This window comes from Neobacillus sp. NPDC058068 (genome assembly GCF_042885335.1).
Classification (GTDB): domain Bacteria; phylum Bacillota; class Bacilli; order Bacillales; family Cytobacillaceae; genus Neobacillus.
In genome coordinates, this window is the sequence record NZ_JBHVSI010000031.1 from 1 (window position 1) to 49,434 (window position 49,434).

Sequence of the window (49,434 nt, forward strand, 5' to 3'; positions counted from 1 at the left end):
ACCGCTACTAATTTATCCTCTGTTTTAAATTTAGCCATAGAAAAACTGCACCCCTTATTGTTAGATTGTGTGTCCAACAAATGGGGTGCAGTTCACCTTTCGGGAGTTTTCTTAATTAGCTTTCAAAACCTTTATTTTTTCTAAATATGGTGAGTTTGGTTGGCGGCAGCTCTGCACATATCATCCCCGCAAAAATAAGGATACAGCCAAAAAGGGCACTTATAGATAAACGATCCTGAGCCCAAAAATAACCTGTAATCGCGGCAAAAACCGGCTCCATCGCAAAAATTAACGCTACCCTTGTAGCAGAAGTATATTTTTGGAAACCTGTTTGGATAAAAAATGCGATTGCCGTAGCAAAGATACTAGTGATAAATAATGCAACGATAACATCTTGTGAAAGTAAAATGTCCATTTTATATGCTGTCTGCCAATCCTCAAAAAGAAAAGAGGACAGGGTTGATAACAGGGCTACGGTTGAAATTTGGATAGCTGTTAATAAGAGCGTCGGGTACTTACTGCTAAATTTCCCGGTAAGTATTATGTGCAGTGCAAAACTAATCGCGCAAATAAACACAAAGCCATCGCCGATATTCAAGGATGTTACATCTGTCATGGTCAGAAAAAAAAGACCTGCTGTTGCGATTAATACGCCAAATAACGCATTTTTACTAGGGTACTGTTTTAGTAAAAACAGTGAAAATAAAGGGACTAAGACTACACTTAAGCCGGTGATAAATCCAGCCTTTGAACTAGTCGTATACAAAAGGCCAATCGTTTGGGTCACATAGCCAAGAAAAAGCCAAAATCCTATAAACACACCTGAGGCCATTATTTTGAGATTCAATTGTTTTAGCTGTTTCTTTTCAAAAATGAGCAGGCAAAGAATTAGTAAAACAGCCGCAATGAAAAAGCGGATTCCATTAAAAGCAAATGGTGGGAGAAAATCAATTGCATTTTGGACTAACACAAAGGTTGTTCCCCAGATTAATGTAACAAGAAGTAAACTTATATCAGCGAATAAAGGTCTTTTCATGATGACTTATTAGGCTCCTCGCTTGAATTTTTTTGAATGGCAAGTCTGGCTAATTCATCAGCAGTCTTGTTTTCCACACTTGGAATCCATTTCATGAAAAACAGTTCAATCTTGGCTGCTAAATGTAAGGCTTCCTCTAGTAACGGGGCATATAATTTGTTTTTGACAAATTCCTTTTCAACAGATTTACTGACCAATTCCGAATCGGTCCGAAAAGAAACGATTGAATGGACATAGCCCTTTTCAAGGCAAATCTTCAGTCCGTTAATAAAAGCATGAAATTCCGCCTCGTGGTTTGACATAATTCCAAGCGGAATCGAATATTTTTCTACAGTGCCGTTTGCCTTAATAAAGATTCCCGCTCCACTGCGTCCAGGATTACCTGCACTTGCTCCGTCGATGTAAACCTCAATCAATGTTAGCTTCCTCCATTTTTGTACTATTGAAAGTTTACCATATATAAATAAAGGTATGCAGGAAAATATTTTTTCTAAACCTTAAGTGGGCATGATATAAAGGAATATATGTTAGCATAAACAGAAATCATTCATGAAAGGCTGAAACCAATGAGATATAGGCTTGAGTGGAATCATAAATTAAAAAATAATCAAAAGGTTCAATTTTCGTCTGAATGGGTATCGGGTGAAACAGCTATTCAAATAGGCGAAGAACTGGAGGGTTCGGGAAAAGCATCAGATTTATATTTTTATGATGAAAAAGGGACCTCTTGGATTTTAAAGGAAATAAAAAAGCTGTTAACCGAAATTGAGGAAGACCCTCATGAAATTACTGTTTACTTTGACGGAGGGTTTCTAAAGGAAACAAATCAGGCAGGGCTTGGCGTTGTCCTGTTTTATAAACAAGGAAAGAAGAAATACCGGATCCGCGCGAATGAACGCTTGGATGAAATGGATACGAACAATGAAGCTGAATATGCTGCTTTTTATTATGCACTAAATATTTTAGAAGATTTGGGTGTCCATCACTTATCATGTGAATTTAAAGGGGACTCACAAGTAGTCTTAAAGCAGCTTGAAGGGGATTGGCCGTGTTATGAGGAAACGCTTAACCGCTGGCTTGACCGCATTGAGGAAAAAATGAAAACACTCGGACTTGTGGCTAAATACACTGTTATTTCAAGAAAGGAAAATAAAGAAGCAGATAAACTTGCCACCCAAGCATTAGAGGGGAAAGAAATCTTTGCGAAAACATTAATTTTATAAAATATGGGGTGTTCTTAAATAGTGAAGAATTCAGTCAGAAAAGAGCTGCTCGGTCAAGTTGAAAGCTTGATGAATCAATACTGTGATGGATGCTTTCTCCATCAACAGTTAAAAAAAGAAGGCGGGCGGAGATTAGCACACCGGTTTTGCATTTCTCAATGCACTGTTGGGGAAAAGCTTCAAGAATACGGGGAAAAGCTAACATAAAAAAGGCTGACAATTTTTGTCAGCCTCTGATTGGTTATGATCATTTAGGATTATAGTTTTACTACGTTAGCTGCTTGTGGTCCACGGTTTCCTTCAACGATTTCGAAAGAAACTTCTTGACCTTCTTCTAATGATTTGAAGCCGTCGCCTTGAATAGCGCTGAAATGTACGAATACATCGTCGCCGCCTTCTACTTCGATAAAACCAAAACCTTTTTCATTGTTAAACCATTTTACTTTACCGTTTTGCATTTACTTCTTCCTCCTAAGCCTTTCAAGACACCAATGTTAGTGTCAAAGATAAATATTATCCTGTAACAAATCTAATATAGAATTCGGTTACATGATGCTTTAAATATACAATAATGGAAATGGTCAGTCAAGGAGTGTAAACTCATTTTTTGGTTAAATTATCAATTTTCTTTTAATTTGGCTGTGTTAAAAGTGAATGTTGATTTCCGTTCCAGGCGCTTCGCTTTCCGCGGGGCGGGCGGTGAGCCTCCTCGGCGCTAAAGCGCCTGCGGGGTCTCACCTGTCCCGCTGCCCCCGCAGGAGTCTCGCGCCTTCCACTCTAATCAACATTGTGTTCAAAATCAACAATGTTCTTTAACACAGCCTTTAATTTAGGAGTAACACAATTTTAGAATCCTAATAAAGAAAGAGATGTTTTATTACTTTACGGATATTGGACAAAATGGGAGAATGGATTCGGGGAAGTATATAAAAGAGGAGCAATTGTTATGAAATTAATTATTGCCGAAAAGCCGGATCAAGGTTCAACGCTAGCGTCAATTTTTAAACATAAAAAACAAAATGGTTTCATTGAAATTTTTCCAAATGATGTTTTTCTTAAGGGGGCCTATGTCACCTGGGCAATTGGTCATATCTGTCAATTAGTTTCACCGGAAAAGTACCAGCCTGGCTGGAAGAAATGGTCATTAGATAATTTGCCCATCATACCGGAACACTTCGAGTATGAAGTAACAAAGGATAAAGCCAAACAATTTGCGGTCATCAAAAAATTGGTTACCAACCCCGCAGTGACGGAAATTATTCATGCGGGTGATGCCGGCCGTGAAGGTGAACTAATTATCCGCAATATCCTCAGGTTAACAAAATGCCGTAAGCCGATGAGAAGACTGTGGATCTCCTCGTTAACAGCCAATGCCATCCGGGAAGGATTTAAAAAGCTGTTAGACGAGCAGGAGACCAGGAGTTTGTATTTTGAAGCCTACACAAGGGCATGCGCGGACTGGGTGGTTGGCATGAATGCGTCACGTCTTTATAGTTTATTGCTTCAAAAACAAGGATTTTCCGATGTTTTTTCGGTTGGCAGGGTGCAGACACCTACATTAGCGCTAATTGTAAAAAGAGAACTAGAAATAGAGAATTTTAAGGCAGAGCCGTTTTGGGAGGTACTTGCACATTTTTTAATCAATGGTAAAAAATATAGCGGGAAATGGCAGAATGACGGGGAAACCCGCGTAAAAACAAAAGAACTAGCAGAAAAAATAGCTGCTTTTTGCCGGGAAAAGCCTGCTGAGGTAAGCGAAGTTCTTTCAGAGCGAAAGGAATTTTTCCCGCCGTTTTTATATAATCTATCAGCCTTACAAGCAGAAGCAAATAAACGCTATAAATTCTCGCCGAAAAAAACGCTGGATGTCCTGCAGAAGCTATATCAAAAAGGAAACGTCTCCTACCCGCGTTCGGACTCACGCTACGTAACGAAGGAAGAAGCTGCTACTTTCCCGGAGATTCTAAACAAATTAAGTCAGATTAAAGATTATCAAAACTTCTTTCCGTTGCCATTTGCCTCTATTGCGGATAACAAACGATATGTAAATGAAAAAAAAGTTACCGACCACTATGCAATTATCCCAACTGAACAAATTCCAAATGTTGATAGGCTTAGCCCTGACGAGCGAATCATTTATGATTTGGTGGTAACTAGTTTAATTGCTGCTCATTACAATAAGGCGATTGCCGAATATACAACCGTTACTACATTGGTCGATGGACGAGCTGCTTTTATCTCGAAAGGTAAGGTGCAAATCGAAGAAGGCTGGAGAAAAGTGCTGAATCCAAAGGACCGTGATGATGAACCGGCGCTCCCTTTGCTGACAAAAGGGGAACAAGGCCTGACGGAAAAAGTGGATGTCAAAGAAAGTCAGACACAGCCGCCAAAGCGCTATACAGAGGGTCAATTGATTACGTTAATGAAAACAGCAGGCAAGCATATTGATGATAAAGAGCTCGAGAAAATATTGACAAGGACTGAAGGACTCGGTACAGAGGCAACAAGGGCAGGTATTATCACGATGCTAAAAGACCGCTTATACATTGATGTCAAAAAGAATTTAGTGTATGCGACCGCAAAGGCAAAAATTTTGATTGGGGCAATTGGTCAAGAAATCCTGGCGTCACCAGAAATGACCGCAAAGTGGGAACAGAAATTGAAGGAAATATCAGAAGGGTCTGCCGCACCAAAGCAATTCATGGAGCAAACCCAAAAGATGGTCATCCATTTAATTTCGTCAAGTATTGGTCAAGCTGCTAATTGGTCTTTTTCGGACGATGTCCGCGAAAATTTTGCTCCAAGCAGGCAAAAAACAAAAAGGCAGTCATATACAAAGCTGGGACCATGTAAAAAATGCGACGGGTCAGTCGTCGACAAAGGGAGCTTCTATGGTTGTTCCAATTATCAAAAGAATCAATGTAATTTCACGATTTCAAAAAAAATTCTCGGGAAAAATATTACCCAGAAAAATATTAAATTGCTTCTAACAGAAGGAAAAACAGATGTGATTGAAGGATTTACAAACAAGGACAAAACCTTTAATGCAAGGCTTTTTCTTGATGAACAGGAGCTTAGAGTCAGATTTTTATTTGCGGAGGAGCAGCGAAATAATTCCAGATAAGGTGTCTCCCGAGTGATAAACAGCCTTGTCACTCCATTTTTTCTATAGTAAACTTTGTATGGACAAGAGGCGGAGCGCCGCAAAAATGGTTTTTAGTGATGATGGACAATGGAGGGTACGGGATGCCAACACCTAGTATGGAAGATTATATCGAACAAATATATATTTTGATTGAAGAAAAAGGATACGCACGAGTGTCGGATATTGCCGAAGCCTTGTCAGTTCATCCCTCCTCAGTAACGAAAATGGTTCAAAAACTGGATAAAGATGAATATTTAGTATACGAGAAATATCGGGGACTTGTGTTAACATCAAAAGGTAAAAAGATTGGCAAGCGCCTAGTCTTTAGACATGATTTGTTAGAGCAGTTTTTAAAAATTATCGGTGTAAAAGACGAGAATATTTATCATGATGTAGAAGGTATTGAGCATCATTTAAGCTGGGATTCTATTGATCGTATTGGTGATCTCGTTCAATTTTTTGAAGAAGACGAGAGCCGGATTGAGGCGTTGAAAGAAATTCAAAAACAAAATGAGCAAGAACAAGTATAAAAAAGAAGCACCTAGCGAAAAATGGCTAGGTGCTTTTAAAATAAATTCGGGTAATGGTCAAAGGATTGGTCGGTTTCTGGCAATAACGAAAGATTCCCGTCTGAATCCTCAAATGACTGGACACCTTGGATGCAGCCATTCTCTGCCTCTGCTAATGCCTTTCGATAAGAAATAATCCGGCCTTCAGACGTGACAAAGCTGATGATGTCCCCAAAATGGTTCCGATGAACACCTGTGATTGTTTCCAATTGAAATCCCCCTTTCTCTTTTATTATTCCTTTATTGTATGAAGAATAAACAAAAAGGGAAGGAAAACAAAAAAACAAGCATCGGGAGGTTCCTCCGATGCTTATTTTTGCCCCCAAGAATAGGGTGTTTCCTGATATACATAATAATTGAGCCAATTGGAAAAGAACAGGTGGCCGTGGGACCGCCAGCGATTTATGGGCGGCTGAGTAGGGTCGTTATTTGGAAAGTAATTTTCCGGCATATGAATCTCCAAGCCTTTGTTCAAATCTCTTTCATATTCCTGTGCGAGTGAATCCGATTCATATTCCAAATGTCCAGTTATCATTACATGCTTTCGATTTCGAGAAGCAATCAACAACGCTCCAGCATCTTCTGAGGCGGCCAATAATTTTAATTTCGGGTTATTCAAAATCGCTTTAATTGATACATCCGTATAGCGGGAATGGGGCGCGTAGAAATGGTCGTCAAAGCCGCGCAGTAAAATATCATTTTGTTCGAAAATTCGGTGCGCATAAATGCCGGAACATTTTCGCTGCAGCTCAAATTTACCAATTCCGTAATGATAGTAAAGCGAAGCCTGTGCGCCCCAGCAAATATGTAAGGTTGAGGTTACATTTTTGTTGGTCCAGTCCATTATTTCTTTTAATTCGCTCCAATATTTCACTTGATCGAATTCAAGAAGCTCAACTGGGGCACCGGTAATAATCATCCCATCAAATTGCTGATTTTTGACGGTTGAGAACGTGGTATAAAACTGCTCCAGATGCTGTTTACTAGTATGCGTAGATTCATAGGAATCGGTTTTCAAAAACTTGACATTTACCTGCAAGGGTGAATTTCCTAATAATCTTAAAAGCTGTGTCTCTGCCTTTTCCTTTTCCGGCATTAAATTCAAAATAAGGATATTTAAAGGTCTTATGTCCTGGCTAACCGCTCGTTCATCGTCCATGATAAAAATATTTTCCTGCTCAAGGACCTCCCGAGCAGGTAAAAGTTTTGGAATGTTAATTGGCAAGTGATCATCCCCCTCTTCTAATGTGTAATTCAAAATGTTACATCCATTATTACAACGCCATGCAGATAAAAGTCAATGAATAGCACAAAAATTTGATATTTACATTATAAACATTATTATAAATTCAGAAAAGATAATAATTTGTTCATATTTAATCATCGGATTGGAAACCCTTTTTTGATACAATGAAGTGGTAGTTTAAATTCAAAATGTTGAATGTGGGGGATTAATGTGGCTATGAAAACATCTGTTAAGTCAGACATTGAAATTGCACAAGCATCAACGATGAAACCAATTGTAGAAATTGCTAAAAAAATTGGTTTAGCAGAGGATGACCTCGAGCTTTTTGGAAAATATAAGGCGAAACTTTCTAATGAAGCCCTAGCTAAAATTAAAACGAAAGAAAGTGGAAAAATTATTCTTGTCACCTCGATAAATCCTACACCTGCTGGTGAGGGAAAATCGACGGTAACAGTGGGGCTAGCGGATGCATTCACTCGGATTGGGAAAAAGGCAATGATTGCCATGCGTGAACCATCATTAGGCCCGACCATGGGAATTAAAGGCGGAGCGACAGGAGGCGGCTATTCACAAGTCCTGCCGATGGAAGATATAAACCTGCATTTTACGGGGGATCTTCATGCAATTACGACTGCCAATAATGCGCTCGCAGCCTTAATGGATAATCATCTCCAGCAAGGAAATGAACTGAATATCGATCAACGGCGCATCGTCTGGAAACGGGCAGTTGATTTAAATGATCGTGCCTTAAGAAAAGTGATTATCGGACTTGGCGGCCCGCTTCAAGGTGTTCCAAGAGAAGATGGCTTTGATATCACCGTGGCATCGGAAATTATGGCGGTCTTATGTTTAGCGGCAGATTTAAAGGATTTGAAATTACGATTATCGCGAATGGTTGTTGCCTATAATGATAAAAAGGAACCAGTTACCGTCGGTGATCTTGGTGTCGAAGGCGCATTAACATTATTGTTAAAAGACGCAGTTAAACCAAACCTCGTCCAAACAATAGAGCATACGCCGGCACTTATTCACGGCGGCCCGTTTGCGAATATTGCTCATGGCTGCAACAGTGTAATTGCGACAACCGCAGCAGCAAAGCTTGCTGACTATGTCATCACTGAAGGCGGCTTTGGGGCCGATTTGGGTGCCGAGAAGTTTTTACATATTAAAGCTAGAAGTGCCGGGATTAGACCGGAAGCAGTTGTCGTCGTTGCGACCATTCGAGCTTTAAAAATGCATGGCGGCGTTCCAAAAACTGAATTGGCAAAAGAAAACATTGCCTCATTGACACTTGGATTCGCCAACCTGCAAAAACATATTGAAACTATCAAAAGCTTTGGACTACCTGTAGTTGTTGCGATTAACAAGTTTATAACCGATACAGAGTTAGAGGTTCAAACATTATTAGAATGGTGTCGAAGGGAAAATATTGCCGTCGCTTTAACCGAAGTTTGGGAAAAAGGCGGAGCAGGCGGCATTAAACTTGCTGAAGAGCTTTTAGCTGTCATTGAAAATGAAGAAAACAAGTTCCATCCGTTATACGACTTATCTGATTCTATTGAACAAAAGGTTAGAACGATTGTTCAAAAGGTATACGGCGGAAAGGATGTTGAGTTTTCCTCGAAGGCGAAAAAACAATTACTTGATTTTGAAAAGTTCGGCTGGTCTAATTTAGCTGTTTGTATGGCCAAATCACAATATTCCTTGTCCGATGACCCAACAAAGCTTGGCAGACCAACAGATTTCACCGTAACGGTCAGAGAGTTTAAACCATCGATTGGGGCAGGTTTTATTGTGGCGTTAACAGGCGAGGTCATGACAATGCCTGGCTTGCCTAAAAAACCGGCAGCTTTAAATATGGATGTCGATGAAAACGGGAATGCAGTTGGGCTTTTCTAAAGGAGAAAAAATATATGTTTGACCCAACAGCCTTTGATAATATGAAGGTGGTTATTGAAGGTGCGCTTTATGATAAGGATAGCAACGGTGACATTGTCATTATCGATCGAAACGATCTCATCAATATGGCGAAAATGTCCCGTCGGTTTAACGTATCCTTTCAAGTACCCAACAGTTCTATCACAGCTGTCATTGAGATGGAAGCGAAGCTTGTGAATTTAGCAGCCGAGCTAATCCCAAGCTCCCTTTCTGGACAGCTTGCAGGATGTCATGTGAAATTGCAATTTTCCCTTGATCATCAAAACGGAAAAATGGATTATCATGCAATGGAAGCTATCTTATTGAATGTATGGGGAGTAACTAGAAAAATAACGATGGCTGTGCACTATAATCCCTTGGAAATTGAAAATAAGGTTTCAAATGTCATAACAGTAGAATTTGGTCGATTGATTGGTGAAGACCAGTTGGATGATTTGGTGGAGATGACCGAGGTCATGACTACAACCATACAGGAATTGGAGCACTTTTATAATCAGATATAACCTTGTGCAGAGCCGGATTGTAAATCGGCCCTGTTTTTTTGTGTATAATATTTACAATTCTAAAAATTATGGTTACTATTAATAGTAGGTACCAATATTTAAAATAAGGGGAGATTGCCGGTGGTTAAAACCGCTTGGGTTACCGATAGTACTGCATTCTTAGATGAGGAATTAAGAAATCATCCTGATATATATACGATACCATTAACAATTTTACTTGATGGAGAGGAATTTTCTGATGGGATTGATCTAACGCCCTCCCAGTTGTTTGAACGATTAAAGCATCTAAAAAATCCGCCAAAAACCTCGCAGCCATCTGTAGGAGCCTTTCAAACATTATATAATCAACTTTCAAAAGAATATGACCAAGTGGCTGCTATCCTATTATCGGAAAAACTAAGCGGAACGGTTTCCTCAAGCGAGCAAGCTGCGAAGCTTGTCAAGATTCCAGTCACTACGTTTGATTCAAAAATTCTAACATATCCAATGTCTGCCTTACTAAAAAAAGGAATGGAATTACAAAGAACTGGTCATAGTTTAGGATCGATAATGTCAGTACTTGAAACGATCAGAGACACAAATGAGACTTATGTTCTTGTTGGCAGCTTGGAGCAGCTTCATCGCGGCGGGAGAATGTCAGGACTGCAATTCTTTCTAGGCAGCATGCTGAACGTAAAACCAATTATTTCGATTGTCGACGGAGCCCTGTCTGTGAAAGAAAAGGTGAGAAGCGAGAAAAAGGCAAAAGAAAAAATCCTGGATTACTTCAGGATATCCTACGAGAAATATAAGCTAAAGGAAGTATATATCCTGTACGGTTTACATGAATCACCAGCCGCTTTATTGAAAGCAGAACTCGAAGAACAATTCCCAGAGTTGAAAGTCATTTGCTGTCCATTAGGGGCGGTCATTGGCGTGCACGCAGGAGAAAATACCCTTGGGATCAGCTGGCATAATGGCTTGAAATAACAAACAAAAAGTAACCTCAAGTATTCGGGGTTATTTTTTATTTGTTATTCATGCTAAAATAGCAGGGATGAAGGCAGGTGTTCGATAATGACAAATCAACTCATAGAAATAACAGAAGTGTATGTCCGGAACGAACTTGGTGAAGACGCCACGGGTCATGATTGGTACCATGTTGACCGAGTTCGGCGCAATGCCTTATCTATCGGCAAGAAAGAAAAGGCAGGAGACCCGTTTATTATAGAAATGGCATCCCTCCTCCATGACATACCAGATGAAAAATTAAATGAAAGTGCTGAAAAAGGCAGGGCAAAGCTCGATTCTTTTTTTCAAACAATCGAATTAGCAGAAGGGGTCAAAAACCACATCATTCAAATTATCGAATCGATCTCATATAAAGGCGGACGAAAAATGGCTCTTGAATCTGTTGAGGCAAAAATCGTTCAGGATGCTGACCGTTTGGATGCGATTGGAGCAATAGGAATTGCGCGGGCATTTGCTTATGGGGGGAAAAAAGGACAGCTCATTTACGACCCGCATATCAAGGTCAGAGAAGAAATGAGCATGGAAGAATATCGAAATGGTAAATCAACAAGCATCCATCATTTCTATGAAAAACTGCTAAAATTAAAAGAATTACTGAATACAGAAGCAGCCAAAAAAATGGCGGAGAGCCGCCAGCAAATGATGCTGGACTTTTTAGAACAATTTTACCAAGAATGGGATGGACAAGAATCATGAAAATGCTCACAGTCGAAAATGTTTCGAAAACGTACGGGGAGAAACAGCTCTTTAACGATATTTCCTTTACAATCAGCGAAAAAGAGCGTGTTGGCTTAATCGGAATCAATGGCACCGGAAAATCCTCGCTATTAAAAATCATTGCTGGCTTGGACACTCCTGATGACGGCAAGATTACCGCTGCCAAAGACTATTCAATCGCCTTTTTGGACCAACAGCCAGAGCTTGATGCTGGAAAAACGGTTCTTGAACAGGTCTTTCATGGCGAAGCACCGATTTTAAAGCTGATGCGTGAATATGAACAAACGTTATTACAGCTAAATAGCAATCCAACTGCAGTGAAGGTTCAGGAAGAACTTTTTCAATTACAAAAACAAATGGATGCCCTTAATGGCTGGGATGTGAGCACAAATGCTCAATCGATTTTAACGAAATTGGGGATTGAAGATTTTAGTCAAAAAATCGGCGAGCTATCCGGCGGGCAAAAAAAGCGGGTTGCCCTTGCGCAAGTATTAATTGCCGAGCCTGATTTACTCATCTTAGACGAGCCGACAAACCATCTTGACTTTGATTCCGTTAAGTGGCTCGAAGATTATTTAAGCAGATATAACGGGTCGATTTTATTGGTTACCCATGACCGCTACTTTTTGGACCGGGTTGCCAATCGCATGTTTGAATTAGATGGGGGACATTTATACAGCTACAAGGGGAATTATGCGGCATTCATTGAAGCGAAAGCGATTCGTGAGGAAAATGAGGCTGCCACCTTTGAAAAAAGAAAAAATTTGTTCAGACGAGAACTTGAATGGATGAGACGCGGCGCCAAAGCAAGAACAACAAAGCAAAAGGCGCGGATTCAGCGATTCGATGAATTAGACGACAAGCTTTCAAGCGGGAAGCCTGCTAATGAGAAACTAGATATTTCATTAAATGGGAGCAGGCTCGGCAAGCAGGTTTTTGAATTGAAGGATGCTTCGAAACAGTACGGTGAGAAAACCATCTTACATCACTTTGATTTACTCGTTAAACCGGGGGATCGGATTGGAATTATCGGCCGCAATGGAACAGGGAAATCAACCTTATTAAATATTCTTGCGAAGAAGATTTCACTTGATGCTGGTGAATACATCATGGGACAAACGGTGAAGATTGCTTATTATACGCAAGAAAGCGAAGACATGGATGAAAACATGAGAATGATTGAATACATTAAAGAAACGGCAGAGATTGTTGAAACCTCCGATGGGAAAACGATTTCGGCTGCTCAAATGCTTGAACGTTTTCTCTTTCCATCGTTTACACATGGCACGCCGATTCGCAAGCTTTCTGGCGGTGAAAAACGCCGGCTCTATCTATTGAAGCTGTTAATGACGGCACCAAACGTCCTCCTGCTGGACGAGCCAACCAATGATTTGGATACACAAACCTTGACCGTTCTTGAGGATTACCTTGAAGAATTTCCCGGAGTCGTGATAACGGTTTCCCATGATCGCTATTTCCTTGATAAGGTAGCGGAACAGCTCCTTGTTTTACTTGGAGAAGGTGTCATTAATTCTTTCTACGGAAACTACACGGAATTTCTTGATAAAGAAATGGCTGCAAAACGGCAAAAACCAGTTACCGTTTCAAGTCAGCCAGCGAAAGCACCAGAAAAAGAAAAGAAGAAAAAAATGACGTTTAAGGAGAAAAAGGAGTGGAGCGAAATCGACGAGCAGATTGCAAAAACAGAAGCGCGGCTTGAAAAAATCGCTAATGAAATGGGAAATACGGGCAGTGATTTCACGAAAGCACAAGATTTGATGAAACAAGAAGCGGAATTGAATGAAACGCTCGAACATTTAATTGAACGATGGTCATATCTAGCTGAACTGGCTGAAAATGAGTAGAGGAGTAACAGTTCAACACCGAGCATCCCCAATGAATTTACGCTTGCCATTGTGTTAAACTTGAGGCAGAAATCAAAAGAATTAGGTGATGGTATTGAAGATTAAGGCAATAGAACCGACTCCAAGTCCGAATACGATGAAAATTATTTTAGATCAAGAATTGCCTGTGGGGAAAAGCCATAATTATAAAAAAGAAACAGCGGTTGATGCACCAGTCATCATTCAAGCGATTTTACAAGTTGAGGGAATTAAAGGTGTCTACCATGTTGCCGATTTTCTCGCAGTTGAACGAAACGCGAAATATGATTGGAAGGAACTGTTAGCGAAAGTCCGGCAAGCTTTTGGTGAAAAAGCATCCGATGCTGCCAGTGCCGAAAAAGTGAATGAACATTATGGTGAAATTAAGGTCGAAATCCAACTATTTAAGGATATTCCGCTTCAAGTAAAGCTCACAGACAGCAGGGCAGAACGGCGGTTTGGTATGCCGGAAACGTTTTTAAAGGCAAGGGAGCTGGCACAGCTGCCAGAAGATAATTATATCCTTTTGCGGAAATGGCAGAATCAAGGTGTCCGATATGGGGATTTTGAGCAAATTGGGCAGGAGGTTGTCGAGGAATTAATTGCGGCCTATCCAAAAGAACGTCTTGAAGCACTTGTCACAAAAGCTCAGACAAGCTGGTCCGCTTCTGACCAAAAACCAAAACGGACGCGCAGAAAAGTATCGCTTGCCGATTTACAAACGACAGAGTGGCAGATTCGTTATCAGTTCCTTGAGCAAATGGACGATCCTGAACTAATGGATTTGCCTGTCCTCGAGAAAGCTTTATCGGATGAAAAGCCTTCGATTCGCAGATTAGCAACCGTCTATCTTGGCATGATAAAAGAGAAAGAAGTCCTGCCCTATTTATATAAAGCATTAAAGGATAAAACCGTAACAGTCCGCAGAACCGCAGGTGATTGTTTATCCGATTTAGGCTTCCCGGAAGCCGCTGATGAAATGGCCAAATCCCTAAAGGATTCTAGCAAATTGGTCCGCTGGCGGGCAGCGATGTTCCTCTACGAAGTCGGGGATGAAAAGGTGCTGGCAGCTTTAAAAGCTGCCGAAAATGACCCTGAGTTTGAAGTAAGTATGCAGATAAAAATGGCGATTGAACGTATTGAAGGCGGCGAGGAAGCCAAAGGTTCAGTATGGAAGCAGATGACAGAAGCAAGAAAAACAGACAATTAAGTGGTCAAATAACAAATGATTTAGTATCCTAAAATGGAAGAAATGGAGTGATGAAATATGTCTAATGCTTATGAAGAATATATGAAACAAATGGTTTTACCGATGCGTGAAGAGTTAACAAGAGCTGGTTTTGCGGAGCTGACAACGCCTGAGGCTGTTGAGGAGTTCATCGAAAAGACAAGCGGATCAACACTTGTAGTCGTTAACTCCGTGTGCGGCTGTGCCGCTGGATTAGCCCGCCCGGCAGCAACTCAGGCCGTTTTAAACAGTGCGAAAAAACCGGAACATCTTGTGACGGTTTTCGCTGGCCAGGATAAAGAAGCAACTGCTAAAATGCGCGAGTATTTTGAAGGTATTGAGCCTTCATCGCCATCCATGGCCTTGATAAAGGATAAAAAAGTCGTTCATTTTATCCCGCGCCATGATATTGAGGGAATGCCAATGGAAACAGTGATGCAAAATCTAATCGGTGCTTTCGAAACAAACTGCTAAAAAGGATGTCATTTGACATCTTTTTTTTTATTCTTAAATATTCTTTCTAGTATAAGAAAATGGAAATTATAAAAATATTCCAAACTGTTTTTTTCCATTTTTGCAAAAAAAGAAGTATAATATTTTTTAAGTAACCCAAATTGACAAATAAAGTTTAATAGAATAAAGGGGAATGAAAAATGAACAAATGGCTCCGTAAATCATTATTTGTAATGGTTTCCGCTTTAACCTTTGGTCTTGTTACACCAACACAGCTAATGAATAACGTAAATGCAGAGAAACTGAGCGACCGAGATGCCTTTGAAGCATCAGCAGCGGAACGCAGTCTATCGTCGGCTACTGCATTTTTAGAAGAATCAGAGTTTGATAGAGATAAGTTTATCGAAAATTTAATCAAACAGGCAGAAAATCAGTCCTATCAGAAGTTTGGCACTAGAATAAAGCCAGTAATTGAAAATGAATTTCGTGAAGTTATTTTGCCAAATATAGAAAAGGCTGTTGACGAAACGGCAGCGCAATTCCCTGAAGAAGATTTAAAAAATCTTACGATAACCGAGCAGCCTGGTTCCGGACATTCTGAAAAAATTTTTAATATAAAAAATGGAGAAACAGGAAAAGATATTTTACGATTCCATGTTAGACGAGATAATCCACCTAAATCGGGATACTGGTTTAATTTTCATTATCATACCTATCATGATGATTTCCAAAGCCATCATGAGCTTGGGGCGATTTATTGGGCAAAAAATACACCGCCAAAATGGATGAGTTAGAGGTTGGATTTGCGAAGCAATATGAAAAAATTTATTATAGAATGAAACCTTTTTATCAGAGACTCGTAAATAGACTATTACCTAATTTGGAGGAATGAAGAAATGGCAATAAGTTTATCAAAAGGTCAAAAAGTAGATTTAACAAAAACAAATCCAGGGTTGGCGAATGTGGTTGTCGGCCTTGGCTGGGATACGAATAAATATGATGGCGGACATGATTTTGATCTTGATTCTTCTGTATTTCTCTTAGGGGAAAACGGAAAGGTTACAAATGAAACAGATTTTGTTTTCTACAATAATCCACAAGGGGCTAACGGAGCCGTTGTACATACTGGGGATAATCGAACAGGTGCCGGCGATGGTGATGATGAAGCAGTAAAGGTTAATCTTTCAGCCGTTCCTGCTAATGTCCAGCGAATTGCTTTTACGATTACGATTCATGATGCTGAAAGCAGAAATCAAAACTTTGGACAGGTTTCAAATGCCTATGCTCGAATTTACAATGAAGCTAATGGTGAAGAACTAATCCGATATGATTTAGGCGAGGATTTCTCAATTGAAACGGCGGTTATTGCCGGTGAATTATACCGCCACAATGGCGAGTGGAAATTCAGTGCCATCGGCAGCGGTTATCAAGGAGGATTAGCAGCGCTCGCAACGGATTTTGGCCTATCAGTAGGTTAATAATCAGAATCGAAGAGATCCACACATTTATGGGTCTTTTTACAAAAATTTTGCTTTTCTAATCTAGGAGGAATTTCTTTAATGTCAGTTTTAAATCATATTTTGGATACATATGCATTATTCTTTGATTGGGATCATTGGGCACAGGTATTAACCGATCCCGTCAGCTGGGGACTAATTGGTACCCTGATTATTTTAGAAGGACTGCTTTCTGCTGATAATGCACTGGTATTAGCAGTAATGGTCAAGCACTTGCCGCCTGAAAAGCGGAAAAAAGCCCTTTTCTATGGTTTGCTGGGTGCTTATTTCTTTCGATTTCTCGCAATTGGGATCGGAGTTTACCTCATTAAGTTTTGGCTCATTAAAGCACTTGGAGCAGCGTACTTGGCATGGTTATCAATAAAATATTTCATCGATAAGCGTAAAGCGGGCGCGGATGACGAGGAAGAAGATGCCAAAGGTATGAACCAAGGAGGTTTACTGATTCGTTTATTTGGTACCTTCTGGGGAACGATTGCTGCTGTTGAACTAATGGATATTGCCTTTTCAGTTGACAGCGTTCTTGCCGCTTTTGGTGTCAGCGACCAGATATGGGTTTTATTTGTTGGCGGAGTCCTCGGCGTATTAATGATGCGTGGTGTTGCAGGTGTATTCCTTACATTAATTGATAAAGTTCCTGAGCTTGAAACAACGGCTTATATCTTAATTCTTATCATTGCTGCAAAGATGCTACTCAGCCTCCCTGCAATCGATTTTCATTTAGAATCGCTGCATTTCTTCCTCATCTTACTGGTAACATTTGCGGCAACTTTTATCGTTCACTTCATGAATAAGAAAAAAGAAGGAAGCAAAGAAAATCATTTATAGAATTTTGTTTTAAAAGGGGAGCTGACGAAAGTCCGTTTCCTTTCTTTTTTACCCTTTACAGAGGAGAAGAACGAAAAGATGAATTTTTTTACATATTTCTATGAAGAAGAATTAGCTAAATTTTTCTATCAAAAGCCGCAAAATTTTAATAAATTTTCGAACCGGGAGCTTTTGTCCTACGGATTGTGTGCAACACTTTATATGCCGGCGACCCGGCCGAATATTCATCAGGAAATTCTTTCGAAGAAGCATGAAGGCTTAACATCCTTGGTCATTGACCTGGAGGATGCCGTTGGCGACAACGAAGTTCTTGGTGCCGAAGTACTGCTGATTGCTGAACTGTTAAAATTATCAGGAGAATTGAATAGGGGATTTTTAAGTTTTGAAGATTTGCCATTAATGTTTGTCCGTATCCGTAGCCTTGAGCAATTTAAACGGATAATCGAACAATTAGGAGAGGCGACAAAGCTCCTTACTGGGGTGGTGCTTCCTAAGTTTACAGCAGGTAATGGGGAAGAGATGCTGCACGAGGTTTTGCGGATTCATTCGGAGCAGCATCCTTTTTATGCGATGCCAATCCTAGAGACAGCTAAAGTTATTCAAAAGGAAACGAGAATGGAAGAATTAATGAATATTAAGCATCTTCTTGATCGATACAAGGACAATATCTTAAATGTGCGGATTGGGGCAACAGACTTTTGTGGCTTATATGGGATTCGCAGGAGTGCGGATACGACAGTTTATGATATTGCGGTTTTAAGAGATTGCATTTCCGACATTGTTAATGTCTTTCAACGGTTTGATAGTCCATATGTGGTTTCCGGCCCTGTTTGGGAGTACTTTTCAGCGAAAAAAAGGATGTTAAAGCCCCAGCTTCGGCAAACCCCGTTTCGTGAACGGTACGGGGTTGAGGGATTGAAGTGGAGAACACAATTGATAGGCGAAAACATGGATGGGTTGATTCAGGAAATTCTGATGGATATTGCTAATGGTTTAACCGGAAAAACAATTATCCATCCCTCCCATATAAAAATCGTGCAGGCCCTCAATGTCGTTTCCTATGAGGAATATATCGACGCCAGTAATATCATAAATGCCGCAAATGGAAATATTGGCGTAATGAAAAGTGATTTTGCGAATAAAATGAACGAAATCAAGCCGCATTATTATTGGGCCAAGAGAATAATCTTAAAATCACAGCTTTACGGGGTGTTACATGAAGAATTCACAAACATTGACCTTATCAAACAAGAAGTTTACGTATAATATCCTTGATTCGATTGAAACGGAGCTTGAGATAGCTGAAAATCCTTATCATCTGCCTATTGAAGAGTTGTTTACAATGGCGGCTCGCATTAATAAGAAGCGCTCGTTTTTGTTTGTCAGTAAAGTACTCGGTAAACATTTGCCGATTAATCCAAATAAAGGGCTGTTAACAGGGGCTTTATTGGCCGCTAGATTTTTAGAATCAGTAAAGGGCATGGAATGTGTAAAAAAGGAGAGCCTGCTTGCTTCATTTACAAACGGTGAAGCCTGCGATAGCTGTTCCTTTATTCCGAAAGATGTCGATCCTGTAATAATTGGTTTTGCCGAAACGGCAACCGCCCTTGGTCATGCCTTCTATGATTGCTTTCAAGCTGCTGCCTATTTTCATACAACTAGAGAAGAGCTCATAGATGGAAAACCCGTGATTACCTTTGAAGAAGAACATTCTCACGCGACCTCGCATCGCTGTTATATTCCATTGGAAATACTTGATAACGAACGAGAAATCATTCTTGTTGACGATGAAATGACAACAGGAAAAACAGCGATAAATATTATCCAGTCCATTCATGCCAAATTTCCAAGGAATGTTTATACAGTAGTAAGCATTTTGGATTGGCGTTCTGAAGAAAATCAAGCTGAATTCTCCCGCCTCGAGCATGCTCTTGGAATAAAAATTCATGTCGTAAGTCTATTATCTGGTCAGGTGCACGTGAAGCAGCTGAAAGAAATTGAGAATCCGACGAAAAGAGATGAATGGAACGTGAGTGAGGAGCTGTCAGTTGAATTGCTGCAGCTGGCTGATTTTTTTACAGCGACCACGGGCGCATCTATTAATCCGTTAAACAACGCAGCGTATATCAAAGAGACTGGACGGTTTGGTCTTAGAAGTCATGAAAATATCGCCCTTGATGATAAGGTTTCTGCAGCTGCTTCTATTTTAAAACAGAACAGAACGGGTGGAAAAACGCTGTGTCTTGGAACAGGGGAATTTATGTACCTTCCAATGAGATTTGCCGCTCAGATGGGCAGCGGCGTTTACTATCAATCAACAACCAGAAGCCCAATTTATGTTGAAAACAAAGAAGGATATGGGGCGCGGTATGGGGGGGGCTTTCCAAATCCAGAGGATCCGGCGGTCACACACTTTGTTTATAATATCCCCCCAGGTCATTACGATGAATTATTTGTCTTTTTCGAAAGAGAAGTAAAATATGAGAATATGCAGCCATTGCTAAAGGAACTAGGAAAATTTGAAATTAGGTCGATAAAGCTCGTCTTTTTTTCAAAAGTCAGAGGTGAATAACTTGCAAAATACAATCAACAAACCTGCGAAAATTGGAACGTACCATGAGAGTGACGTGCTTTTTCTATTAAAGGATTTAAGTGATATTCAGCTGGAAGATTCCGCTGTTAATCGGGAATTGCAAATCCAATCTGGCGGACATTATAGTGAATCCTTGCCGATTGAGTATCAGCCGCCAAAAGAGTATGTCGATTTATTTTGGAAAACATTGATGGAGTACAAACAAAAAGTGGCAGTATGTGTTGGGATTGTGGCCGAACAAATCTATCAATTAAAAGGGAAAAATGCTATTCTTGTTTCCCTTGCCCGTGCCGGGACACCTGTAGGGATTTTGATCAAGCGGTACATAAAAATGCGCTACAATGTGTCATTGCCGCATTATAGTATTTCCATCATCCGTGACAGGGGAATTGACGAAAACGCGCTTCACTATATCATGGACAAGCATCCAGACGGAATTATTCAATTTGTCGATGGCTGGACAGGAAAAGGAGCTATTTCGATTGAGCTAACAAAAGCATGCGAGGATTTTGAACAAAAATATCGGATTAAGCTTGATGATACGCTCGCTGTCATTGCTGATCCAGGCTACTGTACGACCCTTTACGGAACTAGGGAAGACTTTTTAATCCCAAGTGCTTGTTTAAACTCGACTGTCTCAGGGCTGGTGAGCCGGACTGTTTTAAATGCTAAATACATCGGCAAGGATGATTTTCACGGGGCTAAATTTTACCGCGATTTGTTTCCAGACGATGTTTCCAATGAATTCATTGATATGATTTCTTGTGAGTTTACCTTTATTGCTGAGGAGGCTGCGGAAATAGCTTCGCAAATGAGGGAAGAGAAAATCGAAACAGGTTTTTTAGGAATGGAAGATGTAAAGAGAATCCAAGCTGAATTCGCGATTGAAAGCACACATTATATCAAGCCTGGGGTCGGTGAGACGACCAGGGTTCTTCTCCGCCGGGTTCCGTGGAAGATATTAATGCGTGACCCTTCAAGCCCTTTTGTCAAACACATCCTTATGCTGGCAGAAGAAAAAGGGGTTGAAGTGATACCGTATCCAGATTTGAACTATTTGTGCTGCGGCTTAATCAAATCGGTGAAGGAGAAGCAAGAATGATTTTTGCATCTGACCTTGACCGCACTTTAATCTATTCGAAACGGGCAATCCAAGAGCTTGGTAATGCTGGGGGCGAGGACCTGAAACCCGTTGAGAGAAAAGATAACAGCTGGGTCGCTTATATGACCGAAGCCTCTTTCATCGCGTTAAAAGAACTGGCCCGGCAAAGTCTATTTGTCCCCGTTACAACGAGAACAACCGAGCAATTTAATCGATTCGTGATTTTCGCTCACGACATTCCGATTAAATATGCCATTACTTCAAATGGAGCTATTATTCTCAATCAAGGTGTGCCAATGGAAGAATGGACGGAGCATATTTTTGCCCGTTTGCGCACGGAGTCGGTCCAACAAGATGAATTACTGGCGATTTTACAAAGGGAAGGATTTCATTTTGATGGGCAAAAGAAGCAGGCAGAGAATCTGTTTTTTTATTATATCTTAAATAGTCTGCCTTCTCTGTTTGATAGGAAAGTCCTCAATGAATTAGTGTTAAAATATGGATGGCGGATTTCCTTGCAAGGAAGGAAGCTGTACTTTATCCCGCGGGCAATCAGTAAAGGGGATGCCCTTGAATTTATTTGTAATTGTGAGGGGACAACAGCAACTGCGGGAGCGGGCGACTCCATCCTTGATTGGGACTTCCTGCAAAACTGCCAATATCGTTTTGTGCCAAGACATGGCGAACTGACGAATATGGCGGATGCGAATGGACTTACATTTACGCAGAATAGGGGCGTGGATGCAGGTTATGAAATCCTTCACCAGTTTTTAAAATTGATTCCCATAAAATCTAGTTCTTTTTAACCAACCGGTTGAACACAAAAAAATATAGGCTGGAAAAAGCTGCGAAGCTGACAAAAAAGAATAGAATTGATACGGGTATTGAGTGCATCACGGGGGAGAGCAGCAACGTGAACACTAAACTGATTACAAAAAGATCAAGATAAATAAATGCATCAGAGGTCATAACTTCTAATACGGAATTTATTTCCTCATCAATGAACTCCATCTTCGGGCGCTTATATAAAAATCTCATTCGAGTCACCTACTTTAGTTTGGGTACTCCATTTGTATGTAAGGACAAGGAGAAAGGTGAAAAATGAGCAAATAGCCTAAAATAACGAAACATTTTTAGCTGACTTTCGTATAAACAAATGAACACTTTTGGTAACTGTGATATGATGATAAGGTACCTTTACATAATTTAACTAACAGTCTTAAAAATAAGCTTTCGCTTTCAGAGGGAAGGGATTATGAATGTATCCACCATTAAATCAATTGAGCGTCCGTCCTGTAGGGGCCATTTCCAATGAAAACTGGTCTGGTATGCTGAAAAAGCCATTGCCGGAACGGCCAAATTATTCACTGGAAAATGGAACCATTCAGATTGGGCAAGTACTGGGGAAGTTTTTGGGAATACCGATTGATACGGACGACTATTATAACCAGCTTTTTGATTATGTTAATAATACGGCAGAATGGAATCTGCATTTGCTAAGCGAAGAGTCACTTGATAAAACTATCAATAATGCCCACTTTCAAGCGATTCAAAAAGTATTTAACATTAATCAGGAACAAAAGCTGTCGATTAACCGTTTTACTGCTTTTCTTGACGGGGAGCAGCTTTTGTTAAAGTCAAGTGTCCCTGTAATCCATCGCAAATTAAGAGAAGCGATGATTGCAACGCTTGAATTGTACACAAAACTCGAAGCTGACGGGTTGAAAAACCACGAGCTGAGACGAGTTCTCGTAGATCTTGTTAAGTGGTCCATCAACCATTTGCAGCCACAATTGGATACGGCCGACCCGCAAAAAGCGATGCCGAAATTTTTGTGGTATGGTGACTTTAAGAAGAGCCATCAATATTTTTTATTTTATTTAAGCAAGCTTGGCTGCGATATTGTTATTTTTCATCCCGAAGGTAAGGATATCTTAGCGGGAATAATTGATGAGCCCGTTTTCACGCATCATTTCCAAAATAACCAGCCTGCGGAACCGTTTCCTACTGAAAAACGGACCCGGAAAACAACGGTTGCTTACCGGGCCTCAAAAGAAATTGAAACAATATTAAACCAAGAGGGTTCCGGCCTTTACAAACCGTGGCAATTAAGGGATTACACGCCTTCTTCAATTACGTTAAAAACAACATATGATGAGCTGTTTATTCTTTGTAAAGAAATAGCGATGATTCGACCTGATTTCGAAGTGAGGAATGGGGAAGTTAAAATTCCTACGATTTTCGCTAAAGTACAAGGGGTAAGCAGGAATCGAAAAGAATACTGGGAACGGCTGCAAGCGCTCAACCAATTAGAGCATAGTTTACTGATTCGTAAACTGCCTCTGACAATCGCAAGCACGAGCGATTTCCGCTTTCATTATCGCAATGCACTGGGCAGAGATGGTTTAATTGTCCCTGAAAATATGATGTGGTCGCACTACTGGCCCTATTCATTTTTATCAGCAGGCTTGCAAAAAGGCATTGCCAATGCCGTTAGAAGCATCTGCGAGAAACCAGGACTAAAGCCTTTACCGAATGAAAGCCTAGAAGATGTGAAAATGTATCTTTTTACCCAGGCAATGTTTATGCAAAAAAACATTATTCAATTGCTGGAACGATTTGACTATTCGCAGCATGTCCCGAAACTAATTATTTACAATAATGAATTATCAGGGATGCTTTCGCGATCGGATGCGGCTCTCCTGCTGCTGCTAAATCAGTTCGGTATTGATATCGTACTATACAATCCGCCAGGTCATAATGATATCGAAAATTACCTCGATGACCAATTATATGATAAACATTGGCTTGATGATATAGTATTTGAATTGGAATTTAAAGAGCCTTCTCTTTTCAAAAAAGGGCTTTTTCAAGGTATCTTAAAAAATTTAAGGGGAGATTAACAAGTGAATCTATCGCCAAATCCATCAAATGGCTTAACTCCTGCAGCAGTGGATGACAAATTAACAGAGACAAAAGCTTCTGACATCAAGCTTGCCCTTCGCAAGGAACCGGAAATTCAAAATTTGGCCCGGACGATTGATGAGCGCGACCAAATTCAAGTTTTAGAGTTTGGGAAAGAACCTGCCGTGCAAATATCGCGTTTTTCCGATCAGATTTTGAGCAATATGCGGACGACTAAGGTAGAAGATTCGGGTGAACTTCTTAAACATCTTGGCAGGATCATGGATAAATTCGATGCGAAGGATTTCCAGAAAACCTCCGGCGGCATCTTTGGCAAGCTCTTTAATAAGGGCGAAAAAATGATAGAAAAGCTGTTTGGAAAATACCAAACGATGGGCCAGGAAATTGATAAGGTATATGTGGAAATTTCTAAATATCAGCATGAAATGGTCGACTCAACAACCATGCTTGAACAAATGTATGAACAAAACTATCAATACTATTTGACGCTGGAAAAATACGTTGTTGCCGGTGAAATCAAGGTCGAGGAGCTAAAAAATACTCAGCTACCACAGCTTGAGGCACGTGCTGCTTCAGGTGATCAGCTGGCATCAATGCAATTAGATTCATTAAAGAATGCGATAGAGCTGTTAGAACAGCGGATTTATGATTTAGAAATGGCGAAAATGGTTTCTTTACAGACAGCACCGCAAATCCGCCTGTTGCAAAGAGGGAATACAAAGCTAATTGGGAAAATTAATTCTGCTTTTGTTACGACAATTCCAATTTTTAAAAATGGCTTAATTCAAGCAGTGGCAGCAAAAAGGCAGAAGCTTGTCGCTGATTCGATGAGTGAGCTTGACCGCAGGACAAATGAAATGCTCCTTAAAAATGCGCAAAATATTTCGCAGCAAAGTACTGATATTGCAAGGCTTTCCGGCGGCCCAAGTATTAAAATCGAGACAATCGAGGAATCTTGGAATATTATCATCAAAGGGATGCAGGAAACACGAGCAATTGAAGAAGAAAATAAACGAATGAGAATTGAAGGTACAAAACGTTTAGAACAGCTGCAGGATAACTTTAAAAACATGAAACAATCATAGTTACTATAAAATTTCTTAATTGGGGTGGATGAATTGGCTATTAATTTGCAAAAAGGTCAACGAGTTGATTTAACGAAAAGTAATCCGGGACTATCCAAAATCTTGGTAGGATTAGGCTGGGATCCGGTCCAAAGCGGGGGCGGCGGCGGTTTCTTTGGCTCATTGTTTGGCGGTGGGAGTGCTCCGAATATTGACTGTGATGCCTCTGTTATCATGTTAGGAGCAAATGATAAGCTCCAAAACAATAAAGATGTAATTTATTTTGCGAATTTAAGAAGCAATGACGGCAGTGTTCAGCACACAGGAGATAATTTGACGGGTGATGGCGACGGGGATGACGAGCAAATCATTGTCGACTTAAGTAAAGTCCCTTCAAGAATTCAAAAGCTTGTTTTCGTTGTGAATATCTATGATTGTGTAAAAAGAAAACAACATTTCGGCATGATTCAAAATGCGTTTATCAGGGTCGTTAATCCTGGAAACAACCAGGAGCTCATCCACTATAATTTATCAGATAATTATGGCGGGTTAACTTGCCTTGTTGCCGGCGAAATATACCGCCACGGCAATGAGTGGAAGTTCGCTGCCGTAGGAACCGGCACGACAGCTGGCAGCCTAAGTGAAATTGTTCGCAGTTATAGCTAAAAAAATATAAAAGTTCTTGATGGGGTGATTAATTTGGGTATTAACTTAGCAAAAGGACAAAGAGTGGATTTAACCAAAACGAATCCTGGGTTAACAAAGGCAATTATCGGTCTTGGATGGGATACCAACCGCTATAGCGGTGGACATGACTTTGATTTAGATGCATCCGCATTTTTAACAGATGCAAACAACAGGGTGATTAACGATTTGGACTTCATTTTTTACAATAACTTAATTCATTCTTCAGGTTCGGTCGAACATACAGGGGATAACCGGACGGGCGAAGGTGAAGGGGACGATGAACAAATCAAGATCAATTTCAGTAAAGTTCCGTCCCATGTTCATCGGATTGCTATTACCGTTACGATTCATGATGCCGAAGCAAGAAGCCAGAATTTTGGCCAAGTCTCCAATGCCTTCGTTCGTTTAGTTGATGAGGAAACAGGCAGCGAGGTTCTAAGATATGATCTTGGCGAGGACTTTTCAGTTGAAACCGCTGTAGTAATCTGCGAGCTCTACCGCCATAACGGCGATTGGAAATTCAATGCGATTGGCAGCGGCTTCGCTGGTGGACTAGCATCACTTTGCCGGAACTTTGGTTTGGAAGTTTAATTTTTTTGGGAAAGCTGCCTCTTTGGCAGCTTTTTCAATTGACTGGCCACCACTTTCTCTTATCAATTGATTAAACAGCTCAGCTCCACTAAAATTAATAGATATGAACCGCATATAAGGGAGTGTCAGATGTGAAGCAATATTTACAATTATGTGAGCATGTGTTAAAAACGGGTACCGTGAAGGGCGATCGAACCGGAACGGGAACAATCAGTACCTTTGGTTATCAAATGAGATTTAATTTAGAAGAAGGTTTTCCGCTTATTACCACTAAAAAGCTTCATTTAAAATCGATTATTTATGAATTGCTTTGGTTTTTAAAAGGCGATACGAACGTTCGCTACCTGCAGGAAAATGGTGTCCGAATTTGGAATGAGTGGGCAGATGAAAACGGTGAATTAGGGCCGGTCTATGGCCATCAATGGCGTTCCTGGACAGGGGCCGATGGGAAAACGGTTGATCAAATTAGTGAATTAATTGAGCAAATCAAGACAAATCCAAATTCAAGAAGACTGCTTGTCAATGCCTGGAACGTAGCTGAAATTGATAATATGGCGCTGCCGCCGTGTCATTGCCTGTTCCAATTTTATGTGGCAGATGGGAAATTGTCTTGTCAGCTCTACCAACGCTCGGCGGATGTATTTCTGGGAGTTCCTTTTAACATCGCTTCGTATGCCCTGTTAACGTTAATGATTGCTCAAGTATGCGACTTAAAGCCGGGAGAATTTATACATACGTTTGGCGATGTTCATATTTATCAAAACCATCTTGAGCAAATAAACGAGCAAATGAAAAGAGAACCACGGGTACTGCCGATTCTAAACATCAATCCGAATGTTAAGGATATTTTCTCTTTTGAATTTGAAGATTTTAGCCTGGATGGATATGAGCCACATCCACATATAAAAGGAGTGGTCAGTGTATGATTTCCTTCATCGTTGCTATGGATGAAAATAGAGTAATCGGCAAGGATAATCAGCTCCCTTGGCATCTTCCTGAAGATTTAAAGTTTTTTAAGAAGGTGACAATGGGACATCCAATTGCAATGGGGAGAAAAACGCATGAGTCGATTGGACGCGCGCTCCCGGGCAGGGAGAATATTGTGATTACCCGAAAGCTCGACTATCAATCCGAGGAATGTACGATCTTTCACTCAGTAGAGGAGTTTATCAGGTACAGCCGTGAACAAAAGGAAGAAATATTTGTCATCGGCGGTGCGGAAATTTTCAAGGAAACATTTGCCTATGCAGATTGTCTTTACATCACGCTTATTCATGATGAATTTGCAGGGGACACATTCTTTCCTGCATACGATGGTGATAACTGGGATCTTAAATCCTGTAAAAAAGGTATAAAGAATGAAAAAAATCCTTACGAGTATGAATTTAGGATTTATCAACGAAAAGCCTAGTAAACGAAAAGAAAGCATCAGCGATTATGCTGATGCTTTTTTTCAATATTATAAATAGGTCCCATTTAATTCGTATTCCGCTAATTTTGCAAGCATGTATCTGAATTCATGGGGATGGCAAAACTCTTCCTCGTGGAAGTGCGTTTTAACCCAAGCAATTAATTCAATCGGGCTATTAAAGTATTCGCCGCTTCGGTCACTTTTGCGAATGGTGTATCTTCCATTGTCATCATCAATTGTTATCTCAACAGGGAGGGCTCCATCATAACTGCTTAGTGAAAATTCCATCCTCATCACATCCATTCTATAGGGTTATAAATTTTCATTAGTATATGTTACTATTGTTCAAATTATATGCAAAAAACAGTCAGTTGTCAAAATATTTAAAAAAATTCCACTGAATAATTGGAGATTGACTTAAGCGGTGGTTATTGATAAATTGGTCTATAGAGATTTAAATGAGATACATAAGGGAAATGCTAAACATCACAAGTAGGTTAATTTTAACGGATATTGTGAATTTACTATGAATTATTCCAGATAATTAACCCAAAATGAATTTTCGATACTATAATCATAGTAGAAACACACAAACTTTGAAGGGGATGTTAATCCATGTTTTCAAATATCGGAGTACCCGGATTAATTTTAATTTTAACGCTTGCACTGATCATTTTTGGACCGAAGAAACTTCCGGAAATTGGAAAAGCTTTCGGACAAACTTTAAAGGAATTTAAAAAGTCTACTCGCGAACTTACGGACGATGTAATGAAAGATATCGATGAAGTAAAGAAAGATGTGACTAAATAAGGTGTAAGATTTGCGTCTTACACCTTTTTTTCTCGAGATTTGTAACTATAAGACACGTGAATACGTGTTAATCTTCATCCTATGAAATTGGCAGGGGAAGTACATGGAAGATAAAGAATTAAATTTAGTTGATCATTTAGAGGAATTGCGCAAACGGATTATTATATCGGCACTAGCATTTGTTGTCTTCTTTATTGCCGGTTTTATTTATGTCGATGATATCTATCGATGGTTTGTCGGTGATACCAAACTAATGGTTCTCGGCCCGAGTGATATTATGTGGATTTATTTCATGCTGGCAACTGTAATTGCCGTAGCAGGAACGATCCCTGTTTTAGCGTTACAAATATGGTTGTTCGTTAAGCCGGCATTAAGACCAATTGAGAGAAAAATTACGCTATCCTATATACCTGCATTATTTTTCTTATTTCTACTGGGCCTTGCCTTCGGATATTTTGTTATTTTTCCGATGGTTCTGGACTTTTTGGTGAAAATGGGTCAAGATATGTTCGTCACAAACTTCACAGCTGAGAGATACTTTAGCTTTATCATGAATATGACCCTCCCATTCGGGGTGCTATTCGAACTGCCAGTAGTGGTCATGTTTTTAACTTCACTTGGGATACTCAATCCCTATGTTTTAGGAAAAGTTCGAAAATATGCCTATTTTGTTCTTATCATTATTGCCGTCGTAATTACACCCCCGGACTTTATGTCTGATTTTGTTGTGACTTTGCCGCTCCTGCTTCTTTATGAGATTAGTATAAACTTATCGAAATTTGTTTATCGGAAACGATTGAAGAAATTGCAGCAGGAAGAGGATGAAATAATCGAAGCCTAAAGACCTTACGAGATGTAAATCTCATAAGGTCTTTTTTTGTTTATTATTCTAAAATATTTCCTTTCAAGTTGGATTTCCACCTTTTTTAATAAAAATATGCTTAAAATGCAGTTAAGGATTCTTTGTGTACTTTTTGGAAAATTCAGGGCGTATTGCCTAGCTTTATACTACAATTGACTTGAAATTAAGTTTTTACTTATTTTTAAGATAAGTGGAGGGGAAAGCGGATGAAGAGACAGAAAACCGTATATGAAGCCGCAATCGACCATGGTTATAGCCGGGGGAGCTTCCTGAAAATGTGGACTGCGTTTGCTGTAAATGAAAAAGATAAGGTAATCGATCAATTGCGGGAATTCCCTGTGGGAAAAGACGTCGTCGCGACTTGATCCATCATTGGAAAAGAAAAAGGACAATTGCAATTATATACACCGCTTGGCTCTAACAGGCTGCTAAATAGATTATTGGGAACGACAGTTTTCCGAGAAACTTCTAAAAAATAGTCCCCATTTCAATTCGTTGGAATGGGGGCTTTTAATTATGTTTTATTCCTTTCATCCATCCATGCTTGGAATTTTACGTAATTAAGATATTCCCTGAAAGCTTCTTTTTTCAAACCATTCTCAATCGCAGACTGTATTAATGCCTTCCACTCATTGTCCAGTTCATAGTTTACAGATTCATCGTCTAACAAGTAATCAATACTGACATCTAAGGGGATTGCCACCTTTTTTACAAATTGCATCGATGGATTTGATTGCAAACCCCTTTCTAATTGGCTTAAATATGACTTTGAAACATTTGCCAGCCTCGCAAGCTCTGTAAGCGAATACCCCTTATTTTCCCGCAGCTGTTTGATCCGTTCTCCAATCATCACCCTCATCTCCTATTAGTAACACAAAAATCTCTTACTATATCATTCATTATAAAGCACGATAGTTTCATTATAAAATACAAAATAGTAAGAAAATAAGAGAAAACTAGAGAAAAAGCCCTAAAAACGTTCTTAATTAAGAAAATTTGCCTATATTTTGGGTTTTTCAAGTTGGTTGTTTTGACCTATACTTTGTTTAATGGTTCGTAATTAAGAACAGAGGGCAAGTAAGTTCTAAATTATTATTTCTTAACAATTTAATGAGGTGATATTTTATGGCAGCAAAAAAGGCATTAAAAATCGTTAGTAAGCTAATATCAGTACTACTATTCTTACTATTAATTTTTCTATCATACGTAGTTATTTCTACAAAAATTTCGGGCGGGGAAACGAAGCTCCTCGGGTATGAGTTGAAATCAATCCTATCTGGTTCCATGGAGCCGTCCATACATACCGGGTCAGTAATTGCAATTAAGCCTGGCGGCGACCTGAACCGCTTTAAAAAAGGCGATGTTATAACATATCGTACACTGGAAAATCCAGATGTTTTGATTACTCATCGCATAAGGGAAATTCATGTGTCAGATTCGCTGGTCCAATACATTACTAAAGGCGATGCTAATGATGCAGACGATCCACAACCGATACCAGCAAGCAATGTTATCGGTAAATATTCAAACATAACAATTCCTTACGTAGGTTACATCCTATCATATGCTAAATCGAAAATCGGAATCATCCTGTTAACAATCGTTCCTGGTGTATTAATCCTGCTCTATCAATTATTCTTCCTTATTCGAAGAGTTGCCAAGTTAGAAAAGGAAAACAAATTAGTCAAAGAAAGAATGCAGTTGTAAGAAGTGATTGAAACATTCTCACTAAGCACTGGACTTTTACATACTGGTTTAGATGAGAAGTTACAATATAAAAATTAGATAATATAGGAGGAGAAAAAATGTCAAAGAAATCAAAATTAGGGATGGGAATTGCCTCCTCAGCCCTAGCACTATCACTAATCGCAGGGGGGTCCTATGCACTATTTAGTGCAAATGCTGTAAACGGCAATAACACTTTTACAGCTGGTAGTATTAAGCTTCAAGATGTTACAGGTCAAAATGTTGCATCAAAAATGTTGAATTTCAATATTCTTGCTCCTGGGGATACAGATACCAAGAAAATTACAATTAAAAATACCGGTTCATTAGACGCTTGGGTACGAATTAATGATGCAGCTACACAAGCATCAAGGACTGGTGACTTATTCAATGGAACACGCCCTTTACAAATTTCTTATAGCGGTACCCCTGTAAGAGTAGATGCAGGTCAAACAGTCGATTTAGATGTAAAATATTTATTCCCACTTGACGCTGATGACAGCTATCAAACTGCAAGCGGTTCGGTCAATATTGTAGTTGATGCAGTACAAGTACGTAATAACATAAATGCTGACGGTAAACCAGATTGGTTTCCTTCTCCACAAACATTTATTACACCGCAAGATTTTAACGTGACAGCAGGACATACATGGAGTGATGATAGAGGCACCCATAAGGGATATAGTTTTGGCTTTAAGCTAGCGGAAACTTTTATGGCAGCTGGGGTAAATGGCGTAACAGTAGAGGCTTATAAGGACAATAACTTATTACAGAGAAATACAGCTGGTCCTTCTATCATTAATTCTAATGATACCCAACAATCCACACCATTTGAATATACAAATAAAGGAGATTCTTCAATGCGCTTCATAGATAGTTACTGGAATTACGGTGACTGGTTAGGATCTGCTACTGATAAGCCAACCAAAGTCGTTATCACCATAACAACAAATGATGGTCATACCTACACAGCTACAAGAAATGCCTATTAATCTTTAGAAGGAATAGATTAAAAACAAATAACGGTGTCTCAAAAGAAATTTTGGGAAAAAGCAAATAACAGAATTATTAATAGGAAGGTGGGTTTTCCCACCTTTCTTGAAGTAATTCATTATTTGATTTTCAGCAACATAAATAAATTCTAAGATTTTATTTATGTTGCTGAAAATTGAATCTTTTTTAAGTTAGAAAGGGTGTGATTAAAATACGGTGCACTAGATCAAGAAAGTTTCGAAAACGTAGTTGGAAGGGAAATTTGGTTGTTAAAATTATTGCTATTTTTTATGTTTCCATTTTGACCATTTCTTATTTAAATGGAAGTACAGGTGCCAATTTTTCAGATACTGTACAAATAACTGGGATGTTTCAGGCTGGTACTTGGAATACTCCGGCAGAGCAATGGGATAAGAGTTCATTAATCTTTTCAAATAAGGATAAAAACCAACAAATTAACAGCTGTAATCCTGTTAAGCTAACAGTTTCCATTACTAATACAGGAAATGATATGAAAGGAACGACAGAATATGAGGTGTTTTACATAGCTAAAGGAAATGCAAAAGACGGGAGCATTGTCGGAAGTGGAATCATTAATCCGTTAGCAAAAGGAAAAAGTGGTCAGCTTACTTTTACAGGTTCTTGGCCAGGAACCTACAAATTTAAAGCATATCAACGTCCCTTCCACAATTTTGTCAGTGAAAGAAAAGAATTATGGAGTGAAACATTATCTATTACTTGTTCTAAAAAATCCAATAGTTCAACAAATGAGAACGAAGGAAATATTGAAAACAAATCTAGGGTTGGTGTTGAGGGAGAAAATCAAAATAGCGCAGTGGATAGCCCGATAGACCAAACAATTCATGAAAGTAAGATTCAAGATACAAAAGATAATTCAGTGAACGAAACAAAGGAACAAAATAATGAACAAAATAATGAACAAAATAATGAACAAACAACACCATAATGGAAACCCAATTTTATTTATCGGAAAAAAGGTGGGAAAATGAATAGTAAAGTGGTTAAGAAATGGACCAGTAATGATGTAACGGTAATATTATTTATAATTTTCTTAATGTTCCTTTTTGTAGTTCCTAAAAGGTCACAGGTGGAGAGCCACAAATTTTTGGCTGTCAGCTAAAGGTGGTATTGTCTGGTTCAATGGAACCGGGGATTAAAACAGGTTCTATTATTGCTGTTAAACCTGGCGGAGATATGAACAGGTTTAAAAAGGGTGATGTCATTACCTTTAAAATGGATGAGACTAAACTTGTCACCCGTAGAATTAATGAAGTAAATAAAAATGAGAATCAAGTAATTTATTGGACAAAAGGCGACAACAATAACTCAGAAGATATAAATCCTGTTCTTCCTTAAAAAGTTGTTGCCGAATATACCGGCTTCACTGCTCTATATATTGGCTACTTTATTTCTTTTATTAATTCTAAAAATGGTTCATTTCTCTTAATTTTCCCAGGTTTATTGCTTCTAATTTATTTAATTCTACAATTTGGAGAACAATTAAAGAAATAGAAAGAAAAAACTCGAATAAATCGCAAAATAACGAAAAAGTATATAAAAATAAATATGGATACATATAAATTTTTGGAGAATTGATTAACAGGAGCTGGAAACGAAATTGGGTATTACTGTCCATTTCAAATTTTGCCGGAATTCCCTGAGGGAAAAAACGACGTCGTAATCGGTTCTATTATTGGAAAAGAAAAAGGTCAGTTGCTCATAGAAAAACGGCTTGGTTCCAAGAGATTACTTACGAGGTTATCGGGAACAATGTTTCCGAGAATCTGCTAATAAATAGTCCCCATTTCAATTCGTTGGAATGGGGGCTTTTAATTATGTTTTATTCCTTTTCATCCATCCATGCTTGGAATTTTACATAATTAAGGTATTCCCTGAAAGCTTCTTTTTTCAAACCGTTCTCAATCGCAGACTGAATTAAATCCTTCCACTCATTGTCCAGTTCATACTTTAAAGATTCATCGTCTAACAAGTAATCAATACTGACGACTAAGGGGATTTGCCACCTTTATTAAGAAATGCATCGGTGGATTAAATTGCAAACCCCGTTCTAATTGGCTCAAAAAAGACATTGAAACATTTGCCAGCTTGGCAAGCTCTGTAAGTGAATACCCCTTATTTTCCCGCAGCTGTTTGATCCGTTCTCCAATCATCACCTTCATCTCCTATTAGTAACGCAAAAAATTCAAACAGTATTTTTCATTAAAAAGCACGATAGTTTCATTATAAATTACAAAATAGTAAGAGAATAAGAGAAAACTAGAGAAAAAGCCCTAAAAATGTTCTTAATTAAGAAAAATTGCCTATATTTGGGGTTTTTCAAGTTGGTTACTTTGGCATATACTCAACTTATAAGTTCGCTAATAAGAACAAACACAAGGAAGTTGATGAATATGATTAAAAAAACCACCAATTTCGTTCTTAATAAACTACGAAAGAAGTTTCATAAATTATATAGAACGAATGAGGGAGGGGCTGTCATTCGACGCACACGTTTGAAAAAGTTTGAAAAGAAAAGTAAAAAGGTGGTAATTGCAGCTCAACTTGTAGCTGTCTGGTATCTCCTGATAGTAACAGGTTCGTATCTTACATCCGATACAGCTGCTTACTTTAATGATGTTAAGAATGTTAGCGGAACAATAAGTGTTGCTGAAGATTTTTGTAAAGATGTAAAAAATGGATCAGACTTCTGGCACAAATACTGTAAAGATAATGCTGGAATCGGAAATGGACCAGACGCCGCTGATAAAGATACTGGTGAGAGAACCGATCCAGACAATCCAGGACATAACAAAGGTGGCTGTGATGACCACACCAATGCTCCTTGTTCAGAGGTAAAAAAAATTAAAGAAACACACACGAGCAATTCAATTAGTTTAACCTGGGCGAATCCCAACCAAGGAAATAAAAACTTTAGCCATGTAAAGATTTATAAGAATGGGGACAAGACACCAGTCGGAAATAATATAAAAAATGGTCAATTTGAGGATAAAAACTTAGTGGACGCTACAAAGTATAGCTACAAAATAACAACGGTTGATAAATCAGGAAAAGAGTCAAAAGGCACAACAATAGAAGTTACTACAAATGAAATTGGAATAGATAAGAAAAATTCCTCCGAAAATACTAGACCAATTGATGAGACAACTGAAAAAAGTCAAACAAAGGATAACAGCGAAAATTAATTAACAATGGTGGTGTAAGTATGAAAAAAATAAAAAAGATTTTTAGTATTTTAATAACAGCAATTCTATCAATTACCCTGATATTTATGATCTTTGTCGTAATATCGTCAAAAGCTTCCGGTGGCGAACCTAATTTCTTGGGTTACCAACTGAAAACAGTACTTTCTGGTTCGATGGAACCAACCTTTATGACGGGTTCAATAATTGCAGTTAAGCCAGTTGAAAATGCAGTTAATTTGAAAAAAGATGACATTATTACCTTTAAAGAATCTGAAGACAAATTAATTACACATAGAATTATTGATGTTAATAAAACTGGGGATCAAACCATGTATGTAACAAAAGGTGATAACAACAATGCTAAAGATAGTAATCCAGTAATAGCCCAAAATGTTGTTGCTAAATATTCAGGCTTCACAATCCCGTATTTTGGATATTTCTTAGATTATGCTAAGTCAAAAAGTGGAATGGCTTTATTGCTTATCCTTCCAGGATTACTCCTACTTGCCTATTCAGGAATCACAATTTTTAAAGCTATCAAAGAATTGGATAAGGGAAAAGGAAATGACGCTCAAGGAACTGTTTAATGGTTGCACTCCTTATATAAAAGGATAAGGGTTCAATAAATACTACATACCTCTAAAAAGAGGGATAACTAGGAGGAGAAAAGATGAGTATTAAAAAGAAATTAGGTTTGGGAATCGCAACAGCAGCATTAGGATTATCTTTAGTTGGTGGGGGTACGTTTGCGTATTTTAGTGCTACCACGCAAGCTACAGCAGCATTTCAAGCAGGAACATTAAAGCTCTCAGCACATCCAACTGAAATCATTAATATTCAAGATATTAAACCAGGTGATACTATGCGACGTGATTTTAACCTTCAAAATGATGGCAGTCTTGATATTCATACTATTAATTTAGCTACAAAGTACACAACAAGTGGAGCAGTAGATCAATATGGAAAAAATTTAGGAGACTATATCCAAGTTTATACCCTATATCATGGAGCACCAGCAAATAGTACGCCAATTTACCTATCAACACTTTCTGAGTTAAAAAATATGAGCCCTGAAATACTTCATGAAACGTTAGCTGGGCACGTTCCAACAGCGGATCTTAAAAAAGGTGAATCTCATAAATTTATGGTGGAGTTTAGGTTCCTTGATAATGGGCAGGATCAAAGTGCTTTTCAAGGAGATTGGCTAAGTCTAGAATGGACATTCAATGCTAAGCAAGGTGCCGGAGTAGCACGCTAATAGCGATATTAACAATAGGTGGGAACAAATTCCTGCCTTTTGTTAATTCTAACATTGTGAGGTATTGCCATGAATATTAAAGTGATATTAGCAAAGACGATAAGAATTATTTTTATAGCCAGTTTATTCATTTTTATATTTTTAGGAGAGAAAAGTGTAAATGCTGAAAAGAATGAGATTGATATTTCAACAAGCCCAAATAAGGTTTTTTTTGATATTGGTAATGCTAAACCAGGAGATACATTTACGAAAGTATTAAAAGTCCAAAATAAAGGAACAAAGGACTTTAAGTATCTTTTTTCAAATCGTTTTTTAACAGGATCTGAAAAAATTTATAATGAATTAATTTTAACAGTTACTGATAAGTCTGGTGAACTTTATAAAGGAAAATTAAAAGACTTTGACAAATTAGATTCGAGAAAATTAAAAAGTAGTGCTAATGAAGAACTTACTTTTAGTACCTATTTCCCTAGTGAACTGGGCAATGATTTTCAAAGCTTAAGCTGTGAATTTCAGTTTAAATTCTATGTAGAGGGAACATTGGGGGGGACACTACCAGTTAATGGTCCTAAACTTCCCGAAACCGGAACAAATATGTTCAATATTCTAGTAACAGGAGCTGTATTAGTTTTAACTGGTTCCATCTTCCAATTAATTATTAAAAGACGAAGAAAGATAGTAAGACGGGTATAAATGGACCTTGATTTGCGAAATTTGAAAATCAAGGTCTATTTTTACAATGAAAGTACATAACCTATAAAAATACTAAATTACAAATTTGTATACAAAAGAACAGGAGTTGTTCCTATGTACAAAAAAAACTGCCCAAAATGCCATCAACCCTCCTTCAGCAGCAGTATTTCAGACCGATGGCTCTGCCCAACTTGCAGCAATGACCTCACCCATGAAAGACCCCATGATGCAGAGACCCGCAGACGAATTAAACCACAATTGTATTTAATCAAAAACTGTTATGCTCGATTTAACCCGAAATCTGAGCCTCAGGTGAGCCCTTATTTATTCAAATCATTTGATTAAGACAGACCAAAGACTGTGGTCTGTTTTTTGATGTAAAAAATTCACAAAAGTTTTACTAAACCAAGCATATTTAGACACATTTCGTGGCGCGTTGGGTGTATAATATAGTCAAACGGGTGAAAAAGAGGATTGATATTTTGTTATTGAAAAGCCTAGAGTTCAAAACTAATGTTGGACAGAAGGTTAAAGTCATGGAGATTCCTGTATTGGAGGAAGGTAGCACGTATAAATTTATGATCCAAGTCCGTTTACAGACGTTTCTTACGTCGATTTGCCGGGAGAAATTCCCGAAAAAATGTTACTCCTTTAAAGATTATTTGAAGAAGGTCATGAAGTGGCCGGATTATGAGCAACTATTTAAGGTTGGAGAACTAAAGAATAACGCATAATTCCATTCGAGTATCGGTTGTTCCGGTGCTCTTTTTATTTTATCATTTTGAATAGTATAACTATTTTTGGGACGATTAGATTGTATTTCATTCAGCAGCTGAAACCTGTATAATACTAAGCAGTATTCCTAGGGATGTGAATGTATGAGCAAAATAAAAATTGTCACCGATTCAACATTGGATATTTCAAAAGAAGCGGCTGAAAAGCTTGGCATAATTGTTGTGCCTTTAGCGATAACGATAAATGGAGAAACCTATCTAGACCGGGTTGATTTAGAACCGGCTGAATTTATTGAAAATATGAGCAGCTCTAAAGAACTGCCGAAAAGCTCACAGCCTTCAACCGGCGCCTTTCTGGGAGTCTATGACCGCCTTGGGGAAGAGGGCTATGAAGTCCTATCCATCCATATGACCGGCAAAATGAGTGGAACGGTACGCTCAGCAGAAAGTGCTGCACAAATGTCCGATACGAAGGTAACGGTGGTTGATTCCAAGTTTATTTCGAAAGCCCTTTCGTTTCAAGTAAGGGAAGCAGCTGTGCTTGCCGAACAGGGGAAAAGTATGGAGGAAATTGTTGACCATATTGAGACAATTCGCGAGCATACCAAATTATACATTATGGTTGACACATTAGAGAATCTTGTAAAGGGTGGGCGTATTGGCAAAGGTAAGGCCTTTATCGGCTCGCTTTTAAATATCAAACCGATTGCTTCCCTTGAAGATGCAGAATATACACCGGTTACGAAGGTGCGTAGCCATTCACAGGTTGTTAAATTCTTTGCCAAGCAGTTTGCCGAAGATATAAAAGGGAAAACGATCCGCGGTGTCGGAATTGCCCATGCTGAAGCCCATGAACTTGCAGTGAAAATAAAAGATAGCATCTTCGAATTAACTGGATATAAGGAGATAGAAATCGACTATACAGGACCGACAGTCAGTACCCACACCGGCCCCGGTGCACTTGCGCTAATGTATTATTTTGAATAGAAGAGTAAAAACGGATGGTGCCTGACACCATAGAAATCAAGTTAATTAGGAAATGATAGTAAAGCTTTAAATGAAATTACGAGAACGGGCGTCATTGATTAAAGCATTATTACTTTCTTCTTTCTATAAACTTTGTTAAACTATTCACTGAATGGATTTGAAGAAGGTTGTGGGTGATTTATTATGAAACTACGTTTTTCCGTATTGCTGCTAATGATGACTGCCTTATTATTATCAGCCTGTGGGCAAAAGAAAATTGAAAATGAAGTTACTTGGCCGGTTAAGGATTTTTCCGCGACCACTCAGGAAAACAAGCCGTTTAGCTTAAAAGATTTAAAGGGTAAAATAGCGATTTCTACTTTTATTTATACTAGTTGTCCAGATATATGCCCGCCGATGACTTCCAATATGATGAAATTACAAAAAATGGTGAAAGATGAAGGGTTAAAGGATGTGGAGTTTGTTTCCATCAGTGTGGATCCGACAGTAGACACACCTGAAGTTCTAACCCGCTATGCTACGCAATTTGGTGTTGACTTTAATAATTGGACATTTCTAACTGGCTATTCTCAAGAATTTATTGAAGAATATGCACCGAAAAATTTTAAAACAATTGTTAAAAAGGTGTCAGAGGGTAATGTCATGCACCAACCGTATTTTTATCTAATGGATCAGGACATGAACATAAAAAAAACATATAAAGGGAACGTAGAAGTTCCTTTTGATGAAATCATCAGTGATATCAAAGCATTACAATAGACCAATTAATGGGTCTATTTTTTTACCCAAGAATATGATATAGTACATTTTTGTTTTGAATGATAGGTGTCGTGTTATAATAATATTAGTTTAGAAGGCAGGTGAATAAAAAATGAAAAGGTTTTTCACTCTTCTAATTCTCTCGGCATTATTCTTATCATCCTGCAGTCAGTCAGATCAGTTGGCGTTACATCAGGAGAAGAAGGCAGCGACCCAGGTTTTTAAACCGATTCCTGCTGATTTCGTACCGCGGAATTTCACCGTGCTGTCTACTGGCGATTCCTTAACTCAAGGTGTCGGTGATAGTACGAATCAAGGCGGTTATTTGCCATATTTAAAAACATTGCTTGAAAAAGAAAAAGGCATCCAGCAGGTAGATTTCTTTAATTATGGGATTACGGGAAATCGAACGACGCAGTTATTAAAAAGGCTGAAGACACCTGAAATGAAGGCAGACTTACAGAAAGCGGACATGGTCATTATTACGATTGGCGGAAATGATATCATGAAGGTGGTCAAGGAAAACTTTACCAATCTACAACTTCCTGTTTTTACAAAAGAAAAAGAAACCTTCCGCCAACATTTAATACAAATTTTCGAGGCGATTGTTCAGGAAAACCCACACGCATCGATTGTGTTAGTCGGGCTGTACAATCCGTTTTCCAAATGGTTTTCTGATATTAAAGAAATGGATGAGATTGTTTCCGATTGGAATAAAGCGGGTCAATCGGTTGTTGCTAATTATCCTAACGCCTATTTTGTACCGATTGAAGATTTGTTTTTGAATACAGATGAAAATCTTTTGTTTACTGATAATTTCCATCCGAATGACAAAGGTTATGAACTGATTGCCGAGAGATTAAACGAGACCTTGGAAGCACGGGTAATCCCTGATATAGCGAAGAAAGCATTCCTGGTGACGACAGAGGAGAATTAGTTTTTATGAAAAATAAATGGAAAATTGGATTTCTAATCTTGTTAGGAATCAACCTTTTATCCGCTATTATTATCATATCATTGATTATGTTTCCATCTGCAGATAAAGAAATCAGCAAATGGAAGGCTCCAGTGGGCGACCATGTAACATTTCATGTGAAGTCAAATAAATCTGATTTAAATAAGCTTATTAATCATTATCTAAAACAAGAAGCTGCCGATTCTCCCATTGCTTATCGGGTATTATTGGGGGAAGAAGTGGAATTATACGGAACCTTGCCGTTTTTCAGTGAACAATTAAATATGAAATTAACATTTGAACCTGAGGCCTTAAAAAATGGCGACTTGGTCCTAAAGCAAAAAACGATGTCGATTGGCAGTTTAAACCTGCCGATTTCATATGTTTTAACTATTATTAATGAAAATTATAAGCTCCCAAAAGGAGTACACATTAAACCTAATGACAAACTTGTCTATGTAAACATGCAGCAATTAAAGCTGAAGAGTGATATTAATATTAAAGCGAACAAATTTGATCTGAAAAAAGATGACATATCGTTTTCTTTATTAGTACCTGTAAAATAGGTGCCTCGTTCATTGGAGGCACCTTTTTTTGTGGGATTTTTTCGCTGTTGATTGAATGGCACCATCGGTATTAATCCTTAATGCTGATAATTTGAAATTCTGGTTTATCTTTTGTTAACCCTACAAATACGATCGTGCAGCTTTCATTGGCCCTGAAATGAAGCTGAGGGATAGGCAGGATAACGGTTTTGCTGCCCGCTTCCCTTAATTCGAGGTCTACGGTCATCGGTGTTAGGGCTAAATATTCTGTTGCCTGCTTATAGGAAAGGTTTGGAAAAACGATATCCCTGTCCTTAACGGCAATATCAAGCGGCTGGGTGTCCGGTGATAGGTGGATGAAACGGACCTTGGCTTCATTCGCTGGCAACTGCGGAAGATTTTCAAACATCAAAAGGCGCATTTTTTTGACATGGTCAATGGTTGCCAGTGTATAGGATTTACCCGGCTCCATTGTAATTTTTTTATTTAAAACACTATCCACCATGTTTCCTGCGGGGTATATATCAATATGGTATTTACCAGCTCTTAATGGAAGATCCGTACTGACATTTTTGAATGGCAGGTCTCTTATCATCCGTTTCCCATTTATATAAATATCAACATTGGAGGCATCATGGGAGGTATGAAGGACGCGGATCTTTGCTTCTTCTTGGTAGGCTTGAGAATGAGCACGCATCATGTACATCGCTTTATTCATGTTTTTATAGTGTTTTAAATAGAAATGCATGTGTAAGCCTGGGTTGGAATATTTATAGAATTGTGCTAATAAATCATACATGGCTGCCTTTTGAAGATAATCCGAATGGTTTCTTTTTTCAGACATACGAGCAACTCCTATCAAATCGTTTACAACATAAGATATTCATGTTTTATTAGGTGGGTGTCTATTTTTCTTACACGAATTAGAAATATATCCATTTATTATTTACAAAAGGATAATTTACACATATAATGATTACAAATAAGACTGAAAGTGGGTGACGTGCAATGTTAATTGAAAATACGAAGAAAATCGATTATTTGAATATTGTTTGCACAGCCCGTAAATTTTCTATTTAGGATTTTATTACCTTATTTCCTTATGCGAATCGAACCATGGGCTGTGCGTGGCCTATGGTTTTTTATTTTTTAGGCTGTGTTAAAGCACAATGTTGATTGGAGTGGAAGGCGCGAGACTCCTGCGGGAGCAGCGGGACAGGTGAGACCCCGCAGGCGCTTTAGCGCCGAGGAGGCTCACCGCCCGCCCCGCGAACCGCTCGCGCCTGGAACGGAAATCAACATTCACTTTTAACACAGCCATTTTTAAAAAAAATTCGCTGGAGGAATAAGAATGAATTTATTATCAATTGGTTTAACTGACATAGAAACAAAAGAATTTGCTCAAATCAACAGAGATGAGGATTTAATCCTTGGCCGCGTGGCACTTGAGCATAAGCGGATGTACCGTGTATGGACGGAACTTGGTGAATTATTATGTGAAGTAACGGGGAAGTTCAGCTTTCAGGCAATATCCCGGGAAGATTTCCCGGCGGTTGGTGATTGGGTCGCCATTAAGCCTCGTGCTGAGGAAGGAAAGGGTACAATTATTACCGTATTACCGCGAAAAAGTAAGTTTTCAAGAAAATCGGCAGGGGTGACGGCCGAAGAGCAAATTATTGCGGCAAACGTGGATACTGTATTTCTCGTTAACTCCTTAAATGAAGACTTAAATTTAAGAAGAATCGAGCGCTATTTATTACTGACATGGGAAAGCGGTGCCAACCCTGTTATAGTGTTAAGTAAAGCTGATCTTTGTCAAAATATTGAAGAGAAAATCGCTGCAGTGGAAGCCATTGCATTTGGTGGTGTTCCGATCATTCCGATTAGCGCAGAAACGCTTGCCGGACTTGAAAAGCTCGAACCATTTTTACAGCCAGGAAAAACAATTGCATTGCTTGGTTCCTCCGGGGTCGGGAAATCAACCTTAACAAACCGATTATTAGGGGCAGAGAAGCAGTTGGTCCAAGATATTCGAGAGGCAGATGATAAGGGAAGACACACAACTACCCATCGGGAACTCATTCTCTTGCCGATTGGATGCGTCTTGATTGATACACCTGGGATGCGGGAATTGCAGCTTTGGGAAAGTGCAGACGGATTAGCGGAAACCTTTTCAGAAATCGAACTGTTAGCGGAAAATTGCCGATTCCGTGATTGCCAGCATACGGATGAGCCAGGCTGTGCAGTGATGACTGCCATTAATGACGGGCAGCTTGCGGCTGAAAGGCTGGTTAGTTACACAAAGCTGCAAAAGGAGCTGGCGTTTATCGAAAGGAAAGCCGATAAACGTGCCCAAGCTGAAGTAAGAAAACAATGGAAGACTTTAAACAAACAAATGAAACAACGGAAAAGCCGTTAATGAATCGACCCGAGGCAGTATAGAGCTGTCTCGGTTTTTTTGTCGTTCCGAACAGTTGATTTTCTTTTTGCAGAATCTTTCGTTATACTTTTAGATAAGCTGAAAAGGGGTGGGAACGTGGAAAAGAATCATCGATTAGCAACGTTTGCCGGCGGCTGTTTTTGGTGCATGGTGAAGCCGTTTGATGAACAGCCAGGCATTAATAGCGTTATTTCCGGCTATACAGGGGGAACAGTTGAAAACCCGACATACCAACAAGTTTGTTCAGATACAACCGGGCATTATGAAGCAGTCCAAATAAATTATAATCCGGCACTTTTTCCTTATGAAAAGCTGTTGGAATTATTTTGGCAGCAGATTGATCCAACTGATCCAGGCGGACAATTTTACGACCGCGGGCAATCCTATCAAACAGCAATATTTTACCATGATGAAACACAAAAAAGGCTTGCCGAGGAATCAAAACAAGCATTACAAAAAAGCGGGCGGTTTAATAAGCAGATTGTAACGCCGATTCTTCCGGCACAAACTTTTTATCCTGCTGAAGAATATCATCAGGGCTACTATAGGAAAAATAAAGCCCATTATGAGTCATATCACGTCGGTTCAGGTCGTGCAGGCTTTATTGAGAGGCACTGGGGGAAAGAAAATGCAAAATAAAGATTTGAAAAAGGAATTAACACCAATCCAATATGAAGTAACGCAAAATAACGGAACGGAGCCGCCGTTTCGGAATGAGTACTGGAATGAAAGTAGAGAAGGAATTTATGTAGACATTGTTTCCGGAAAACCGTTATTTAGTTCACTAGATAAATTTGATGCCGGCTGTGGCTGGCCAAGCTTCACTAAACCAATACAAGCGGAAGAGGTCGTTGAAAAAACCGATACGAGCCACTTTATGATCCGTACAGAAGTAAGAAGTAAATCGGTAGATTCCCATTTAGGTCATGTATTTAATGATGGACCAGAGCCAAATGGTTTGCGCTATTGCATCAATTCTGCTGCTTTACGGTTTATCGCGAAAGAAAACCTTGAAGAGGAAGGGTATCCGGAGTTTACCAAACTGTTTCAAGAAAAATAATTCTCCAAAACAAATATCATCATATCAACCACAAAATTATCATTGTCTTGATGTAAATAGGCGAATGCACATACAGGTCAAGTATCTACTTCATAATGTAGGAATGAAAAGACACAATTTCGTGAGGAGTGAAGGCTAATGTATGGTTATGGTGGATATGGTGGTTTTGATGGCTGCTGTGGCGGCGGTTATCCAGTAGGAGGATACGGCTATGGTGGCGGCGTAGGATTTGGGTTTGGAGGATTTGCGTTAATTGTTGTCCTGTTTATCCTCTTGATTATCATTGGTGCAAGCTGGGTATATTAATGAATAAAGCCAAGGCTGCCTTTAGAATTCATTCTAAAGGCAGCCTTTTTCTGTTTTTTAGCCGATGAATATTTTTTCTTTTGGATCATGGAATTTTTTGGCCGAAGTGCAAAAGGGATTTTTACTAATAGTGTAGAAACTATTAAAGCAGATAAGTAAAAGATGAAATAAATAAAATGAAAGAAACAAAAAAATGAATCATACAATTTCTATAAGACCTGACATATTTTGATAAGAAAAGTGGTGCTCATTTGTGGAAAAGTCCTATTTAATTAAACCAATGCTTGATGAAGATTACCCTGTTATTGATTATGGTAAAGGGGTCTATTTATTTGATATGGAAGGCAAGAAATATTTAGATGCTGCTTCAGGTGCTGTTACTGCTAATATTGGTCATGGCGCTGCCGAAATTATGGAAGCCATGCAGGAACAGGCAAAAAAGGTCTCGTTTGTATATCGTTCGCAATTTACAAGTGGAGCAGCTGAAAAGCTGGCCCAAAAAATCGCGGCATTGTTACCGGGAGACCTCAATTGGAGTTTTTTTGTGAACAGCGGATCGGAAGCAACGGAGACCGCGATGAAAATGGCGATTCAATATTGGCAGGAAAAGGGGATTCATACGAAAACGAAAGTCTTATCAAGATGGGTTAGTTATCATGGGATTACATTGGGAGCGCTTTCAATGTCAGGACATACTGGCAGAAGAGCGCGGTTTGTGCCGCTGCTGGAGGATTTTCCGGTGATCAATCCGCCTTATTGCTACCGATGCCCCTATAATCTTACTGCACCAGCGTGTAATTATTTATGTGCCAGAGAGTTGAATCAAGCGATTGAGCGAATCGGGGCGGAGAAAATCGCTGCCTTCATCGCTGAACCGGTTATCGGTGCATCAGGCGGGGCCATTGCACCGCCGAAAGATTATTTGAAAACAATCAAAGAGATTTGTGACGCGTATGACATCCTATTTATTGCTGATGAAGTGATGACAGGCTCTGGCAGGACGGGAACGATGCTTGCTTCAGAACATTGGGACATCATTCCTGATATTGTTGCCTTAGGGAAAGGGCTGGGGGCAGGCTATGCACCAATTGCGGCAGCTGTTGCCAGTGAAAAGGTGATGGAGCCCATTTTGGCGGGATCAAAGTCAGTAATGAGCGGTCATACATTAAGTGCCAACCCCCAATCATGTGCCGTGTCACTCGCTGTTCTTGAATACTTAGAAAAAAACGAGATTATGAGAGAAGTAGAAAATAAGGGAGAGTACTTAAGAAACGAGCTTGAAAAGTTAAAAGCCCGATACTCATTTGTCGGCGATGTCCGCGGCAAAGGGTTGTTACTAGGGATTGAATTCGTCGAGGACCGTTTTACGAAAACACCATTCCCAAGGCATGCCTTGGTTACACAACATATGGTGTCGCTTGCAAAAGAAAAAGGCCTCATCGTTTATCCTGCTGGGTCCGGAATTGATGGTGTTAATGGTGACTCAATTATTATTTCTCCTCCATTAACAATCACCACGAAGGAAATGGAAGAACTTGTATTATTATTAGCGGCAACATTTGAAGCCTTTTCAAACCAAATAAACGCAGGAATGGCTGGTGACCAGTAGATGGATAATCCGTTTGGGAAAATCACGACCTTGGAGCGTGTCTTAGAATTATTTCATGATCGGATGACATTAATGTTTGGCGGATTTGGCGGTGTAGGATCGCCGCCGGCACTCATCGATGGCATTCTTGAAAAAGGTGTTTGTGAACTGACATTAATTGGAAATGACACGGGTTTTCCGGATATCGGCATTGGTAAATTAGTCAGCCGGGAAAGAGCTGTTAAAGTGATTGCCTCACATATTGGTTCAAACCCTATTGCGGGGCAGTTGATGCATGACGGAAAGCTTGAAGTAGAGTTTTCGCCGCAAGGTATCTTAGCAGAAAGAATCAGGGCCGGGGGTGTGGGCTTAGCCGCTGTTCTTTCTGATATCGGGATGGACAACGAGCTGGTTTCAAAAGAAAAACCCCGCGTCCAGCTTGGCGGGAAGGACTATCTGATTGAAACCGCCTTAACAGCAGAGGTTTCGATTGTTTATGCGAAAAAGGCCGATGAGTATGGAAATTTAATCTACGATAAAAGTGCCCGTAATACCAACCCGCTCGTTGCGATGGCTGGAGAAATAACGATAGCAGAAGTAGAAGAAATTGTTCCCCTTGGAAGTCTTAACCCGGAAGAAATCATTACCCCGGGTGTGTTTGTTGATTATCTGATTCCATCGAAGGGGGTGAACTGGAAATGGGCATGGGAGTAGACATCCGCAACCAAATGGCCAAAAGAGCTGCTGAGGAAATTCAAAGTGGAATGGTTGTCAACCTTGGGATTGGCATCCCTTCACTTGTTCCCAATCATTTATCAACAGAGACAATGGTGATGTTTCACGCTGAAAACGGCATTACTGGAATGGGGCCAAGTCCAGCTAAAGGAGAAGAAGATGAAAACTTATGCAATGCAGGGGGATTTCCTGTCACGTTGAATAGCGGCGGTTCCTATTGTGACAGTGCGATTGCTTTCGGGATGATCCGCAAAGGGAGAGTCGATATTACCATTCTCGGTTCACTTCAGGTCAGTCAGAATGGCGACCTTGCCAACTGGATTGTTCCCGGGAAAAAGGTTCCGGGTATGGGCGGGGCGATGGAACTCGCTCAAAAAGCAAAAAAAGTGATTGTAGTCATGAATCATTGTGACAAACACGGCAACCCGAAAATTTTTGCCTCCTGCTCGTTGCCATTAACCTCATCAGCATGTGTCGATCTTATTATTACAGATTTAGCTGTTTTTAAGGTAACTGCAGAAGGACTGCTTTTAACAGAATTGTTTGCTCCCTACAACATGGAGGATGTTATTAATAAAACAGGGTGTGAATTTAAAATAAGTGAAAATGTTCGCAACATCCCGTACTAAGGATAAAACTGGCAAGGGGGAGTGAAGCATATGAAGAAACATGAAAACCGCATTAATCAGTGGTTAAAGGAGAATCGAGCTAGAGGAGCAAGGCAATTACAAGTACTTGTTAGGGAAAATAGCACAAGAGGGAATGAAAGCAGCACGCAGGCCATTATTATTGAAAAATGCCGTCAGCTTGGCTTAACACTGGATATTTGGGAGCTTGGCGGCGATGAATTAAAAGGCCACCCTGCCTATTTCTGTGACCGCCAAAGCTTCGATGGCAACCCTAACTTAGTTGCTGTATTAAAAGGAACAGGCGGCGGCAAATCGATTATTCTAAACGGACATATCGATGTCGTTCCGGTCGGAGACGAGTCTAGCTGGAGGCATGATCCATTTAGCGGGACGATTGAATGCGGTAAGCTATATGGCAGGGGCGCAACAGATATGAAGGGCGGGAACGTATCCCTGCTAATGGCCCTCGAAGCATTAATTGCTAATGGAATTAGGCTAAAAGGGGATGTCATTTTTCAAAGTGTGATTGAGGAAGAAAGCGGCGGAGCCGGTACACTTGCTGCCGTACTGCGCGGGTATCATGCTGACGGGGCGATAATTCCAGAACCGACCAATATGAAAATCTTCCCAAAGCAGCAGGGCTCAATGTGGTTTCGAATTACAGTTAGAGGCAGGGCTGCACATGGCGGAACGAGGTACGAAGGCGTAAGTGCAATTGAGAAATCAGTGGGTGTCATTCAAGGATTACAGCAGTTAGAGAAAACTAGAAATGCCAAGATCACAGACCCTCTCTTTAATAAAATCCCCATTCCCATCCCAATAAATATTGGAAAAATAACAAGCGGCGAATGGCCATCTTCGGTGCCTGACACCGCTATCATCGAGGGAAGAATGGGTGTATCACCGGAAGAAACGATTGAAGCGGCGCAACAGGAAATGGAAACCGCCCTACAGGAATGGAATCAACAGGATGAATGGTTCCGCGAAAATCCGCTGCAAATTGAGTGGTTTGGCGGGAGATGGCTGCCAGGTAATCTCGAAAGTGATCATCCATTGATGAACGCACTTACAGGTAGTTTCAGCGAAGTCCTAGGTTTCAGTCCTGTCATTGAAGCAAGTCCTTGGGGAACAGATGGAGGGATTTTATCCACTGTTGGCAATACTCCGGTGGTCGTCTTCGGTCCAGGTATAACGGAAACCGCTCACGATGCCAATGAGCATATTGACCTTGAAGATATGTTCGCTGCAAGTGAGATTATTGCCCTAACATTACTGCGTTGGTGTGGAGTCAATGAAGTTTCAGATGATGATAAGTAATCAGGGAGTTCGTAAATTATTTAAGATAAGGCTGTGTTAAAGAACATTTTTGATTTTGAGCACAATGTTGATTGGAGTGGAAGGCGCGAGACTCCTGCGGGAGCAGCGGGACAGGTGAGACCCCGCAGGCGCTTTAGCGCCGAG

At 39.5% G+C, this 49,434-nt stretch carries 58 protein-coding genes; 48 read left to right on the forward strand and 10 right to left on the reverse strand.

The window, feature by feature from the left end:
- Positions 1-115: 115 nt before the first annotated feature.
- Together ACFVSW_RS25495 and ACFVSW_RS25500 are read right to left on the reverse strand one after the other, a co-directional pair.
- Entirely contained in the window at positions 116-1,036 is a 921-nt protein-coding gene (locus ACFVSW_RS25495) for a DMT family transporter (protein WP_387319417.1), read from the reverse strand.
- The gene (locus ACFVSW_RS25500) at positions 1,033-1,452 is read right to left on the reverse strand and encodes a reverse transcriptase-like protein (protein ID WP_387319418.1); all 420 of its coding nucleotides are present in this window, start codon (positions 1,450-1,452) and stop codon (positions 1,033-1,035) included. The genes ACFVSW_RS25495 and ACFVSW_RS25500 overlap by 4 nt, the downstream gene beginning before the upstream one ends.
- A 150-nt stretch (positions 1,453-1,602) precedes the next feature.
- Between ACFVSW_RS25500 and ACFVSW_RS25505 the strand changes: the two genes are divergently transcribed.
- Both ACFVSW_RS25505 and ACFVSW_RS25510 read left to right on the forward strand, forming a co-directional pair.
- On the forward strand, positions 1,603-2,259 hold the full coding sequence (locus ACFVSW_RS25505; protein WP_387319419.1) for a reverse transcriptase-like protein: 657 nt from the start codon (positions 1,603-1,605) through the stop codon (positions 2,257-2,259).
- A gap of 21 nt (positions 2,260-2,280) precedes the next feature.
- Positions 2,281-2,466: a zinc-finger domain-containing protein gene (locus ACFVSW_RS25510; protein ID WP_387319420.1), complete on the forward strand. Its 186-nt coding sequence runs from the start codon at positions 2,281-2,283 to the stop codon at positions 2,464-2,466.
- A 50-nt stretch (positions 2,467-2,516) separates the two neighbouring features.
- Here the strand turns inward: ACFVSW_RS25510 and cspD are convergent, their stop codons facing one another.
- Positions 2,517-2,717, reverse strand: coding sequence for a cold-shock protein CspD (gene cspD, locus ACFVSW_RS25515; protein ID WP_071459908.1), 201 nt, complete (start codon positions 2,715-2,717; stop codon positions 2,517-2,519).
- 488 nt (positions 2,718-3,205) lie between these two features.
- Here cspD and ACFVSW_RS25520 point away from each other — a divergent pair, with 488 nt between their 5' ends.
- A complete protein-coding gene (locus tag ACFVSW_RS25520) occupies positions 3,206-5,383 on the forward strand; it encodes a DNA topoisomerase III (RefSeq protein WP_387319421.1) in 2,178 nt (725 codons plus the stop codon).
- A gap of 122 nt (positions 5,384-5,505) precedes the next feature.
- Complete coding sequence (gene mntR / locus ACFVSW_RS25525) at positions 5,506-5,934, forward strand: transcriptional regulator MntR (RefSeq protein WP_387319422.1); 429 nt, start codon at positions 5,506-5,508, stop codon at positions 5,932-5,934.
- 35 nt (positions 5,935-5,969) lie between these two features.
- Here the strand turns inward: mntR and ACFVSW_RS25530 are convergent, their stop codons facing one another.
- Together ACFVSW_RS25530 and metA are read right to left on the reverse strand one after the other, a co-directional pair.
- Positions 5,970-6,182: a DUF3892 domain-containing protein gene (locus ACFVSW_RS25530; protein ID WP_387319423.1), complete on the reverse strand. Its 213-nt coding sequence runs from the start codon at positions 6,180-6,182 to the stop codon at positions 5,970-5,972.
- Between the two features lie 101 nt (positions 6,183-6,283).
- On the reverse strand, positions 6,284-7,198 hold the full coding sequence (metA, locus tag ACFVSW_RS25535; RefSeq protein WP_387319425.1) for a homoserine O-acetyltransferase MetA: 915 nt from the start codon (positions 7,196-7,198) through the stop codon (positions 6,284-6,286).
- A gap of 237 nt (positions 7,199-7,435) precedes the next feature.
- Between metA and ACFVSW_RS25540 the strand changes: the two genes are divergently transcribed.
- The 20 genes from ACFVSW_RS25540 (at position 7,436) to ACFVSW_RS25635 (ending at position 27,670) form a co-directional block, all read left to right on the forward strand.
- The gene (locus ACFVSW_RS25540) at positions 7,436-9,118 is read left to right on the forward strand and encodes a formate--tetrahydrofolate ligase (protein WP_387319478.1); all 1,683 of its coding nucleotides are present in this window, start codon (positions 7,436-7,438) and stop codon (positions 9,116-9,118) included.
- Positions 9,119-9,132: 14 nt separating this feature from the next.
- Positions 9,133-9,660: a hypothetical protein gene (locus tag ACFVSW_RS25545; protein ID WP_387319426.1), complete on the forward strand. Its 528-nt coding sequence runs from the start codon at positions 9,133-9,135 to the stop codon at positions 9,658-9,660.
- 120 nt (positions 9,661-9,780) lie between these two features.
- Positions 9,781-10,629, forward strand: a complete 849-nt coding sequence (locus tag ACFVSW_RS25550) for a DegV family protein (RefSeq protein ID WP_387319427.1) — start codon at positions 9,781-9,783, stop codon at positions 10,627-10,629.
- Positions 10,630-10,716: 87 nt separating this feature from the next.
- Entirely contained in the window at positions 10,717-11,367 is a 651-nt protein-coding gene (locus ACFVSW_RS25555; protein WP_387319428.1) for an HD domain-containing protein, read from the forward strand.
- The gene (locus ACFVSW_RS25560; protein ID WP_387319429.1) at positions 11,364-13,253 is read left to right on the forward strand and encodes an ABC-F family ATP-binding cassette domain-containing protein; all 1,890 of its coding nucleotides are present in this window, start codon (positions 11,364-11,366) and stop codon (positions 13,251-13,253) included. The genes ACFVSW_RS25555 and ACFVSW_RS25560 overlap by 4 nt, the downstream gene beginning before the upstream one ends.
- 94 nt (positions 13,254-13,347) lie before the next feature.
- The gene (locus ACFVSW_RS25565) at positions 13,348-14,481 is read left to right on the forward strand and encodes a conserved virulence factor C family protein (RefSeq protein ID WP_387319431.1); all 1,134 of its coding nucleotides are present in this window, start codon (positions 13,348-13,350) and stop codon (positions 14,479-14,481) included.
- A gap of 57 nt (positions 14,482-14,538) precedes the next feature.
- A complete protein-coding gene (locus ACFVSW_RS25570; protein WP_387319432.1) occupies positions 14,539-14,973 on the forward strand; it encodes a BrxA/BrxB family bacilliredoxin in 435 nt (144 codons plus the stop codon).
- 179 nt (positions 14,974-15,152) lie between these two features.
- Positions 15,153-15,746 carry a YpjP family protein gene (locus ACFVSW_RS25575; protein WP_387319433.1) on the forward strand — a complete coding sequence of 198 codons (594 nt, stop codon included), beginning with the start codon at positions 15,153-15,155 and terminating at the stop codon, positions 15,744-15,746.
- A gap of 102 nt (positions 15,747-15,848) precedes the next feature.
- Complete coding sequence (locus tag ACFVSW_RS25580) at positions 15,849-16,430, forward strand: TerD family protein (RefSeq protein ID WP_387319434.1); 582 nt, start codon at positions 15,849-15,851, stop codon at positions 16,428-16,430.
- An 81-nt stretch (positions 16,431-16,511) separates the two neighbouring features.
- A complete protein-coding gene (locus ACFVSW_RS25585) occupies positions 16,512-17,297 on the forward strand; it encodes a TerC family protein (protein WP_387319435.1) in 786 nt (261 codons plus the stop codon).
- 78 nt (positions 17,298-17,375) lie between these two features.
- Positions 17,376-18,563 (forward strand): HpcH/HpaI aldolase/citrate lyase family protein, encoded by a 1,188-nt coding sequence (locus ACFVSW_RS25590; protein WP_387319436.1) that lies wholly within the window; start codon positions 17,376-17,378, stop codon positions 18,561-18,563.
- Positions 18,514-19,869, forward strand: coding sequence for a phosphoribosyltransferase family protein (locus ACFVSW_RS25595; RefSeq protein ID WP_387319437.1), 1,356 nt, complete (start codon positions 18,514-18,516; stop codon positions 19,867-19,869). The genes ACFVSW_RS25590 and ACFVSW_RS25595 overlap by 50 nt, the downstream gene beginning before the upstream one ends.
- A 1-nt stretch (position 19,870) precedes the next feature.
- Entirely contained in the window at positions 19,871-20,992 is a 1,122-nt protein-coding gene (locus ACFVSW_RS25600; RefSeq protein WP_387319438.1) for a cysteine protease StiP family protein, read from the forward strand.
- The gene (locus ACFVSW_RS25605; protein WP_387319439.1) at positions 20,989-21,798 is read left to right on the forward strand and encodes a hypothetical protein; all 810 of its coding nucleotides are present in this window, start codon (positions 20,989-20,991) and stop codon (positions 21,796-21,798) included. Before ACFVSW_RS25600 ends, ACFVSW_RS25605 begins: the two co-directional genes overlap by 4 nt.
- A 453-nt stretch (positions 21,799-22,251) precedes the next feature.
- A complete protein-coding gene (locus tag ACFVSW_RS25610) occupies positions 22,252-23,895 on the forward strand; it encodes a YceG family protein (protein WP_387319440.1) in 1,644 nt (547 codons plus the stop codon).
- A 3-nt stretch (positions 23,896-23,898) separates the two neighbouring features.
- The gene (locus ACFVSW_RS25615) at positions 23,899-25,002 is read left to right on the forward strand and encodes a toxic anion resistance protein (protein WP_387319441.1); all 1,104 of its coding nucleotides are present in this window, start codon (positions 23,899-23,901) and stop codon (positions 25,000-25,002) included.
- A gap of 33 nt (positions 25,003-25,035) precedes the next feature.
- On the forward strand, positions 25,036-25,647 hold the full coding sequence (locus tag ACFVSW_RS25620; protein ID WP_387319442.1) for a TerD family protein: 612 nt from the start codon (positions 25,036-25,038) through the stop codon (positions 25,645-25,647).
- 33 nt (positions 25,648-25,680) lie between these two features.
- On the forward strand, positions 25,681-26,259 hold the full coding sequence (locus ACFVSW_RS25625) for a TerD family protein (protein WP_387319443.1): 579 nt from the start codon (positions 25,681-25,683) through the stop codon (positions 26,257-26,259).
- Between the two features lie 131 nt (positions 26,260-26,390).
- Complete coding sequence (locus ACFVSW_RS25630) at positions 26,391-27,185, forward strand: thymidylate synthase (protein WP_387319444.1); 795 nt, start codon at positions 26,391-26,393, stop codon at positions 27,183-27,185.
- Positions 27,182-27,670, forward strand: coding sequence for a dihydrofolate reductase (locus ACFVSW_RS25635; protein ID WP_387319445.1), 489 nt, complete (start codon positions 27,182-27,184; stop codon positions 27,668-27,670). The genes ACFVSW_RS25630 and ACFVSW_RS25635 overlap by 4 nt, the downstream gene beginning before the upstream one ends.
- Before the next feature lie 48 nt (positions 27,671-27,718).
- Here the strand turns inward: ACFVSW_RS25635 and ACFVSW_RS25640 are convergent, their stop codons facing one another.
- Positions 27,719-27,958, reverse strand: coding sequence for a hypothetical protein (locus tag ACFVSW_RS25640; RefSeq protein WP_387319446.1), 240 nt, complete (start codon positions 27,956-27,958; stop codon positions 27,719-27,721).
- Positions 27,959-28,285: 327 nt separating this feature from the next.
- On the opposite strand from ACFVSW_RS25640, the gene tatA reads away from it, so the two are divergent.
- From tatA to ACFVSW_RS25655, 3 genes are all read left to right on the forward strand, one after another.
- A complete protein-coding gene (gene tatA, locus ACFVSW_RS25645; RefSeq protein WP_024028694.1) occupies positions 28,286-28,480 on the forward strand; it encodes a twin-arginine translocase TatA/TatE family subunit in 195 nt (64 codons plus the stop codon).
- Between the two features lie 103 nt (positions 28,481-28,583).
- Entirely contained in the window at positions 28,584-29,321 is a 738-nt protein-coding gene (gene tatC / locus ACFVSW_RS25650; RefSeq protein ID WP_387319447.1) for a twin-arginine translocase subunit TatC, read from the forward strand.
- 227 nt (positions 29,322-29,548) lie between these two features.
- Positions 29,549-29,707 carry a hypothetical protein gene (locus ACFVSW_RS25655; RefSeq protein WP_387319448.1) on the forward strand — a complete coding sequence of 53 codons (159 nt, stop codon included), beginning with the start codon at positions 29,549-29,551 and terminating at the stop codon, positions 29,705-29,707.
- A gap of 149 nt (positions 29,708-29,856) precedes the next feature.
- Here ACFVSW_RS25655 and ACFVSW_RS25660 read toward each other — a convergent pair whose 3' ends face one another.
- On the reverse strand, positions 29,857-30,192 hold the full coding sequence (locus ACFVSW_RS25660; protein ID WP_387319449.1) for a helix-turn-helix domain-containing protein: 336 nt from the start codon (positions 30,190-30,192) through the stop codon (positions 29,857-29,859).
- Between the two features lie 275 nt (positions 30,193-30,467).
- Here ACFVSW_RS25660 and sipW (ACFVSW_RS25665) point away from each other — a divergent pair, with 275 nt between their 5' ends.
- The 4 genes from sipW (ACFVSW_RS25665) to ACFVSW_RS25680 all read left to right on the forward strand — a co-directional run bounded on the left by sipW (ACFVSW_RS25665) (position 30,468) and on the right by ACFVSW_RS25680 (position 33,437).
- Entirely contained in the window at positions 30,468-31,049 is a 582-nt protein-coding gene (gene sipW / locus ACFVSW_RS25665) for a signal peptidase I SipW (protein WP_387319450.1), read from the forward strand.
- Between the two features lie 98 nt (positions 31,050-31,147).
- A complete protein-coding gene (locus ACFVSW_RS25670; RefSeq protein ID WP_387319451.1) occupies positions 31,148-32,059 on the forward strand; it encodes a TasA family protein in 912 nt (303 codons plus the stop codon).
- Between the two features lie 203 nt (positions 32,060-32,262).
- Complete coding sequence (gene tapA, locus ACFVSW_RS25675) at positions 32,263-33,027, forward strand: amyloid fiber anchoring/assembly protein TapA (protein WP_387319452.1); 765 nt, start codon at positions 32,263-32,265, stop codon at positions 33,025-33,027.
- 194 nt (positions 33,028-33,221) lie between these two features.
- The gene (locus ACFVSW_RS25680; RefSeq protein ID WP_387319453.1) at positions 33,222-33,437 is read left to right on the forward strand and encodes a signal peptidase I; all 216 of its coding nucleotides are present in this window, start codon (positions 33,222-33,224) and stop codon (positions 33,435-33,437) included.
- A gap of 484 nt (positions 33,438-33,921) precedes the next feature.
- Here ACFVSW_RS25680 and sinI read toward each other — a convergent pair whose 3' ends face one another.
- The gene (sinI, locus tag ACFVSW_RS25685; RefSeq protein WP_387319454.1) at positions 33,922-34,071 is read right to left on the reverse strand and encodes a DNA-binding anti-repressor SinI; all 150 of its coding nucleotides are present in this window, start codon (positions 34,069-34,071) and stop codon (positions 33,922-33,924) included.
- A gap of 4 nt (positions 34,072-34,075) precedes the next feature.
- Positions 34,076-34,252: a helix-turn-helix domain-containing protein gene (locus tag ACFVSW_RS25690; protein WP_387319455.1), complete on the reverse strand. Its 177-nt coding sequence runs from the start codon at positions 34,250-34,252 to the stop codon at positions 34,076-34,078.
- 240 nt (positions 34,253-34,492) lie between these two features.
- Between ACFVSW_RS25690 and ACFVSW_RS25695 the strand changes: the two genes are divergently transcribed.
- The 9 genes from ACFVSW_RS25695 (at position 34,493) to ACFVSW_RS25735 (ending at position 41,236) form a co-directional block, all read left to right on the forward strand.
- Positions 34,493-35,284: a fibronectin type III domain-containing protein gene (locus tag ACFVSW_RS25695; RefSeq protein WP_387319456.1), complete on the forward strand. Its 792-nt coding sequence runs from the start codon at positions 34,493-34,495 to the stop codon at positions 35,282-35,284.
- A gap of 20 nt (positions 35,285-35,304) precedes the next feature.
- A complete protein-coding gene (sipW, locus tag ACFVSW_RS25700) occupies positions 35,305-35,871 on the forward strand; it encodes a signal peptidase I SipW (protein WP_387319458.1) in 567 nt (188 codons plus the stop codon).
- 83 nt (positions 35,872-35,954) lie between these two features.
- Complete coding sequence (locus ACFVSW_RS25705) at positions 35,955-36,542, forward strand: TasA family protein (RefSeq protein ID WP_387319460.1); 588 nt, start codon at positions 35,955-35,957, stop codon at positions 36,540-36,542.
- Positions 36,543-36,611: 69 nt separating this feature from the next.
- Positions 36,612-37,235: a TasA family protein gene (locus ACFVSW_RS25710; protein ID WP_387319462.1), complete on the forward strand. Its 624-nt coding sequence runs from the start codon at positions 36,612-36,614 to the stop codon at positions 37,233-37,235.
- 482 nt (positions 37,236-37,717) lie between these two features.
- Positions 37,718-37,969 (forward strand): DUF2535 family protein, encoded by a 252-nt coding sequence (locus ACFVSW_RS25715; RefSeq protein WP_387319463.1) that lies wholly within the window; start codon positions 37,718-37,720, stop codon positions 37,967-37,969.
- Positions 37,970-38,113: 144 nt separating this feature from the next.
- Positions 38,114-38,956 (forward strand): DegV family protein, encoded by an 843-nt coding sequence (locus ACFVSW_RS25720; RefSeq protein ID WP_387319464.1) that lies wholly within the window; start codon positions 38,114-38,116, stop codon positions 38,954-38,956.
- Positions 38,957-39,139: 183 nt separating this feature from the next.
- Positions 39,140-39,715 carry an SCO family protein gene (locus tag ACFVSW_RS25725; RefSeq protein WP_387319465.1) on the forward strand — a complete coding sequence of 192 codons (576 nt, stop codon included), beginning with the start codon at positions 39,140-39,142 and terminating at the stop codon, positions 39,713-39,715.
- A gap of 112 nt (positions 39,716-39,827) precedes the next feature.
- Positions 39,828-40,652, forward strand: a complete 825-nt coding sequence (locus ACFVSW_RS25730) for an SGNH/GDSL hydrolase family protein (protein ID WP_387319466.1) — start codon at positions 39,828-39,830, stop codon at positions 40,650-40,652.
- Between the two features lie 5 nt (positions 40,653-40,657).
- Positions 40,658-41,236, forward strand: a complete 579-nt coding sequence (locus tag ACFVSW_RS25735) for a YpmS family protein (protein ID WP_387319467.1) — start codon at positions 40,658-40,660, stop codon at positions 41,234-41,236.
- Between the two features lie 70 nt (positions 41,237-41,306).
- On the opposite strand, the gene ACFVSW_RS25740 is transcribed toward ACFVSW_RS25735, so the two are convergent.
- Positions 41,307-42,059, reverse strand: a complete 753-nt coding sequence (locus ACFVSW_RS25740) for a DUF4397 domain-containing protein (RefSeq protein ID WP_387319468.1) — start codon at positions 42,057-42,059, stop codon at positions 41,307-41,309.
- A 507-nt stretch (positions 42,060-42,566) separates the two neighbouring features.
- On the opposite strand from ACFVSW_RS25740, the gene rsgA reads away from it, so the two are divergent.
- From rsgA to ACFVSW_RS25780, 8 genes are all read left to right on the forward strand, one after another.
- Positions 42,567-43,634 carry a ribosome small subunit-dependent GTPase A gene (gene rsgA / locus ACFVSW_RS25745; RefSeq protein ID WP_387319469.1) on the forward strand — a complete coding sequence of 356 codons (1,068 nt, stop codon included), beginning with the start codon at positions 42,567-42,569 and terminating at the stop codon, positions 43,632-43,634.
- 117 nt (positions 43,635-43,751) lie between these two features.
- Positions 43,752-44,294, forward strand: coding sequence for a peptide-methionine (S)-S-oxide reductase MsrA (gene msrA, locus ACFVSW_RS25750; RefSeq protein ID WP_387319470.1), 543 nt, complete (start codon positions 43,752-43,754; stop codon positions 44,292-44,294).
- The gene (msrB, locus tag ACFVSW_RS25755; RefSeq protein ID WP_387319471.1) at positions 44,284-44,715 is read left to right on the forward strand and encodes a peptide-methionine (R)-S-oxide reductase MsrB; all 432 of its coding nucleotides are present in this window, start codon (positions 44,284-44,286) and stop codon (positions 44,713-44,715) included. Before msrA ends, msrB begins: the two co-directional genes overlap by 11 nt.
- Positions 44,716-44,853: 138 nt before the next feature.
- Positions 44,854-45,021 (forward strand): YjcZ family sporulation protein, encoded by a 168-nt coding sequence (locus ACFVSW_RS25760; RefSeq protein WP_387319472.1) that lies wholly within the window; start codon positions 44,854-44,856, stop codon positions 45,019-45,021.
- A 253-nt stretch (positions 45,022-45,274) separates the two neighbouring features.
- Entirely contained in the window at positions 45,275-46,630 is a 1,356-nt protein-coding gene (locus tag ACFVSW_RS25765; RefSeq protein WP_387319474.1) for an aspartate aminotransferase family protein, read from the forward strand.
- Entirely contained in the window at positions 46,631-47,323 is a 693-nt protein-coding gene (locus ACFVSW_RS25770; protein WP_387319475.1) for a CoA transferase subunit A, read from the forward strand.
- Complete coding sequence (locus ACFVSW_RS25775; protein ID WP_387319476.1) at positions 47,308-47,973, forward strand: 3-oxoacid CoA-transferase subunit B; 666 nt, start codon at positions 47,308-47,310, stop codon at positions 47,971-47,973. Before ACFVSW_RS25770 ends, ACFVSW_RS25775 begins: the two co-directional genes overlap by 16 nt.
- A gap of 30 nt (positions 47,974-48,003) precedes the next feature.
- A complete protein-coding gene (locus ACFVSW_RS25780) occupies positions 48,004-49,290 on the forward strand; it encodes a peptidase (RefSeq protein WP_387319477.1) in 1,287 nt (428 codons plus the stop codon).
- Positions 49,291-49,434 lie beyond the last annotated feature (144 nt).

Coding starts and splice junctions, on each gene's coding strand:
- ACFVSW_RS25495 (WP_387319417.1), bottom strand. CDS start 1,036: ATGAAAAGACCTTTATTCGCTGATATAAGTTTACTTCTTGTTACATTA.
- ACFVSW_RS25505 (WP_387319419.1), top strand. CDS start 1,603: ATGAGATATAGGCTTGAGTGGAATCATAAATTAAAAAATAATCAAAAG.
- cspD (WP_071459908.1), bottom strand. CDS start 2,717: ATGCAAAACGGTAAAGTAAAATGGTTTAACAATGAAAAAGGTTTTGGT.
- ACFVSW_RS25520 (WP_387319421.1), top strand. CDS start 3,206: ATGAAATTAATTATTGCCGAAAAGCCGGATCAAGGTTCAACGCTAGCG.
- mntR (WP_387319422.1), top strand. CDS start 5,506: ATGCCAACACCTAGTATGGAAGATTATATCGAACAAATATATATTTTG.
- ACFVSW_RS25540 (WP_387319478.1), top strand. CDS start 7,436: ATGAAAACATCTGTTAAGTCAGACATTGAAATTGCACAAGCATCAACG.
- ACFVSW_RS25545 (WP_387319426.1), top strand. CDS start 9,133: ATGTTTGACCCAACAGCCTTTGATAATATGAAGGTGGTTATTGAAGGT.
- ACFVSW_RS25555 (WP_387319428.1), top strand. CDS start 10,717: ATGACAAATCAACTCATAGAAATAACAGAAGTGTATGTCCGGAACGAA.
- ACFVSW_RS25560 (WP_387319429.1), top strand. CDS start 11,364: ATGAAAATGCTCACAGTCGAAAATGTTTCGAAAACGTACGGGGAGAAA.
- ACFVSW_RS25570 (WP_387319432.1), top strand. CDS start 14,539: ATGTCTAATGCTTATGAAGAATATATGAAACAAATGGTTTTACCGATG.
- ACFVSW_RS25575 (WP_387319433.1), top strand. CDS start 15,153: ATGAACAAATGGCTCCGTAAATCATTATTTGTAATGGTTTCCGCTTTA.
- ACFVSW_RS25580 (WP_387319434.1), top strand. CDS start 15,849: ATGGCAATAAGTTTATCAAAAGGTCAAAAAGTAGATTTAACAAAAACA.
- ACFVSW_RS25585 (WP_387319435.1), top strand. CDS start 16,512: ATGTCAGTTTTAAATCATATTTTGGATACATATGCATTATTCTTTGAT.
- ACFVSW_RS25590 (WP_387319436.1), top strand. CDS start 17,376: ATGAATTTTTTTACATATTTCTATGAAGAAGAATTAGCTAAATTTTTC.
- ACFVSW_RS25595 (WP_387319437.1), top strand. CDS start 18,514: ATGAAGAATTCACAAACATTGACCTTATCAAACAAGAAGTTTACGTAT.
- ACFVSW_RS25605 (WP_387319439.1), top strand. CDS start 20,989: ATGATTTTTGCATCTGACCTTGACCGCACTTTAATCTATTCGAAACGG.
- ACFVSW_RS25610 (WP_387319440.1), top strand. CDS start 22,252: ATGTATCCACCATTAAATCAATTGAGCGTCCGTCCTGTAGGGGCCATT.
- ACFVSW_RS25635 (WP_387319445.1), top strand. CDS start 27,182: ATGATTTCCTTCATCGTTGCTATGGATGAAAATAGAGTAATCGGCAAG.
- ACFVSW_RS25640 (WP_387319446.1), bottom strand. CDS start 27,958: ATGGAATTTTCACTAAGCAGTTATGATGGAGCCCTCCCTGTTGAGATA.
- tatA (WP_024028694.1), top strand. CDS start 28,286: ATGTTTTCAAATATCGGAGTACCCGGATTAATTTTAATTTTAACGCTT.
- tatC (WP_387319447.1), top strand. CDS start 28,584: ATGGAAGATAAAGAATTAAATTTAGTTGATCATTTAGAGGAATTGCGC.
- ACFVSW_RS25655 (WP_387319448.1), top strand. CDS start 29,549: ATGAAGAGACAGAAAACCGTATATGAAGCCGCAATCGACCATGGTTAT.
- ACFVSW_RS25660 (WP_387319449.1), bottom strand. CDS start 30,192: ATGATTGGAGAACGGATCAAACAGCTGCGGGAAAATAAGGGGTATTCG.
- sipW (WP_387319450.1), top strand. CDS start 30,468: ATGGCAGCAAAAAAGGCATTAAAAATCGTTAGTAAGCTAATATCAGTA.
- ACFVSW_RS25670 (WP_387319451.1), top strand. CDS start 31,148: ATGTCAAAGAAATCAAAATTAGGGATGGGAATTGCCTCCTCAGCCCTA.
- ACFVSW_RS25680 (WP_387319453.1), top strand. CDS start 33,222: ATGGAACCGGGGATTAAAACAGGTTCTATTATTGCTGTTAAACCTGGC.
- ACFVSW_RS25690 (WP_387319455.1), bottom strand. CDS start 34,252: ATGATTGGAGAACGGATCAAACAGCTGCGGGAAAATAAGGGGTATTCA.
- ACFVSW_RS25695 (WP_387319456.1), top strand. CDS start 34,493: ATGATTAAAAAAACCACCAATTTCGTTCTTAATAAACTACGAAAGAAG.
- sipW (WP_387319458.1), top strand. CDS start 35,305: ATGAAAAAAATAAAAAAGATTTTTAGTATTTTAATAACAGCAATTCTA.
- ACFVSW_RS25705 (WP_387319460.1), top strand. CDS start 35,955: ATGAGTATTAAAAAGAAATTAGGTTTGGGAATCGCAACAGCAGCATTA.
- ACFVSW_RS25710 (WP_387319462.1), top strand. CDS start 36,612: ATGAATATTAAAGTGATATTAGCAAAGACGATAAGAATTATTTTTATA.
- ACFVSW_RS25720 (WP_387319464.1), top strand. CDS start 38,114: ATGAGCAAAATAAAAATTGTCACCGATTCAACATTGGATATTTCAAAA.
- ACFVSW_RS25725 (WP_387319465.1), top strand. CDS start 39,140: ATGAAACTACGTTTTTCCGTATTGCTGCTAATGATGACTGCCTTATTA.
- ACFVSW_RS25730 (WP_387319466.1), top strand. CDS start 39,828: ATGAAAAGGTTTTTCACTCTTCTAATTCTCTCGGCATTATTCTTATCA.
- ACFVSW_RS25735 (WP_387319467.1), top strand. CDS start 40,658: ATGAAAAATAAATGGAAAATTGGATTTCTAATCTTGTTAGGAATCAAC.
- ACFVSW_RS25740 (WP_387319468.1), bottom strand. CDS start 42,059: ATGTCTGAAAAAAGAAACCATTCGGATTATCTTCAAAAGGCAGCCATG.
- rsgA (WP_387319469.1), top strand. CDS start 42,567: ATGAATTTATTATCAATTGGTTTAACTGACATAGAAACAAAAGAATTT.
- msrB (WP_387319471.1), top strand. CDS start 44,284: ATGCAAAATAAAGATTTGAAAAAGGAATTAACACCAATCCAATATGAA.
- ACFVSW_RS25760 (WP_387319472.1), top strand. CDS start 44,854: ATGTATGGTTATGGTGGATATGGTGGTTTTGATGGCTGCTGTGGCGGC.
- ACFVSW_RS25770 (WP_387319475.1), top strand. CDS start 46,631: ATGGATAATCCGTTTGGGAAAATCACGACCTTGGAGCGTGTCTTAGAA.
- ACFVSW_RS25775 (WP_387319476.1), top strand. CDS start 47,308: ATGGGCATGGGAGTAGACATCCGCAACCAAATGGCCAAAAGAGCTGCT.
- ACFVSW_RS25780 (WP_387319477.1), top strand. CDS start 48,004: ATGAAGAAACATGAAAACCGCATTAATCAGTGGTTAAAGGAGAATCGA.